This is a genomic window from Neisseria sp. HMSC31F04, from assembly GCF_001807735.1.
Taxonomy (GTDB): Bacteria; Pseudomonadota; Gammaproteobacteria; order Burkholderiales; family Neisseriaceae; genus Neisseria; species Neisseria elongata.
This window is the reverse complement of record NZ_KV790823.1, coordinates 85760-141216: the sequence shown is the minus strand read 5'-3', so window position 1 is coordinate 141216 and position 55457 is coordinate 85760. Positions and strand designations below refer to the sequence as shown.

The 55457-nt window shown below is 52.0% G+C and carries 60 protein-coding genes and 1 other RNA gene (1 of these 61 cut by a window edge); 32 read left to right on the top strand and 29 right to left on the bottom strand.

The window, feature by feature from the left end; genetic code table 11:
• The 3 genes from HMPREF3107_RS09265 to HMPREF3107_RS09255 form a co-directional block, all read left to right on the top strand.
• A protein-coding gene (locus HMPREF3107_RS09265; RefSeq protein ID WP_070455055.1) for a valine--tRNA ligase crosses the window boundary here: on the top strand, positions 1-1697 show its 3' portion. It extends 1132 nt beyond the left edge of the window; the window shows 1697 of its 2829 coding nt (coding positions 1133-2829); its start codon lies off the left edge, out of view; it ends in the stop codon at positions 1695-1697.
• 79 nt (positions 1698-1776) lie between these two features.
• Positions 1777-2001 (top strand): enterochelin ABC transporter, encoded by a 225-nt coding sequence (locus HMPREF3107_RS09260; RefSeq protein WP_246828625.1) that lies wholly within the window; start codon positions 1777-1779, stop codon positions 1999-2001.
• A gap of 127 nt (positions 2002-2128) precedes the next feature.
• Positions 2129-3082, top strand: coding sequence for a D-2-hydroxyacid dehydrogenase (locus HMPREF3107_RS09255; RefSeq protein ID WP_070455053.1), 954 nt, complete (start codon positions 2129-2131; stop codon positions 3080-3082).
• 119 nt (positions 3083-3201) lie between these two features.
• On the opposite strand, the gene secB is transcribed toward HMPREF3107_RS09255, so the two are convergent.
• From secB to arsC, 5 genes are all read right to left on the bottom strand, one after another.
• A complete protein-coding gene (gene secB, locus HMPREF3107_RS09250; protein ID WP_049248645.1) occupies positions 3202-3642 on the bottom strand; it encodes a protein-export chaperone SecB in 441 nt (146 codons plus the stop codon).
• A gap of 87 nt (positions 3643-3729) precedes the next feature.
• On the bottom strand, positions 3730-3990 hold the full coding sequence (gene grxC, locus HMPREF3107_RS09245; protein ID WP_070455052.1) for a glutaredoxin 3: 261 nt from the start codon (positions 3988-3990) through the stop codon (positions 3730-3732).
• Positions 3991-4120: 130 nt separating this feature from the next.
• Positions 4121-5290 carry a methionine adenosyltransferase gene (gene metK, locus HMPREF3107_RS09240; protein ID WP_070455087.1) on the bottom strand — a complete coding sequence of 390 codons (1170 nt, stop codon included), beginning with the start codon at positions 5288-5290 and terminating at the stop codon, positions 4121-4123.
• 291 nt (positions 5291-5581) lie between these two features.
• Positions 5582-6166, bottom strand: coding sequence for a YdcF family protein (locus HMPREF3107_RS09235; protein ID WP_141742870.1), 585 nt, complete (start codon positions 6164-6166; stop codon positions 5582-5584).
• Between the two features lie 112 nt (positions 6167-6278).
• Positions 6279-6641, bottom strand: a complete 363-nt coding sequence (gene arsC / locus HMPREF3107_RS09230) for an arsenate reductase (glutaredoxin) (protein ID WP_070455050.1) — start codon at positions 6639-6641, stop codon at positions 6279-6281.
• A 141-nt stretch (positions 6642-6782) separates the two neighbouring features.
• On the opposite strand from arsC, the gene HMPREF3107_RS09225 reads away from it, so the two are divergent.
• Positions 6783-7256, top strand: a complete 474-nt coding sequence (locus HMPREF3107_RS09225; protein WP_003769515.1) for a TlpA disulfide reductase family protein — start codon at positions 6783-6785, stop codon at positions 7254-7256.
• A 51-nt stretch (positions 7257-7307) separates the two neighbouring features.
• Here the strand turns inward: HMPREF3107_RS09225 and HMPREF3107_RS09220 are convergent, their stop codons facing one another.
• Entirely contained in the window at positions 7308-7799 is a 492-nt protein-coding gene (locus HMPREF3107_RS09220; protein ID WP_070455049.1) for a GNAT family N-acetyltransferase, read from the bottom strand.
• Positions 7800-7926: 127 nt separating this feature from the next.
• On the opposite strand from HMPREF3107_RS09220, the gene HMPREF3107_RS09215 reads away from it, so the two are divergent.
• Positions 7927-9123 (top strand): phosphoglycerate kinase, encoded by a 1197-nt coding sequence (locus HMPREF3107_RS09215; protein WP_070455048.1) that lies wholly within the window; start codon positions 7927-7929, stop codon positions 9121-9123.
• A gap of 297 nt (positions 9124-9420) precedes the next feature.
• Positions 9421-13452 (top strand): pilus assembly protein, encoded by a 4032-nt coding sequence (locus HMPREF3107_RS09205; RefSeq protein ID WP_168160543.1) that lies wholly within the window; start codon positions 9421-9423, stop codon positions 13450-13452.
• A gap of 294 nt (positions 13453-13746) precedes the next feature.
• Here the strand turns inward: HMPREF3107_RS09205 and HMPREF3107_RS09200 are convergent, their stop codons facing one another.
• On the bottom strand, positions 13747-15072 hold the full coding sequence (locus tag HMPREF3107_RS09200) for a M23 family metallopeptidase (RefSeq protein ID WP_070455045.1): 1326 nt from the start codon (positions 15070-15072) through the stop codon (positions 13747-13749).
• 167 nt (positions 15073-15239) lie between these two features.
• Here HMPREF3107_RS09200 and HMPREF3107_RS09195 point away from each other — a divergent pair, with 167 nt between their 5' ends.
• The 4 genes from HMPREF3107_RS09195 (at position 15240) to rpmE (ending at position 18462) form a co-directional block, all read left to right on the top strand.
• Complete coding sequence (locus HMPREF3107_RS09195) at positions 15240-16214, top strand: hypothetical protein (RefSeq protein ID WP_246828624.1); 975 nt, start codon at positions 15240-15242, stop codon at positions 16212-16214.
• Positions 16215-16507: 293 nt separating this feature from the next.
• The gene (locus HMPREF3107_RS09190) at positions 16508-17890 is read left to right on the top strand and encodes a Na+/H+ antiporter family protein (RefSeq protein ID WP_070455044.1); all 1383 of its coding nucleotides are present in this window, start codon (positions 16508-16510) and stop codon (positions 17888-17890) included.
• A complete protein-coding gene (locus HMPREF3107_RS09185) occupies positions 17891-18109 on the top strand; it encodes a SlyX family protein (RefSeq protein ID WP_003769492.1) in 219 nt (72 codons plus the stop codon).
• A gap of 134 nt (positions 18110-18243) precedes the next feature.
• Positions 18244-18462 carry a 50S ribosomal protein L31 gene (rpmE, locus tag HMPREF3107_RS09180; RefSeq protein ID WP_049248635.1) on the top strand — a complete coding sequence of 73 codons (219 nt, stop codon included), beginning with the start codon at positions 18244-18246 and terminating at the stop codon, positions 18460-18462.
• 152 nt (positions 18463-18614) lie between these two features.
• On the opposite strand, the gene HMPREF3107_RS11600 is transcribed toward rpmE, so the two are convergent.
• The 7 genes from HMPREF3107_RS11600 to HMPREF3107_RS09150 form a co-directional block, all read right to left on the bottom strand.
• Positions 18615-18797: a DNA gyrase inhibitor YacG gene (locus HMPREF3107_RS11600; RefSeq protein WP_246828623.1), complete on the bottom strand. Its 183-nt coding sequence runs from the start codon at positions 18795-18797 to the stop codon at positions 18615-18617.
• An 11-nt stretch (positions 18798-18808) separates the two neighbouring features.
• Positions 18809-19570, bottom strand: a complete 762-nt coding sequence (zapD, locus tag HMPREF3107_RS09175; protein WP_070455043.1) for a cell division protein ZapD — start codon at positions 19568-19570, stop codon at positions 18809-18811.
• 14 nt (positions 19571-19584) lie between these two features.
• The gene (gene coaE / locus HMPREF3107_RS09170; protein WP_070455042.1) at positions 19585-20187 is read right to left on the bottom strand and encodes a dephospho-CoA kinase; all 603 of its coding nucleotides are present in this window, start codon (positions 20185-20187) and stop codon (positions 19585-19587) included.
• The gene (locus HMPREF3107_RS09165) at positions 20187-21068 is read right to left on the bottom strand and encodes a prepilin peptidase (RefSeq protein WP_070455041.1); all 882 of its coding nucleotides are present in this window, start codon (positions 21066-21068) and stop codon (positions 20187-20189) included. Before HMPREF3107_RS09165 ends, coaE begins: the two co-directional genes overlap by 1 nt.
• Positions 21069-21075: 7 nt before the next feature.
• On the bottom strand, positions 21076-22299 hold the full coding sequence (locus HMPREF3107_RS09160; protein WP_070455040.1) for a type II secretion system F family protein: 1224 nt from the start codon (positions 22297-22299) through the stop codon (positions 21076-21078).
• Between the two features lie 24 nt (positions 22300-22323).
• On the bottom strand, positions 22324-24003 hold the full coding sequence (gene pilB / locus HMPREF3107_RS09155) for a type IV-A pilus assembly ATPase PilB (protein ID WP_070455039.1): 1680 nt from the start codon (positions 24001-24003) through the stop codon (positions 22324-22326).
• A 132-nt stretch (positions 24004-24135) separates the two neighbouring features.
• Positions 24136-25725, bottom strand: coding sequence for an inorganic phosphate transporter (locus HMPREF3107_RS09150; RefSeq protein ID WP_070455038.1), 1590 nt, complete (start codon positions 25723-25725; stop codon positions 24136-24138).
• A gap of 432 nt (positions 25726-26157) precedes the next feature.
• On the opposite strand from HMPREF3107_RS09150, the gene HMPREF3107_RS09145 reads away from it, so the two are divergent.
• From HMPREF3107_RS09145 to rpsI, 7 genes are all read left to right on the top strand, one after another.
• A complete protein-coding gene (locus tag HMPREF3107_RS09145; protein ID WP_070455037.1) occupies positions 26158-27459 on the top strand; it encodes an ATP-binding protein in 1302 nt (433 codons plus the stop codon).
• Between the two features lie 213 nt (positions 27460-27672).
• Positions 27673-28662, top strand: a complete 990-nt coding sequence (locus tag HMPREF3107_RS09140) for an NAD(P)H-dependent glycerol-3-phosphate dehydrogenase (protein WP_070455036.1) — start codon at positions 27673-27675, stop codon at positions 28660-28662.
• 49 nt (positions 28663-28711) lie between these two features.
• A complete protein-coding gene (locus HMPREF3107_RS09135) occupies positions 28712-29059 on the top strand; it encodes a hypothetical protein (RefSeq protein WP_003769464.1) in 348 nt (115 codons plus the stop codon).
• Entirely contained in the window at positions 29056-29358 is a 303-nt protein-coding gene (locus HMPREF3107_RS09130; protein ID WP_049248624.1) for a cell division protein ZapA, read from the top strand. Before HMPREF3107_RS09135 ends, HMPREF3107_RS09130 begins: the two co-directional genes overlap by 4 nt.
• Positions 29359-29366: 8 nt before the next feature.
• A non-coding RNA gene (ssrS, locus tag HMPREF3107_RS09125) (6S RNA) lies at positions 29367-29546 on the top strand.
• Positions 29547-29731: 185 nt separating this feature from the next.
• Positions 29732-30163, top strand: a complete 432-nt coding sequence (gene rplM / locus HMPREF3107_RS09120) for a 50S ribosomal protein L13 (protein ID WP_003769458.1) — start codon at positions 29732-29734, stop codon at positions 30161-30163.
• Between the two features lie 9 nt (positions 30164-30172).
• Complete coding sequence (gene rpsI / locus HMPREF3107_RS09115) at positions 30173-30565, top strand: 30S ribosomal protein S9 (RefSeq protein WP_003769457.1); 393 nt, start codon at positions 30173-30175, stop codon at positions 30563-30565.
• Positions 30566-30853: 288 nt separating this feature from the next.
• Here rpsI and tal read toward each other — a convergent pair whose 3' ends face one another.
• On the bottom strand, positions 30854-31909 hold the full coding sequence (gene tal / locus HMPREF3107_RS09110; RefSeq protein WP_070455035.1) for a transaldolase: 1056 nt from the start codon (positions 31907-31909) through the stop codon (positions 30854-30856).
• Positions 31910-31983: 74 nt separating this feature from the next.
• On the opposite strand from tal, the gene HMPREF3107_RS09105 reads away from it, so the two are divergent.
• Positions 31984-32964, top strand: a complete 981-nt coding sequence (locus HMPREF3107_RS09105; protein WP_070455034.1) for a KpsF/GutQ family sugar-phosphate isomerase — start codon at positions 31984-31986, stop codon at positions 32962-32964.
• Between the two features lie 56 nt (positions 32965-33020).
• Here the strand turns inward: HMPREF3107_RS09105 and HMPREF3107_RS11955 are convergent, their stop codons facing one another.
• From HMPREF3107_RS11955 to efeU, 3 genes are read right to left on the bottom strand one after another with little or no spacing between them, the layout of a single operon-like run.
• On the bottom strand, positions 33021-33203 hold the full coding sequence (locus tag HMPREF3107_RS11955) for a hypothetical protein (RefSeq protein WP_141742866.1): 183 nt from the start codon (positions 33201-33203) through the stop codon (positions 33021-33023).
• 46 nt (positions 33204-33249) lie between these two features.
• On the bottom strand, positions 33250-34431 hold the full coding sequence (gene efeO / locus HMPREF3107_RS09100; protein ID WP_070455033.1) for an iron uptake system protein EfeO: 1182 nt from the start codon (positions 34429-34431) through the stop codon (positions 33250-33252).
• 21 nt (positions 34432-34452) lie between these two features.
• Positions 34453-35271, bottom strand: a complete 819-nt coding sequence (efeU, locus tag HMPREF3107_RS09095; protein WP_070455032.1) for an iron uptake transporter permease EfeU — start codon at positions 35269-35271, stop codon at positions 34453-34455.
• Between the two features lie 428 nt (positions 35272-35699).
• Between efeU and HMPREF3107_RS09090 the strand changes: the two genes are divergently transcribed.
• Positions 35700-36185: an Lrp/AsnC family transcriptional regulator gene (locus HMPREF3107_RS09090; protein ID WP_070455031.1), complete on the top strand. Its 486-nt coding sequence runs from the start codon at positions 35700-35702 to the stop codon at positions 36183-36185.
• A 105-nt stretch (positions 36186-36290) separates the two neighbouring features.
• On the top strand, positions 36291-36839 hold the full coding sequence (locus tag HMPREF3107_RS09085) for a gamma carbonic anhydrase family protein (RefSeq protein ID WP_070455030.1): 549 nt from the start codon (positions 36291-36293) through the stop codon (positions 36837-36839).
• A 267-nt stretch (positions 36840-37106) separates the two neighbouring features.
• On the opposite strand, the gene rsfS is transcribed toward HMPREF3107_RS09085, so the two are convergent.
• The 5 genes from rsfS to minC form a co-directional block, all read right to left on the bottom strand.
• Positions 37107-37496, bottom strand: a complete 390-nt coding sequence (gene rsfS, locus HMPREF3107_RS09080; RefSeq protein ID WP_070455085.1) for a ribosome silencing factor — start codon at positions 37494-37496, stop codon at positions 37107-37109.
• A gap of 99 nt (positions 37497-37595) precedes the next feature.
• Positions 37596-38534 (bottom strand): LysR substrate-binding domain-containing protein, encoded by a 939-nt coding sequence (locus tag HMPREF3107_RS09075; RefSeq protein WP_070455029.1) that lies wholly within the window; start codon positions 38532-38534, stop codon positions 37596-37598.
• Between the two features lie 3 nt (positions 38535-38537).
• Positions 38538-38801, bottom strand: coding sequence for a cell division topological specificity factor MinE (gene minE / locus HMPREF3107_RS09070; protein ID WP_070455028.1), 264 nt, complete (start codon positions 38799-38801; stop codon positions 38538-38540).
• Position 38802: 1 nt separating this feature from the next.
• Entirely contained in the window at positions 38803-39615 is an 813-nt protein-coding gene (gene minD / locus HMPREF3107_RS09065; protein WP_070455027.1) for a septum site-determining protein MinD, read from the bottom strand.
• 56 nt (positions 39616-39671) lie between these two features.
• On the bottom strand, positions 39672-40394 hold the full coding sequence (gene minC / locus HMPREF3107_RS09060; protein ID WP_070455026.1) for a septum site-determining protein MinC: 723 nt from the start codon (positions 40392-40394) through the stop codon (positions 39672-39674).
• Between the two features lie 161 nt (positions 40395-40555).
• On the opposite strand from minC, the gene ftsE reads away from it, so the two are divergent.
• The 6 genes from ftsE to HMPREF3107_RS09030 all read left to right on the top strand — a co-directional run bounded on the left by ftsE (position 40556) and on the right by HMPREF3107_RS09030 (position 45615).
• Positions 40556-41209, top strand: coding sequence for a cell division ATP-binding protein FtsE (gene ftsE / locus HMPREF3107_RS09055; RefSeq protein WP_003769425.1), 654 nt, complete (start codon positions 40556-40558; stop codon positions 41207-41209).
• A complete protein-coding gene (ftsX, locus tag HMPREF3107_RS09050) occupies positions 41206-42117 on the top strand; it encodes a permease-like cell division protein FtsX (protein ID WP_070455025.1) in 912 nt (303 codons plus the stop codon). The genes ftsE and ftsX overlap by 4 nt, the downstream gene beginning before the upstream one ends.
• Before the next feature lie 209 nt (positions 42118-42326).
• Complete coding sequence (locus HMPREF3107_RS09045; protein ID WP_070455024.1) at positions 42327-43256, top strand: alpha/beta hydrolase; 930 nt, start codon at positions 42327-42329, stop codon at positions 43254-43256.
• 277 nt (positions 43257-43533) lie between these two features.
• Positions 43534-44073: a DUF924 family protein gene (locus HMPREF3107_RS09040; protein WP_070455023.1), complete on the top strand. Its 540-nt coding sequence runs from the start codon at positions 43534-43536 to the stop codon at positions 44071-44073.
• Between the two features lie 102 nt (positions 44074-44175).
• A complete protein-coding gene (locus HMPREF3107_RS09035) occupies positions 44176-45180 on the top strand; it encodes a quinone-dependent dihydroorotate dehydrogenase (RefSeq protein WP_070455022.1) in 1005 nt (334 codons plus the stop codon).
• A 150-nt stretch (positions 45181-45330) separates the two neighbouring features.
• On the top strand, positions 45331-45615 hold the full coding sequence (locus HMPREF3107_RS09030; protein ID WP_049249047.1) for a PepSY domain-containing protein: 285 nt from the start codon (positions 45331-45333) through the stop codon (positions 45613-45615).
• 82 nt (positions 45616-45697) lie between these two features.
• Here HMPREF3107_RS09030 and HMPREF3107_RS09025 read toward each other — a convergent pair whose 3' ends face one another.
• From HMPREF3107_RS09025 to HMPREF3107_RS09005, 5 genes are all read right to left on the bottom strand, one after another.
• The gene (locus tag HMPREF3107_RS09025) at positions 45698-47410 is read right to left on the bottom strand and encodes a sigma-54-dependent transcriptional regulator (protein ID WP_070455021.1); all 1713 of its coding nucleotides are present in this window, start codon (positions 47408-47410) and stop codon (positions 45698-45700) included.
• Entirely contained in the window at positions 47400-48995 is a 1596-nt protein-coding gene (locus tag HMPREF3107_RS09020; protein WP_070455020.1) for a two-component system sensor histidine kinase NtrB, read from the bottom strand. The genes HMPREF3107_RS09025 and HMPREF3107_RS09020 overlap by 11 nt, the downstream gene beginning before the upstream one ends.
• A gap of 103 nt (positions 48996-49098) precedes the next feature.
• Positions 49099-51405, bottom strand: coding sequence for a DNA topoisomerase IV subunit A (gene parC / locus HMPREF3107_RS09015; protein WP_070455019.1), 2307 nt, complete (start codon positions 51403-51405; stop codon positions 49099-49101).
• A 146-nt stretch (positions 51406-51551) separates the two neighbouring features.
• Entirely contained in the window at positions 51552-52244 is a 693-nt protein-coding gene (locus HMPREF3107_RS09010; RefSeq protein ID WP_070455018.1) for an LrgB family protein, read from the bottom strand.
• 1 nt (position 52245) lies between these two features.
• Positions 52246-52587, bottom strand: coding sequence for a CidA/LrgA family protein (locus tag HMPREF3107_RS09005; RefSeq protein WP_040665497.1), 342 nt, complete (start codon positions 52585-52587; stop codon positions 52246-52248).
• 60 nt (positions 52588-52647) lie between these two features.
• Between HMPREF3107_RS09005 and HMPREF3107_RS12200 the strand changes: the two genes are divergently transcribed.
• Complete coding sequence (locus HMPREF3107_RS12200; protein WP_168160542.1) at positions 52648-52791, top strand: hypothetical protein; 144 nt, start codon at positions 52648-52650, stop codon at positions 52789-52791.
• Here the strand turns inward: HMPREF3107_RS12200 and HMPREF3107_RS09000 are convergent.
• Positions 52776-53048, bottom strand: a complete 273-nt coding sequence (locus HMPREF3107_RS09000; RefSeq protein WP_049249042.1) for a hypothetical protein — start codon at positions 53046-53048, stop codon at positions 52776-52778. The genes HMPREF3107_RS12200 and HMPREF3107_RS09000 overlap by 16 nt on opposite strands.
• 111 nt (positions 53049-53159) lie before the next feature.
• Here HMPREF3107_RS09000 and HMPREF3107_RS08995 point away from each other — a divergent pair, with 111 nt between their 5' ends.
• The 5 genes from HMPREF3107_RS08995 to HMPREF3107_RS08975 all read left to right on the top strand — a co-directional run bounded on the left by HMPREF3107_RS08995 (position 53160) and on the right by HMPREF3107_RS08975 (position 55410).
• The gene (locus HMPREF3107_RS08995; protein ID WP_070455017.1) at positions 53160-53582 is read left to right on the top strand and encodes a CopD family protein; all 423 of its coding nucleotides are present in this window, start codon (positions 53160-53162) and stop codon (positions 53580-53582) included.
• 14 nt (positions 53583-53596) lie between these two features.
• A complete protein-coding gene (locus HMPREF3107_RS08990) occupies positions 53597-54082 on the top strand; it encodes a CYTH domain-containing protein (protein ID WP_070455016.1) in 486 nt (161 codons plus the stop codon).
• 79 nt (positions 54083-54161) lie between these two features.
• Positions 54162-54521: a hypothetical protein gene (locus HMPREF3107_RS08985; RefSeq protein WP_003769391.1), complete on the top strand. Its 360-nt coding sequence runs from the start codon at positions 54162-54164 to the stop codon at positions 54519-54521.
• Between the two features lie 2 nt (positions 54522-54523).
• Positions 54524-54922, top strand: coding sequence for an acyl-CoA thioesterase (locus HMPREF3107_RS08980; protein ID WP_070455015.1), 399 nt, complete (start codon positions 54524-54526; stop codon positions 54920-54922).
• On the top strand, positions 54919-55410 hold the full coding sequence (locus HMPREF3107_RS08975) for a TlpA family protein disulfide reductase (protein WP_070455014.1): 492 nt from the start codon (positions 54919-54921) through the stop codon (positions 55408-55410). Before HMPREF3107_RS08980 ends, HMPREF3107_RS08975 begins: the two co-directional genes overlap by 4 nt.
• Positions 55411-55457 lie beyond the last annotated feature (47 nt).

The window sequence follows — 55457 nt, the reverse complement described above, 5'->3', positions numbered from 1 at the left end:
TGTCCGCTACGCCAAACGGCGGCGAGCCTGACAGCGAATACAAAGGCTTGAGCCTCGCCGAAAAAGCCAAAAAAGCCGTCGACAGCGGCGCGGTACGCTTTATCCCTGAAAACTGGGTCAACACTTACAACCAATGGATGAACAACATCCAAGACTGGTGTATCTCGCGCCAACTGTGGTGGGGGCATCAAATCCCCGCGTGGTACGACGAAGCAGGCAATGTGTACGTTGCCCGCAATCAGGCGGAAGCCGAAAAACAAGCCGGCAAAACAGGCTTAACCCGCGAAGAAGACGTATTGGACACATGGTTCTCCTCCGCGCTCGTGCCGTTTTCCACGCTCGGCTGGCCGTCTGAAACCGACGAACTCAAAGCCTTCCTGCCGTCCAACGTCTTGGTCACCGGCTACGAAATCATCTTCTTCTGGGTGGCGCGCATGATTATGATGACCACCCACTTCACCGGCAAAGTACCGTTTAAAGACGTGTACATCCACGGCATCGTGCGCGACCACGAAGGCAAAAAAATGTCCAAATCCGAAGGCAACGTCATCGACCCCGTCGATTTGATTGACGGCATCGACTTGGACAAATTACTGGTGAAACGTACGACCGGTCTGCGCAAACCCGAAACCGCGCCGAAAGTGGAAGAAGCAACCAAAAAACTCTTCCCTGAAGGCATTCCCAGCATGGGCGCGGACGCCTTGCGCTTCACCATGGCGAGCTACGCCAGCTTGGGGCGCAGCGTCAACTTCGACTTCAAACGCGCCGAAGGCTACCGCAACTTCTGCAACAAAATCTGGAACGCCACCAATTTTGTGCTGATGAACACCGAAAACCAAGACTGCGACCAAGACGAAACCCAGCCGCTGGCCTACACCTTCGCCGACCAATGGATTATCGGCCGCCTGCAACAAACCGAAGCCGCCGCTGCCGAAGCATTTGAAACCTACCGCTTCGACTTGGCCGCGCAAACGCTGTACGAATTCGTGTGGAACGACTATTGCGACTGGTATATCGAATTGGCCAAAGTGCAAATCCAAACCGGCTGCCCCACCACCCAGCGCACTACGCGCCGCACCTTGGTCCGCGTGCTGGAAGCCGCATTGCGCCTGCTGCACCCGATTATCCCGTTCATCACCGAAGAGCTGTGGCAGGCCGTCGCCCCGCTGGCCAACGCAAAAACCGCCGACAGCATTATGCTGGCCGCCTATCCCAAAGCCGACCCGGAAAAAATCGTGCAGGCTGCTTTTGACCAAATGGCGCAACTGCAAGACCTGGTGGGTGCCGTACGCAACCTGCGTGGCGAAATGGGCATCGCCCCCAACGTGAAAGCACCGCTGTTCGTGGAAGGCAGCGTGCCCGAAGCATTACTGAAATACCTGCCCGCCCTCACGCGCCTGACCGAAGCCAAAACAGTGGACAGGCTGCCCGAAAGCGAAGACGCGCCCGTCGCCGTCTGCAACGGCGCGCGCCTGATGCTGAAAGTCGAAATCGACAAAGCCGCCGAAACCGCCCGTTTGAGCAAAGAAGCCGAGAAGCTGCAAAAAGCCTTGGACAAACTCAATGCCAAACTCTCCAAACCCGGCTACACCGAAAAAGCCCCCGCGCATCTGGTGGAAAAAGACAAAGCCGATTTGGCGGAATTGGAAGACAAAATGGCGAAGGTGCAAAATCAGTTGGCGAAGTTGAAAGACTGATTGTTGATTGAATAGACAAGGCCGTCTGAAAACCTGAAACCAGGGTTTTCAGACGGCCTCATCAAAAGGAAATCAGATTATGGCCTTCATCGTGCCTATATTGCTCATCGTCGCCATTGTCGTACTTCATATTCATACCTGCTTTACCGAAGCCGTCCACCTCAACAAATGGCGGCCGTGGCTGGTTTTTGTACTGTTATTCCTGGCCGGTACTTGGTTTATCTACTTCGTCAGCCGTACCGCGCTGATGAAGCTGGGTGTCCAGTTGGTGCTGATTGCCGGCCTCGTGATTTACATCTCTTGAACATCCTCCTGCGGCAGAATACCCGCAAAGGCCGTCTGAAAATGCAGCTTCAATGCCGTTGCACCTTTTCAGACGGCCTTTTGCCGCCGCGCTATAATCTTCCGCCCCATATAACAGGAAACAGCATATGACCCCTTGGAAAATCGCCGTACTCGACCGCGCTACGCTGGTGTCCGAACCCTTTGCCTTCAATTTCCCCGCCGAAGTGGCCGAATATCCGTCCACGCGGCCGGAAGAAACCGCCGCCCGAATCGCGGGGGCGGACGTTGTCGTTACCAACAAAGTCGTCATCACGGCGGAGCACATCGCCGCTAATCCGCAGCTCAGGCTGATTGCGGTGGCGGCGACGGGCGTGAACAACGTGGACACCGACGCCGCCAAAGCCGCAGGCGTTACCGTGTGCAACATCCGCGCCTACGGCAACGAATCGGTGGCGGAACACGCCTTTATGCTGATGATCGCGCTGATGCGCAACCTGCCCGCCTACCAGCGCGACATCGCCGCCGGCATATGGGAGCAATCGCCGTTTTTCTGCCATTTCGGCGCGCCGATGCGCGATTTGCACGGCAAAACGCTGGCCATATTCGGGCGCGGCAATATCGGACAAACGCTGGCGGGCTATGCGCGCGCCTTCGGCATGAACGTGGTGTTCGGCGAACACAAACACGCCGAAAACGTCCGCGAAGGCTACGTTTCCTTCGACGAGGCCATCCAAACGGCAGACGTCGTTTCGCTGCACTGCCCGCTCACGCCGCAAACGGCAAACATGATAGGCGAAACGGAATTGCAGCGTATGAAGTCCGGCGCGGTGTTGATTAACTGCGGGCGCGGCGGCCTGGTGGACGAGCAGGCTTTGGTTGCCGCGCTGAAATACGGCCAAATCGGCGGCGCGGGTTTCGATGTTTTGACCGAGGAGCCGCCGCGCAACGGCAACCCGCTGCTCAAAGCCCGCCTGCCCAATTTAATCGTTACGCCGCATATGGCCTGGGGCAGCGAAGAAGCACGGCATCGGCTGTTTGCCATTTTGCTGGAAAACATCAACCGTTTTGCGGCGGGACAGCCGCAGAATGTCGTGGTTTAACCGTGTTGTTTTTCACCGTTTCCCCGTAAGGGCTGCTCGGTAAAAAATCGCTTTGAATGAAAAAGGCCGTCTGAAAACCCGTTTTAAAGGTTTTCAGACGGCCTTTCAGAATGCGGGAATCAGGCGTTGCCTTCCTCTTGCTGCTGTTGATACATAGACTCGAAGTTAATCGGGGCCAGCAATACGGGCGGGAAGCCGGCGCGGGTAATTTCGCTGGATACGGCTTCGCGGGCATACGGGAACAGGATGTTCGGGCAGGCGACGGCCAGCAGCAGTTTTTCGTCTTCTTCGGGGATGTTTTCCAAACGGAAGATGCCGCTTTGGGTTACTTCGTTCAGGAACATCACGCGCTCGTCGTTCAGCTTGGCGGTTACGGTTACGGTTACCGATACATCGTGGAAGTTGTCTTCCAGTTTTTCGCTTTGGGTGGCAACGCGCATTTCAACGTTCGGCTCGCCCTGCTCCAGGAAGATTTGCGGTGCGTGAGGCACTTCCAATGACAAGTCTTTGACATATAGTTTTTCAATGCTGAAAACGGGTTGCGCTTGTTGTTCGCTCATAATTGCTCTCGCTTAGTTTAAAAGGCCGTCTGAAAACGGCGGGTGGGTCGGACTGCGGCAGGCATCGCGCCCGGCCGCAGAAGTAAATCATTTCTTTTGCAGCAGCTCCGTCAGCCTGCCCGCGTTGTGCAGGGCGCGCAAGTCGGTAAAGCCGCCGACATGGGTGTCGCCGATGAAAATCTGCGGCACGGTACGGGTGTTGGTGGCGCGGCGCATGGCTTCAAATGCTTCAGGGTCGCTGTCGGCGCGGATTTCGCGGATTTCGGTAACGCCCAGCTGTTTCAACAGGGCTTTGGCCATGTTGCAATACGGGCAGTAAGGGCCGGAATAAAGGGTAACTTCGGGCATATGCGGCTTTCGTATCAAGCAGGCCGCCATTATGGGGGCGGGCCGTGGGATTGCAAGGGGCGCGGCGGCAAAAGGCCGTCTGAAAACGCCTCCGCCTGTTTTCAGACGGCCTTTTGCCGCATCAGGATGTTTACAGCCCCGCTGCCGCTTTCAATGCGGCTGCTTTGTCGGTGCGCTCCCAAGTAAATTCAGGCTCTTCGCGGCCGAAATGGCCGTAGGCGGCGGATTTGCCATAAATCGGGCGCAAGAGGTCGAGCATTTGAACGATGCCTTTGGGGCGCAGGTCGAAATGTTCGCGAACTAAGGCAATCAGTTTGTCTTCGCTGATTTTGCCTGTACCGAAGGTATCGATGGAAATCGAAGTCGGTTCGGCAACACCGATGGCGTAGGAAACCTGAATCTGGCATTGGTTCGCCAAACCTGCGGCGACGATGTTTTTCGCAACATAACGGCAGGCGTAAGCGGCGGAACGGTCCACTTTGGACGGGTCTTTGCCGGAGAACGCACCGCCGCCGTGCGGAGCCGCACCGCCGTAGGTATCAACGATGATTTTGCGTCCGGTCAGACCGCAGTCGCCTTGCGGGCCGCCGATGACGAAGCGGCCGGTCGGGTTGATCAGGTATTTGGTTTCAGTAGTCAGCATTTCAGACGGCAGAACAGGCTTGATAATCTGCTCAATCACGGCTTTGCTCAGTTCTTCATGGCTGATGGCAGGGTCGTGCTGGGTGGACAGGACGACGGTGTCGATGCGTTTTACTTTGCCGGTTTCGCTGTCGTAAACCACGGTCAGCTGCGCTTTTGCGTCGGGACGCAGCCAAGGCAGGCGGCCGTCTTTGCGCAATTCGCTTTGACGCTGCATCAGGCGGTGGCTGTAATAGATGGCAAACGGCATCAGGGTCGGGGTTTCGTCACAGGCGTAGCCGAACATCAGGCCTTGGTCGCCCGCGCCTTGGTTCAGGTCGATGCCTTCGCCTTCGTTCACGCCTTGGGCGATGTCGGGGGATTGCTGGTCGTAGTACACGCCGACCGCGCAGCCGTTGGCATCAAAGCCCAGCTCGGACGAGTTGTAGCCGATGCGCTTGATGGTTTCGCGTGCGACTTTGATGTAGTCCACATGGGCGGTGGTGGTGATTTCGCCCGCCAACACGCACAAACCGGTGTTTACCAGAGTTTCCGCCGCGACGCGCGCTTTGGGGTCTTGCGCCAATACGGCATCCAGGATGGCATCGGAAATTTGGTCTGCCACCTTATCGGGATGGCCTTCGGAAACGGATTCGGATGTGAAAAGGTATTCGCTCATGGCTGTCTTTCTTCGGCAGGCCGTTTTCAGACGGCCTGTTTGTCTGGTAAGGCCGTCTGAAAAATCTTTTTTCCGTTTCAGACGGCCGGGAAACGGGCAAAAAAATACCCGCATTCAAGCGGGATTCGGATTGCGCCGTTCTGTTCAAACGAAGCCACATCGGCCTTTTTTCGCGGCCGTCCACCTTACTTTACCTGTCAAAACCGTAAAAGCAGGTTGGCATGGAAATCCCAACTCTTAATGCGGGGCGGATGGTAACAAATTCGGCCGCCTGCGGCAAGGCGGTTTACTTTAACCGCCCAGTCCGGCAAACGCCATCAGGCCGTGCCCGACGCGCCAGATGTAGTAGCCGGACAGTAAAAAGGTTTCGCGCAGCCAGAATTTGATTTTGTCGGCGCGGTCGGTGTAGCGCGTGGTCGGCGTGGCCGACAGTTCGGCCTCCATTCCTAAGTCTTCGGCCATCACTCCGGCGCGCGCCAGATGCAGCGGGTCGCTGACAATCACGTTGTGTTGCAACCCTTGTTCGTTGAGCAGCGGGCGGATGTTGTACAGGTTTTCGTAAGTGGTGCGCGAGGTTTTTTCTACCAGGATGTCGTGTACCGGCACACCTTGTCGCACGGCGTAACGCATACCCACTTCCGCCTCGCTCATAAAGCCCGGCTTTATCGCGCCGCCGGTAAACGCCAGTTTGCGTACTTTGCCGCTTTGGTAGAGCACGATGGCGTGGTTGATACGTTCGCGGAACACAGGCGAGGGGCGCGAATCCCACGCCGCCGCACCCAGCACCACCGCCGCGTCGCCGTTGTAGTCCTGCGGCAGCGCGGCAGCCCCCGAACGATATACCTGCACGCCGCAAAATACGGGCAGCAGCAGCATGAGGACGATGCTGATTTTGATACCGCGCCACAGGTAAGCCCACAGTGAGCGGTGTGCCGAAAACGGGCGATGCAAATCCTGTTCCTTTCCTGAATCCGTTTTTTCAGACGGCCTATTCTCCCGCCAGCAAAGCCGCAATATTTTCCGTCGGGCGGCCGATGGCGGCTTTGCTGCCCAAGACGGCAATCGGTCTTTCCAACAGGGCGGGATGGGCCGCAATCGCGGCCAGCAGGGCTTCATTGTCCAACGACGGATCGTCCAGTTTCAATTCGCGGTATAAATCGTCTTTCACCCGCATCATGCCGCGCACGTCAGCCAGACCCAGCTTGCCGAAGATTTCACGCAGCACGGAGATGTCCGGCGGTGTGTCGAGATAGCGGACAATCCGGGTTTCCACGTTTTGCTGCGCCAGATAATCGGCGGCGGCGCGGGATTTGGAACAGCGGGGATTGTGATAAAGGGTAACGGCGGTCATCGTCATTTTCCGTGAAGGTTGGGGATAAGGCGTATTGTAAGCCCGTGCGGGGTTGTCGGCAAAATTTGCCCGCACTCAAACCCATCTGCCGGGAAAGGCTTATAATGGCGGCGTTCAAACCCAAACCACGGAGTATCCGCCATGAATGCCAAACTGACCGCCCTGCTGCTTGCACTGACCGTACTGCCCGCCGCCGCTTCCGACCTGGTTTCCTTCCCCGACGGCAAACCGCAGGACTTGAACAATCTGAAAGCCCCCGTCCGCATCATCAATTTCTGGGGTTCGTACTGCAAACCCTGCGTGAAGGAAATGCCAGAAATGTCGGCCTGGTATAAAAAACAGAAAAAAGGCAGCATCGATTTGATCGGCATTGCCATCGACCGTAAAGAAAACCTGCCGCCCTTCCTGAAAACCACGCCCGTTTCCTATCCGATCTGGCACTACGCGGGCAAAGACAACCGCAGTTTCATGAAAAATCTGGGCAACAGCGTCGGAGCATTACCGTTTACCACCGTAGAAGCGGTGAAGTGCGGCAAGAAAGAGGCCATACTCGGCGGCGTTGACAGTAAAAAACTGGATGCGGCCGTACAAAAAGTACGCGCCGAATGCAAATAAAGGCCGTCTGAAAACCATTTCAACGGACGGGGAAGGCTTTAAACCTGACTTTCAGACGGCCTCCCCTTCCCTACCGCCCAAGCCCAACCGCATCACCGACACAATTTCCCCGTTGTGCCGACGCGTTTCGATTTCGCGCCAACCGTATTTGGCGTACACAGCCTGCACGTCGGGCGTGTAGAGGTAAAGTTCGGGCAAGGCCATTTCCCGCGCCTGTTGCAGCGCGTACTCGATCAAACGCGCCCCCACGCCGCGCCCGCGCGCTTCGGGCAGCACGAATACGTCGCCCAGCCAGTATTCGTATTGCGGCAATTCGGCAATGTCGTGCCGCTTCAAAGCCGCCGAACCAAGCAGGCGGTTTTCGCCGTCCACCTCCAGCCAGGCCAGCGGCAACCCGCCGCCGTCCAAGCAGCGGGCATAATAGGCGCGGATTTTCTCCATTTCGCTCCACGGCGCAAAGTCGCGCCATTCGGCGTGCAAAGCAAGAGCCAGTTGTCCGATGTGCCGAGGGCAAGCCGCCAGCGGGATGATGCGGGTTTGCATGGGTTTTTCCTGTTTCAGGCCGTCTGAAAAACGGGATTATAGCTTTTCAGACGGCCTTTACGGCTTCTAAACGTCGGCGGATAATCAACGCCTTCATACCATTTCCAACTTTCACAAAGGATACATCATGGCATTTCTGAAACTGACCGAACAAAACGTGCAGGGCAAAACCGTCCTCATCCGCGCCGATATGAACGTGCCGTTCAAAGACGGCAAAATCAGCGACGACACCCGTATCCGCGCCTCGCTCGCGTCCATCAAATACTGCTTGGACAACGGCGCGTCCGTTATCGTGATGACCCACTTGGGCCGTCCGACCGAAGGCGAGTTCCACCCCGAAGACGATGTCGCGCCCGTTGCCGTGCACTTGGGCGGCTTGTTGGGCAAAGACGTGAAAGTATTGAACGACTGGCGTGAAAACAAACCCGCCCTGAACGCGGGCGATGTCGTCATGCTGCAAAACGTGCGCATCAACAAAGGCGAGAAGAAAAACGATTTGGAACTGGGCAAAGCCTATGCCGCCTTGTGCGACATGTTCGTCAACGACGCGTTCGGCACCGCCCACCGCGCCCAAGCCTCGACCGAAGCCGTCGCCCAAGCCGCGCCCGTTGCCTGCGCCGGCGTATTGATGGCGGGCGAACTCGACGCTTTGGGCAAAGCTCTGAAACAGCCCGCGCGCCCGATGGTGGCGATTGTCGCCGGCAGCAAAGTGTCCACCAAGCTGACCATCCTCGAATCGCTGGCGGACAAAGTCGACCAACTCATCGTCGGCGGCGGCATTGCCAACACCTTCCTCTTGGCGGAAGGCAAAGCCATCGGCAAATCGCTGGCGGAACATGATTTGGTGGAAGAATCCAAAAAAATTATGGCAAAAATGGCGGCCAAAGGCGGCTCCGTACCGCTGCCGACCGATGTCGTCGTTGCCAAAGCCTTTGCCACCGATGCTGAAGCGGTCGTGAAAGACATTGCCGACGTTGCCGAAGACGATATGATTTTGGACATCGGCCCGAAATCCGCCGCCGCACTTGCCGAACTGCTCAAAGCCGCTGGCACGGTGGTGTGGAACGGTCCGGTCGGTGTGTTTGAGTTTGACCAGTTCGCAGGCGGCACGAAAGCCCTTGCCGAAGCCATCGCCCAAAGCAAAGCCTTCTCGATTGCGGGCGGCGGCGACACGCTGGCGGCGATTGCCAAATTCGGCGTGACCGACCAAATCGGCTACATCTCCACCGGCGGCGGCGCGTTCCTTGAATTCTTGGAAGGCAAAGAGTTGCCCGCCGTAGCCGCTTTGGAAAAACGCATCCAAAATATCAACAGCGCAAAGTAAATATATCCAATTTGATGGCAATATCTTTTGAGGCTGTTCCAAATATTGCTTACGAAATTTGGTAAACACTAATTGCCTCAACGAGATAAAGTCAGCTCTATTGGTAAATAGTTACTGCATAATAAAGAATACTCAATTATTTGTTATTCAATAAGCGTATTTTTGTTTCCCTGGCATTATGACTGGGTTATAATCTTCAAACGGTAAACTTCTGATTTTATTATTGTAATAAATTTACTTTTATTAACCAGATTTAAACTAAGGAAAATGTCTCTTACTAGCAATGGAAGTGTCAAAATGAAAACACCTGAGAGAAAACAAATCTTTAAGCCTACTGTATTGGCATTAGCTATGATGGGTATTAACTTGCCCGTTCAATCTGCAACAGTACCAATTAGTAACTTGCCACTTACAGGGGTAGATGTTCAATATTCACCCAACATTACTATTACTCCATCAGTAGAACATCCAACTGCAGGTGCGGCTTACTCTAGTAATGATTTTATGTGGGCAGATTATCCGACACTTAGAGTGGGAACAGGTGAAGCACGGTGGGAAAACCAATGGAAAACCTATTATCTGGGTTATTTTGATAATACTAAGTGCTATAAATTTTCTGACCCTAATAATTTTAATGGGCATTTTTATGTCTCCTCGAAAGCCACTACTGACGCACAAGGACGAGTTGGTCTGTGCAGTGGCAATGATGAAGAATACAGTGGTAACTTCCTAAATTGGGCCACCATGTCCGCTATAGATATTTTCCGCCATGCATTAACTGGAGGAAATCGAGCATACGGGACAGGTAATAGCTCATCTAACTATCAAGCAGGCGATACTTCGAGCAACACCTTCTTACGACGTGCTTTTGTCCACCCAACAGGCCAAAATGGTTCAAATCATTTTCGGTTGAGATTAAGAGCTATTGATTTAGGGGGAAATGCAAAACCAGCTGATTTTGCATTCCTAAAACGGATCATTCCTGGCAGCATGGTAGATTCATTTTTGATACCCACTACTGCACCGGGATGGGGTTATCCACTGGGCTTCCAAGATCTAAATAGTGGGCAGCCCGTTTCACCTACCGCCCAAGCTCGGTGGGCAAACAAAATTTTCTTCTATAATAAGGGATTTTCTGTCCAAGCTGTGATATATGGCTCCAACGGTGCTTTGTGGTTTCAAAATCGGGGAGGCATAAGTGACACTAAAACTCGGAATCCGCAAATTAAAGCTAAAGTACGGAAGGCAATGGATACTATTCGAGGAACTCCTAATATGAACTATGGAGCTATGCCGGTAGTAATCAAAGCTTGTGATGGACAATTTGGCATTTCTGATATGCCTAAAAATTGCCGAAAATACAATAACTCCTATAAACCGGAAGGTTTAATGCAGCAATATGGTCGTGGCCACGGGCCGAATAGCAGTCCTGCGCGCTTCTCTGTATTTGGCTATCAATTGGTAGAGGGTAACGGTGTCAGCGGTGGCGTACTACGTACCCGCATGAAATACCTGGATCGCACACAACAAGAAGGTCCTGTGGTTTATGGTCAAGAATGGGATCCAACCTCTGGTGTATTAGCTGTAAACCCAGACACTTATGATGCAAACCAAACAGGGGTTGCCAGTAGCGGTGCCATTAACTACATCAACCGATTTGGTGATATTGGCCGCTATAAAGGTTACGATACTGCAGCTGAGTTATTTTATACCGCTCAACGATATTTACGTAATAAAGGCATGCCATCGTATTATGAACAAACTCAGCGTGCGGCAGGCATCAATCCAACTACGGCTGACGGATTCCCGATGATTTATAAATGGGATGATCCACTCACGCGAGGCTTATCATCGCCTACTGAGGCTCAGTGCCGATCTAATACCATGATCTTAATTGGGGATACTTTTACTCATGATGAAAAAGATTTGCCAAATTTTGTTTCAACCAGTGGTGTTAAAGATGATAATGAAATTCAGACGGCTGATATTCTTAAGAAAATTCTAGATCAAGAAAAATTTAAAGGTTTAGGTGCAGATTCATGGAATTTAAGTCGTGGGTCAGGTGCAGGGGGGAGGGATTATTCTCCTGCAGGAATTGTTGCGTTAGCATACTGGGGAAGAACGAATGATATCCGTAAGGATATTAAAGGAACTCAAAATATCAATACATTTATGATTGATGTTTTAGAAAATGGTCAGGGACGTTTTGAAGCTAATAACCCCAGCTCATTAGGTAATACTTATTACTGGGCTGCAAAATATGGTGGTTTTGATTATGTACCGGGTTCAGTGGAATGGCCAAATCAATCCAGAGGCAGCTGGACAAAAGATGCACTAGGCTCAAGTAGCAGTCCTGCCCTTTTCCCTGACGGAATACCGAATAATTTTGCTTTGGGCAATAGCCCCGAAAATATGGTTGATGCCCTGAATAAAGCTTTTGTATCTGCAAACAGTTATAAAGATCCATCACAGGCGGCCATAGCAATTGATGACTATGAAGATTCCGTTGTTGATGTTGCAACAGGAAGCACTATGGCGATACAGGCCATCTTTAAGGTTAAAGACCTTGCAGGTGATCTAATTGGTAAACGGCTTGGATTATCAGGAGGGAAACTTACTTTTATTCCTGAGTGGCGTGCTGCAGACCTACTGAATAATTCGTATCATAACGATATTGGAACATGGATAAATCGTAAAGTATTTACAAAAGCACAAAATGGCTTAACTGTTCAGTTTACTCCGAACAATTTAAGTGCTTTTGAGAGTACCTTAAAGGAACAAGACTCCTCACTTAACGCGGCAAGTTTGACCAAATATTTATTAGGTGATAGCACTCAAGAAGGTAGTGCATGGAGGAAGCGTAGCAGTTTAATGGGCACGATTATCAATTCAACGCCTAGTACTATTATCAAACCTAAACAAATTCCAAATGGTTGCACATATAGTGATTCTGCTGTAATGAACCGTTCTGCTTATTATGCCGTAGCTGCAAATGATGGGATGTTGCATATACTTGATCATAATGGTGTCGAGAAAATGGGGTATATTCCCAAATCTGCACTGCCCAAACTGCATAATTTTGCAAAACTTGGAGCCGTACATGAATACATAAATGATGGCTCCCCTATCACTGCAGAAGTGTGTTTTGGATCCGAAGCTAAGTCGCTTCTAATCGGTACTACCGGTCGAGGAGGATCTTCTATATATGCGTTGGATGTTACAAATTTAAGTAATCCTAGCGCATCAAATGTATTGTGGGATTTTTCCAATAAGGATGATAGCGATTTAGGATTAACAGTTGGCCAACCTGCAATTACAAAAAATGGATCTGGTACTCCGTTAGCCATTTTGAGTAGCGGATACAATAATGTCTCAGGAAAAGGGTATTTATATATTCTTAATGCTCAAAATACAAACTCGTGGGTTCAAAATAGTAATTACTGGAAGATACCTTTAGGTTCTAGTGGAGTAGGCGAGCCTTTTGTATATGATGATAATCGTGATGGAATCCCTGAAGCAGTCTTTGTTGGAGACAATGAAGGAAAAGTCTGGCGTATTAATTATGATCAGGCATCTAACACTTGGAGTAATCCTTATGGTACAAGTCCGTTATATTCACCATCCAACTCAAACTCTCCAATAACAGGAGCTCCCTTTGCTCAAAAAGTTGGAGGACGTCTGTATGTGGTTGTTGGAACTGGTCAGTATTTCTCTCTATCGGATATTGCATCAAATGTTCAAAATTATGCTTTAGGTTTATTTGCTGATATGGGTCCTATAACAGAAGCTGAGTTGTTACAACAATCTGTAAATAGTACTGGTACTGAGGTAAATGCTATTATTAGTACAACAGAAAAAGCATTAGAACAAAAACTTTATACGATTACGACCAATCCTTTGACTAATACCCATAAGGGCTGGAAACTTAAACTATTGCCTGGCCAATCTATAGTTTCTGCTTCAAATATTCACCGCAATCGTGTTGCAACTTTTACTGCTGTGCGTTCTATTGCCAGCTTAGAAAGTAATGCATGTGGCTTTAATGGTGCAACTGCACGGATTGCTGTTGACTTAAAAACAGGTGGTCAGTTTAACGAAAAAGTATTTGATACAAATAATGATGGCAACTTTGATAAGAATGACAAACTTGGAGGTATGATTGAAGCTTCAAATATTTTAGCTCCTAAATCCAAAACAGTTGATATGATGATTAATGGTAAACGTGTTACGGTTACTTTTTATTCAGGAGATAATGGTTCATTTCATATAACAATGAATCCCTTAAGATTGAATTCAGTTCGTCGTATCTCGTGGCGTGAAATCTTCTAAATTCGTTTTTAAATCACTATTCAAAATATTTAGCTTCAAGCATAAGAGGAATGTAAAACATTCCTCTTATGCTTTTTGCCATAACGGCAAGCTCTATATATCTTAAAGTGAGGGGCTGCCCTAGATAATTAGGACAGCCTCTTAGAATTTATCATCATAGAGCAATTTATATGATCTCAAGTTGCTACGATGCTTCATACAAATATTGAGAAGGCCGTCTGAAAACACTGTTTCAAGGAGATTAAACCCTTGATTCGTGATTTTCAGACGGCCTTCGTAACTACAAAAATCCAATCAATAAAGCTGCGCCACCGTAACCGGCAAATCATGAATGACTGCCATTGTGTCTTCGGCTTTCTGCCGTTGCCGCAGGAAAGAAGTCAGATGGATTTTTTCCATTTTCGGGGTCGGCAATGCCACTGTGGTCGGGTTGACATGCTGGCCATTAATCCGTGCTTCATAATGCAGGTGCGGACCGGTGGAGCGGCCGGTGGAACCGACAAAGCCGATGACTTCACCCGCCTTCACATGGCCTTTTGAGGGAGAGAAAGCACTTAAATGGCCATATAGCGTTTCCACTCCGTTGCTGTGCATCAGCATTACAGTATATCCGTAGCCGCCTTTCCAACCTTTGAAGGTAAGCGTACCGTCGGCCGGCGCATAAACGGGTGTGCCGGGCGGGGCGGCATAGTCTATGCCTGTGTGCATTTTAACGGTATGCAGCACGGGATGGACACGGATGCCGTAGGGTGAGGAAATGCGTGTATAGTTTTGCAGCGGCATAAAGGCAAAGCCGTTCAGACTGTCGGACTTCAACGGCTCGCCGTCATAATCGTAATAGCTGCCGCCTTCATCGCCTTTGTCGTAGTAGTAAGCCTGATAGGTTTTGCCGCCTTTTACAATTTCCACCGCCAGAATATCGCCTGCCGCCATTTCCTGTCCACGAAAATACATGCTGTTGTACAGCAGGCGTATTTGATCGCCCTCTTTCAAATCGTCCAAATTGAATTGTTCGCTGAAAATATCGCGCAGCGATTCACGCAATTCGATGCCTACGCCTGCTTGCGCCAACGAACCCTTGGCAGAGGTGCGGACAACGACGGATTTGAGTGTCGGCAGGGTTTTCATCTCGATTTCCGATGCGCTCGCCTGCCACTCTCCTTTGATTTTTCCGATGGCAATCAGATTTTTTTCGCCATTATCGTCATCGTTGAAAAACTGGATGGCAGCCGGCCGGTTGCTGCCGTCCATTAAAACACTGATAGTTTGCCCCGAACGAAGCCGTTGTAATTTCTTGTCGATACCGCCGTCTTCGCCATCGCCTTTCAGGGCATTGGCAATATCCGTATCGCTCAAGCCGTAGCGCGACAGCATGGTATACAGCGTATCACCTTCTTGAGCCGCTTCTTCCAACCAATATCCCGCCCTATTTTCGACATCGAACACTTGAATCGGCGGCAGCTCCTTCACAACGACTTCGGTTTTAAACAATTCGTCTTGCCTGGGCGGAGAAGTTACGGCATAAGCCGTCATTGCACCCGATACAGGCAGCAGTATACCCAGCAGCAACCAGCGGATGGTTTTACGCTGCAAAAAACGATGGGAAAAAATCTTTTTCATTGCTTCATTTTTCCGTTTCAGACGGCCTGATTCGCCATCAGGCACAAAGCCTTACAAACAGATTTTCATTTATCTTCAAACGTTTCAGTATACTATAAATCCTCATATAAATCCTCATTATGCGGAAAAAGCGCGTAAAATAACGCTAATCCGAACAATGCCGAACCATGATGAATCTGACCCTTGCCATCCCTTCATTGAACAGGCCGTCTGAAAGACCTATACCGTTCGATACGCCCGGCCTTAACGCACTGCTGCGTTTCGGACACTTTACTTCATTGCCCGCTGAAACATCTGTTTTTTATGCACGCCATCTTTGGCGGGGCAAGCCGGAAATTTCGATATTGGCCGAACTGGGGCTGTCCGCAGACACACCCGCCCTGCTGGCCGCACCCGTCTGTCAGCAAATGGGCATGAATCAGGCGCACCTCGCATCCGGTCGCGCCTTGTCGGTAACGGTGCAAGAGGCGGCGCAGTGGTGTGCGGGATTGAATGATTTTTTTTGTGAGGACGGTTGGCGGTTTTACCCGTTCAAACCCGACTTATGGCTGCTGACCTTACCCAAACAGCCTGACTGGCAAGTTCCGTCGGTTCTGGATATGCTCGGGCAGGCTGACGGGATGGAGCGGATGGAACGGCTTGCCGCACCGGATTGGCTGTCCAAGCAAACTGAAATCCAAATGTGGCTGCACGCCCATCCGCTCAATTCCGCACGTCCGATGCCGGTAAACGGCGTATGGCTGTGGCCGGGGCGTTCGGACGGGCAAGCCGAAGCAGGCTTTACCGCTACGGACAGCAGTTGGCTGCTCCGCCCCGACCTGCCGCACGATGCCGCGCCCTACGACTGGGCGGCATTCGAAGCCATGCTGGAGGAATGCGGCCAACAGATTTCAGACGGCCTGATTTTCCTGGACGATTTGACCGTGTCCGTGGCGGCGGATGATGAAGAATCGTATCGCCAACTGCTGGCCGATTGGGATGTCCGTTTTTTCACCCCCATCCGCCTCGCCCTGCAAAAAGGCCGTCTGAAAAACCTGACGCTGACCACAGACGGCGAACACGGCGGCGTTCTGAATATTAGAACCAAAGCCGAACGGGCATTTTGGAAACGGAAAAAAGTCTTTACCGGCACTTTGCGTTAATACACCGCGCCACACAAGGGAATGACCCAATTCTCGACACCCCTATACGGCAATCCGTCACAAAGAGGCCGTCTGAAAACGCGCTTCAATGAAGTTTCAATCGTTTCAGTGCAAGAAAAAACTGAAGTTGCTTTTCAATCTTTATTGCAGCCGGGTTTTCAGACGGCCTGATGCTTGGTGTTTTTGTATACTTATGTTAATATTTGAAAATGTTAACAATTAGGCCGTCTGAAACCGCTTGGCGCATCGTCAAACCATTCGGCAATGAGGAGTAAAAGATGTTATTAAGCATAATGGGGACGCCCAATGCTGTCGTAATCGCCGTAATCGTCATGTTGGCATTGTCACTATCGCGCATACATGTAGTGTTGAGCTTGGCAATCGGCGCGTTTGTCGGCGGACTGGTGGCAGGAATGCCGTTGGAAAATGTAACGGACATGTCGGGAGAAGTGACTCAAACCGGCATTATTTCCGCTTTTAACGAAGGCTTGAAAGGCGGGGCGCAAATCGCGTTGTCGTATGCGATGCTGGGGGCTTTCGCAATGGCAATCACCCACTCCGGCCTACCGCAACAATTGGCCGGCTCGATTGTCCGCCGCCTGAATCAAGGACAAAACTCTCAAACCGGGGAAAAAGCGGTCAAATGGCTGTTGTTGTCCATCATCTTGGTCATGGGTGTCATGAGCCAAAACGTCGTCCCCATCCATATCGCCTTTATTCCGATGATTGTGCCGCCGTTGCTGCTGGTATTTAACCGCCTGAAAATCGATCGTAGGCTGATTGCCTGCGTCATTACCTTCGGCCTGGTGACCACCTATATGTTCCTACCTTACGGATTCGGCGCAATTTTCCTCAACGAAATCCTGTTGGGCAATATCCGCACGTCGGGCATGGAGGTGAAAGACATCAATGTCATGCAAGCAATGGCCATCCCCGCTTTGGGCATGGTGGCAGGTTTGCTGCTGGCTTTGATTCATTATCGCAAACCGCGTCTTTATCAAACCAATGATATCGATACGGTCGATCATCAAAAAGCGGCCGAACAGCCGCAGCCTTCCGCCTACCGCAGCATGGTCGCGGCAATAGCGATTGCCGTCTGCTTCGCCATACAATTGATGTATCAAGACGCGCTGGTTTTAGGGGCAATGGTTGGTTTCGCGGTATTCATGATGCTCGGCGTCATCAATCGGAATGCCGCCAACGATGTGTTTGGCGAGGGCATTAAAATGATGGCGATGGTCGGTTTTATTATGATTGCCGCCCAAGGATTTGCAGCGGTTATGAAAGCAACCGGCGATATCCAGCCTTTGGTGGAAAACAGCATGGCAATGTTCGGCGGCAACAAAGGCATGGCGGCATTCGTCATGCTATTGGTCGGCCTGCTGGTCACAATGGGCATCGGCTCTTCCTTTTCCACCCTGCCGATTATTACGGCGATTTATGTACCGCTGTGCATCAGTCTCGGCTTTTCACCATTGGCAACCGTAGCCATTGTCGGTACTGCCGGCGCATTGGGTGATGCAGGCTCCCCCGCATCAGATTCGACCTTGGGTCCAACCATGGGGCTGAACGCCGATGGCCAACACGACCATATCCGCGACTCGGTTATCCCCACCTTTATCCACTACAATATCCCGCTGATTATTGCCGGCTGGATTGCCGCAATGGTGCTGTAAATGGAAGAACTGACGCAACGCATTACCGAACTGGAAATTCAGACGGCCTTACAAGGCGAACTGATTGACAGCTTGAACGACACTGTTGCCCAAATGCGGCAAACATTGGATTTGCAACAAGCTCAACTCAAGTTGCTGTATCGGAAAATTCAAGATAAAAACCAAGACGGTAATCAAGAACCGTATAGCCTCCGTGATGAAGTCCCACCGCACTACTAACCGGAAACAACAAATGGGCAAAAGATAAAAAACTTGCCAAAACAAACCATTTAGGCCATAATCCGCCGCCTTCCCGAAAGGGATATTTTGAAGCACAGGCACATCCCCTGTGCCCGCCAACCAAAGGAATTAAAATGAAACAAAATACTCATCCAGATTATCATGAAGTTAATGTTACTTGCTCTTGCGGCAACAAATTTGTAACCAAATCTTCAATGGAAAAAGAAAACTTCAATATTGAGGTTTGCTCACAATGCCACCCGTTCTACACCGGAACCCAAAAAATCGTAGATACAACCGGTCGCGTAGACAAATTTAACCAAAAATTTGGCAACATGTTCAAACGTAGCTAATTTTTTTGAAAAAGAAAATAAAAAAGACTGCATTGGCAGTCTTTTTTATTTTTGGATTAAACTAAAAAATTGGGGGCAATAATAAAACCTGAAGCGGCATGAATAAAACAAGAAAGATATATTCAGAATTTTATTTACCAACACTAGGGAATTTACTCAACCTGTTGTAGTTCCAACAAAAAATCTTCCTGATCAATCCTCGTTACACGATAGTCCTCATCAGCCCAGGCACCCAAATCAATATTTTTACAACGTTTGCTGCAAAAAGGCCGATACGGGTTGGCTGAAGACCACTCTGAAACTATGCCGCAACGCGGACATTTTACTTTTCGCATATCGGCCTCCATCACTCCACCACTGGATCAAAACTGCTCATAATCATTTTAAACCGTATATCCTGATCAAGCTGAGAACCTCTGAGTCGCTCATCTGATACGGCTAGAAAGCGTATATGGGTAAAATACTTATTTGCAGAAACTTCTGGTATCGCCTTATCTGCTTCATCCACTTCTATGCTCAACATATGAATATTCTGCGCCAGACTAGGATGTTGATAATTACCATGCTTCGCGAAGCAATTTACTTCCCGCGAATTTTTTCGCAAAATGCTCAACAATACGGAAATGGCATCATAAGTAGGCATTAAAGTACGAATCCAATTCTGCAAATCGGCCTTACGTTCCTCAAAAGGCCGCTGCTGCCAATAATAATAGGACGGCACATCAAACGGGCTGGTCCCTCCAGGTACAAGCATGCGCTGTTTAATCGCCATCAACCATTCATTTTCACGTAAATGCTGACCGAACTTTTGCTGTATCCCCAAAAGTCCTTGCGCAACCTGCTTCAAATCTTCCTGCAACAATAATGCGGATTGCCGATCACGGTTCTGTGCCATCATTTGCTTTTGACGTTCCAATTCCTGCAGAATATCCAGTTTCAACTCGGCACGGGCCGCACACTCCATGATGTCAAATAATGTGGCTAACGCCAAATGATGTGCCCAAACAGAATCGCTGCATACAATCTCATCTTGGAAACGCTTAAACAAATATTCAATCCGCAAAAAGTTACGAACCCGTTCAGACAAAGGGTGTTCGAAAGTAATCATCTCAATATCCGTTTCTAAACATTAAAACAAGATTGATAATACTGATTCAGACGGCCTATCTTATGCGCCAATTCATCCTTGTTTCCATTATTCAAGATAATCTCATTAGCCATCCAATACCTTGAGCTATTCTCGCTCTGTGCCGCAATAATTTTTCTAACCTCTGACTCTGACAAATTGCTTCTAGCCATAACACGATTTATTCTGATTGATTCATCCGCATCTATCAGTAAAACATGCTGAACAAGTGTCTGAAATTCCTTTTTTTCTTGCAGCAAAGGAATTTCAATGACTCCATATGGTTGTTGTTGATATAACAATTGCCGATTCTGAATTTCTTCCATAATCAAAGGCAACATCATATTTTCTAAATCCTGCTTTGCACTACTGTCTGCAAAAACCAATTGCCGCATCACGGCACGATTTAACTGAGCCCCCATAAAAACTGACTCGCCAAAACATTTCCGTATCAAAGGCAACGCCTTGCCATTCTCCCCCGTCAATTCTCTGCTAACCGCATCCGCATCCAGCACAGGAACACCCAAAAACGAAAATTCGGCAGCGGCCTGTGATTTTCCGCTGCCGATCCCACCGGTTAAACCAATCCAAATCGTCACTATGCAAACCCTGACTGGTGCAACCACCAATTCACCCCAGCAATCACTTTATCATAGGCAATAAACACTACCCATCCAGCAATAGCTAAGCTGGGACCGAATGCGATAGGCCGACTCTTCGCAACTTTCATAACTACGGCAGCTAGGATGCCGATTATTGCCGCAACAAGGACTATTATAGGTAATACCAAACTACCCAACCAAGCCCCTAAAGCTGCTAACAATTTAAAATCTCCACCACCGATTCCATCTATGCCGCGAATCGTTTTATGTATTTTATTCAACAACCATAAACTTAAATATCCAAATACGGCTCCTAAAAGGGATTGTTTCAAATCCACCAATCCATTCCCTGTAGAATTAGCCAACAATCCCAACCAAATTAAAGGATTGGTAAGTTCATCAGGTAAATATTGAGTATCTGCATCAATGAATGTCAAGGCTATCAAAATTGCGGAAAATATAAAACCCGTTAAAGTGATCCAAGACCATCCATAACAGACTGCAACAATGCCGAATACACAAGCAGTCAAGATTTCAATCAATGGATACCGCAAACTGATATGGATGTGGCATTTATGACATTGACCCTTCAATAAAATATAACTCAGCACGGGTATATTCTGCCAAGGCTTTACCGAACTTCCACATTTTGGACATCGTGATGCCGGTTTAGTTAAACTAAATGGCTCTTTTTCGTCATCAGTTAAAGCAATATTTAGATGTGTCTTTGCGAAAACAGTCCATTCGCGTTCCATCATAACAGGAATACGATAGATCACTACATTTAAAAAACTGCCCACTAATAAACCAAAGACAACAGCTAACTGAACAACCCAAGGAGCATAAGCTTCGTTTACCCATGAATAAAAATTATTCATATTAAAATTAGCCTACTACATTACCTAAATTGAACAGCGGAAGATACATCGCAACCAAAATGACACCAATAATACTTCCCAGAACCACCATAATTACTGGCTCCATTAATGAAGATAATTGTGCAACAGAATTATCAACCTCTTCTTCATAAAACTCAGCAGCTTTATTCAGCATATCATCCAGTGACCCAGCTTCCTCACCAATCGAAGCCATTTGTATAATCATATTAGGAAATAAACCGGTGCTCTGCATACCAGATGTTAAAGATAAACCTTGATTCACTTGTGATTTAATCGAAACTGTGGCTTCCTCATAAAGAATATTACCTGATGCCCCTGCCACTGAATCTAATGCTTCTACCAAAGGAACACCTGCAGCAAACAAACTAGCTGTAGTACGCGCCCATCGGGCAATAGTAGCCTTGCGTACAATATCGCCAAAAATAGGGGCTTTCAGCATCAATGCATCTAATTTCTTCTGAACTTTAGGTGAAGTTTTTACCAAATGAACAAAACCCACGGTCATAGCAATTAATCCAATAATTACCAACCACCCATAACTAACAAAAAAATTCGAAGCAGTCATCATTATTTGAGTTAGCGGAGGCAACTCCGCCCCCATATCTGCATACACCTTACCAAATGCTGGTAATACGTACATCATCATCACCATAACCAATACAATAGCAACCACAATAATTGCTATTGGATAAGTTAGGGCTGATTTAACTTTCTTCTTAATTGACTGAGTTTTTTCTTTATATACTGCTAATTTATCCAACAAATGCTCTAGTACACCACCAGCCTCACCAGCAGAAATTAGATTACAGTAAAACTTATCAAAATATTTCGGATGCTTAGCAAACGCAGCTCCCATGGAGCTACCTTGCTCTACATCACTACGTACTGCCATTAATAATTGAGTCATTGAAGGATTCACATGCCCTCTGGCAACAATCTCAAAAGCCTGCATTAAAGGTAATCCAGCCTTCATCATTGTAGCAAGTTGACGTGTAAAAACAGTAATATCTTCCTGGGTAATACGTTTCTTACGTGTTGCCTTCACTTTAGCAACACGAGAAGGTTTAATACCTCGACGTAATAATTTTTTCTTTGCCTCATCCTCATTAGCTGCAACTACTTCACCACGTACAATCTGTTCACTTTGCGTATGCTTTCCTTCAAAAGTAAAACGATGCCCTTTTTCATTTTTTGCTTTATTTATCTTCATTTTCCCAATCCATATGTATCTAAATTAATCATTGGTATGAGCTAATACTTCCTCTAACGAAGTAATGCCGCTCATTACCTTCAATAAACCTGCTCGGCGTAAATCTACCATTCCCTCTTGATATGCCATTTTTTGAATATCTACTTCTGTCCCGCCTTCCATAATTACTCTTTGCATTTCGTCTGTAATTGGCATTACTTCATATACACCAGCACGCCCCTTATAACCTTTACCCCTACATGTATCACAACCTACCGCTCGATACATTGTCCAATCTTGAGCTAAATCTTCATCTGAAAAACCTGCCTTTTTTAAGGCATGCTCAGGAGGCCTTTCCATTGGTTCCTTACAATTTGAACACAATCTACGCAATAACCTTTGCGCCATAATGAGACTAACGGAACTGGCTATATTAAATGGTGCAACACCCATATTCAACATACGAGACAATGTTGCAGGAGCATTATTGGTATGCAATGTAGAAAACACCATATGCCCAGTCTGCGATGCTTTAATGGCAATATCTGCAGTTTCCAAATCACGAATCTCACCAACCATAATAATATCCGGATCTTGGCGCAGAAACGATTTTAGTGCAGCTGCAAAAGTTAACCCTTGTTTGTCATTTACATTTACCTGATTAATTCCAGGTAAATTAATCTCTGCAGGATCTTCTGCCGTAGAAATATTTACCCCTTCAGTATTTAGAATATTCAAACAAGTATACAGCGAAACAGTTTTACCAGAACCTGTAGGCCCAGTTACTAAGACCATCCCATACGGTCGATGAATTGTTTCCAATAATAATTCTTTTTGGAAATCTTCAAATCCAAGCTGATCAATATTCAATGATGCTGCATCCGAATTAAGAATACGCATCACAACTTTTTCACCAAACAACGTTGGCAATGTACTCACACGAAAATCTGTGGGTCTACCATGTTTAGAAAAAGCAATTTGGATGCGTCCATCTTGAGGAATTCGTTTTTCAGAAATATCTAACCTTGCCATCACCTTAATACGTGATGCCAATTGTCCACGTATTGCAACAGGAGGTTGCACAACTTCTCGCAATTGCCCATCCACACGGAAACGCACACGTGCCATCTGCTCATAAAACTCAAAATGGATATCAGAAGCACCCGCATTTAATGCATCAGATAGAGTTTTATGAATAAACCGCGCAATAGGCCCATCCTCGGCCTCTTCATTATCGATATATAATGATTGCGATGCCCCCACATCCAACTGATCCTGAGACATCTCACGCAAGATAGTGGTAGACCTCTGTCCAAGCCATTCAACCAACGTCATTAACTGGTCATGGCGAACAATTACCAAATCTATTTGAAATCCTGAAGCAAATACAACTTTCTGGAATTCTTGAATTCTTGTTGGATCTGATACTGCAAGGAATATCTTATTCCCACGTTTAAATATAGGAACACACGCATTAGCCTGCATTTGCTCCTCGTTTAAAACATCCTGAACGATATTGCTACGCGGATAGTAATTCAAATCAAGAACAGGGTAATTGAACATCCCAGCCAACAATTCTGCCAATGCTTTGGGATTAGTTATCCCGTCAGCGAACAACATAGCAATAATATCTTTATTATCTTTCAATGCTTGTTGATAGCGTCCAGCTTGTTCACTGCTGAGGGTTTTATTCTGAACCAAAACCCTTAATAATCCCATACTCATAAAAATTTAACCTATGAAAATTTCCCTACTCCAAAACAATTATTTAAAGACTGCCCAGGAATAGCTTTTACGCTTATTATAAATATTTCATCAGCATCTGACAAAATTTATCTCAAAATATACATTCCTGAATTAACTAAAAATAGCCCTTAATATTAGAAAACAACCTATAGATAAAACTGAAGCAGCCGGCAATGTAATTACCCATGCCAACGCAATTGGCTTCATTGCTTTCCAATTTGCATTGCGATTTACCAAACCAATCCCTAAAACCGCACCAACCAAGATATGTGTACTGGACACAGGCAATCCCAATAGAGAGGCGGCCATAACCACGGAAGCTGCCGCCAATTCCGCCGTAAAACCTGACGAAGGATGCATTTCCGCCAAATTTGTCCCTACAGTTGCAATGACTTCTTTACCAATAAACCACAAACCGACAATCAAAGCGATACCAAACGTCAGCAAAACAACCGGAGGCACAGGTGCGGAAACACCTATTTCATCTGTCCGCAATACATCCATAATGGCTGCAAACGGCCCGATAGCATTCGCAATGTCATTTGCGCCGTGACTAAATGCGAACCCTGCCGCTGTAAACACCTGCATCCATGAAAACATTAAAAAAGTTGATTTGGACAAATCCTTGCGCTTTAAAGTTTTCGCATAAATAAAGGTTGCCAACCAAATACCGGCACCAATCATAAGTATGGTCAGGTAACTCGCCAACTCACTCATTCCAAGATTCAGATTTTTCAATCCTTTAAAAATCAGCATAGAGGCAATCATCATCCCACCAAGAGACGAAATCAGAGGCACCCATGAATGCAATGCTTTATATGTATCGATATTATTTTTGCGTTGATCAATATTATGCAGCCCCTTATAGTAGGCGGACTCTAATTCATTCGGGTCAAAATCGATTTCACCGTAAATTTGTGCATCCCTAGCCATAGCTGAAGCAGCCTCCAGCCGCTCCTCTTCCGGCAATGCTTCAAACCTTAGACGGTGCTCCTCTTTATATGCTTTTTTCTCCGCTTTAATTTCTTTCAATTGACGCTCAATATCGTCGTTATAATCCAAAACGTGCTTTTTTACCTGATAAAACAACAAGTAAGATACCAAACCGCCCAAAACCGGCGATAAAACCCAAGAAAAGGCAATCTCACCTATTTTTCCCCACTTCACCAATGCTAACGTTCCTGCACCGTTGTTTGTCAGCAAAAACCCCAACATCATCGAACTACCGACGATACCGCCGATAATTGCGTGCGTAGTGGATACCGGCAACCCTTTTTTCGTGGCAAACAATAGCCATAAAGCGGCCGCCAACAGTGCGGACAACATGACATAAACAAACTGCATGGGCTCCATCGGCAAGGCTTCCATCTGCACAATACCGTTACGTATGGTTGCCGTTACCTCCCCCCCTGCAATCACGGCACCGCTGACTTCAAAAACGGCAGCCACAATCAAAGCTTGGGGAATGGTCAAAGTACCTGCGCCAACCGACGTACCAAACGAATTGGCCACATCGTTTCCGCCGATATTGAATGCCATGAACACACCGAAAAACGTAGCCAGCAAAAACATCGTCGTATGATTGTGGTTGGTATATCCGAGACCCCAATAAATAAAATAGCCGACCATACCGATAAGCATGACGGCAAAAGCAAAATTGGTTTTGTACATGGGACCCGAAGCAACGTTCGTTTGAGCCATGATTACAGTTCCTTTAAATCATTCAAATTAATTTAATCGGAGGCAGCACAGGCATTTTTACTGCCAAGCAACAACCGTCCAAATACAAATTTCAGACGGCCATTATAGATTTAATACCCTATTCTCGGAAGAGTTTGCCGAATATCCCGCCATTTTTTCGATACCGCCGCAATATTCCCCCTGAGAATTTACGAAAAACCCAAGCCTGCCGTCACTCCTCTCCTTGATTTAAATGTTTTTTTCCTATGATTTTCTTTTTACCGATTTCGCCACATTACAACCATCCGTATACTGAAACTCTCAAATCATAACAATCAACCATTGACCCTACGCAAGAAAATTGCACCTAGAACGCACACAAAACTATTTTTCTACTAATTTTCACCCGTTACAATCCACACTCCAAACCTCACCTCACACACAACATTTGGCATGAACCGTACTTTCCGACTCATCAAAAACTCGCTACAAGCCAGAATCAGCCTGGCCGTCATTGCCGTTTCCCTGCTGCTGGCCGTGATAGCCGGCGGATTTTCCTTCTATACGACCTATCACGAAACGGAAGAATTACAAGACGATCTTTTACGTCAAACAGCCGCACTTTCCTCTTCAGACGAAGATGAAACCGATATAGACAGCGATGCCCGCATCTTCACCCAACGTCCCGGAAAACAAGGCCGTCTGAATATCCCTGCAGATTTGTCCGACGGCTTCCACGATTTGCGGGACGACGGAGACGACTACCGAATCTATCTGCACCACGGTTCACACGGCCCAATCGCCGTCATACAAGAAAACGAATACCGCACCGACCTGGCTGAAAATGCAGCCTTTCACAGCGTTATCCCGCTCCTTTTATCCATTCCCCTAACCATCTTGCTGACCGTTTGGGTGGTTTCACGCACCATGTTGCCGGTAAAACGGCTGTCGCAAAGCCTGTCCGTACGACAGGAAAACGACCTTTCCCCACTGAACGACACAGATGCCCCCAGCGAAATGACCGGCTTTATTGCCGCCATCAACCGCCTATTGAAACGCACGGACGACAACATCCGCCAACAACAACGCTTCATCGCCGATGCGGCACACGAAATGCGCAGCCCGATGACCGCGCTTTCCCTGCAAGTCGAACGCTTAAACCAACTCCTCCTTGCAGATGACGCCAAACTACAAGCCCGGCAAATCCAAACCAGCATCGCCCGCCAACGCCACCTGCTCGAACAGCTTTTATCATTGGCTCGCGCCCAATCGCCGGACGCAAAACGTCCGCTCGCCGCCGTCAACCTGCAACAACTGTTCCGACGCATATTGGAAGAACTCCACCCCCTTGCCGCCGCCAAAGGACAAGACATCGGTATCGCCGTCGAACGGAACTGCGAAATTCATGCAAATGAAACAGAAATTTACACCCTGATTAAAACACTGGCCGACAACGCAATCCGCTACACGCCGGCGTCAGGCCAAATCGATCTTGGCTTTGACGACAACGACACACACCTGACCCTTTGGGTTGAAGACAACGGACCCGGCATTCCGCCGGAAGAACGCCGGCGCGTACTCGACCCCTTCTATCGCATACTGGGCAGCGAACAGCAAGGCACAGGGCTCGGCCTGTCCATTGCCGACACCATCGCCAAACGTTACGGCGGGAAACTGATACTGTCCGACAACCGGCACACAGGGCATGGCTTACTTGCCCAAGTGGAATTGGACAAACAAACATTGCAAAAATAAACCAACCGCACCCTAGACGCACGCCATACGGCAAACAGCCTCCCGACATAAGGCCGTCTGAAAGCACACAACGGCACAAACCGCTGAATTTGAGAAAAAACAGCCAAAATGCAATAATGCAGCCCTGTTTCAATCAGGCCGTCTGAAACCCGCAGACAACAAACGGCGGGACAAACCTCCGAACAGCCGGCCGCTCAGCATGGAAAACACAACATGAAAATTACCGTCATCGGCGCCGGCTCATGGGGAACGGCCCTTGCCATCCACTTCTCCCTCCATGGCCATCCGGTTTCCATTTGGGCGCGCAACCGCGAACAAATGGCCTCTATGCAAAACGAACGGGAAAACCAACGTTACCTCCCGGGGTTTCCCTTGCCCGACAACCTGACCGCGCACACGGAACTGACCGAGGCCCTCGAAGGCAGCGAACTGGTTTTAATGGTTACCTCCGTAGCCGGCCTACGCGACAGTGTCGAATTGATCAAACAAGCCGGTTACGGCCACCTGCCTATCCTCACCGCCTGCAAAGGCTTCGAACTCGACACCGGCCTGCTGACATTCCAAGTCGTCCGAGAAGTCCTGCCCGACAACGACAAAATCGGCGTCCTGTCAGGCCCCAGCTTCGCACAAGAACTCGCCAAACAACTCCCTTGCGCCGTTGTCCTAGCCTCCGAAAACGAGCAATGGATTAACGGGCTGGTGCGCAAACTAAACACGCCCGTCATGCGCCTGTACGCCAATACCGACATCATCGGCGTAGCCGTCGGTGGCGCAGTCAAAAACGTCATGGCCATCGCCACCGGCCTTTCAGACGGCCTCGAATACGGCCTGAACGCCCGCGCCGCACTGGTTACGCGCGGCTTGGCCGAAATGACCCGCCTGGCCGTCGCACTGGGCGCGCAACAAAAAACCATGATGGGACTGGCCGGCATGGGCGACCTCATCCTCACCTGCACCGGCGCACTGTCGCGCAACCGAAAAGTCGGCCTGGGCCTGGCTTCCGGCAAGCCCCTGCACCAAGTCCTGACCGAAATCGGCCATGTTGCCGAAGGCGTACCCACCATAGACGAAGTATTCAACACCGCCTGCCGCCACCAAATCAACATGCCGATTACCCAAACCCTGTACGAACTCGTACGCAACGAACTGAGCGCAAAAGATGTCGCCGAACGCCTGATGATGCGCGAAGCCAAATCGGAATAACCCACCAGGCCGTCTGAAAGCGTTTCAGACGGCCTACACGGAGCACCGCATGACCCAACCCTTGGAAAAACTGGAAGCCCGCGTCTACCAACTGGTACAAAAATTCGAAACCCTGTTGGGCGAAAGCCGCAGACACCAACTGGAAAACGTCCGGCTCAAAGCCGAACAAAAACGCAAAGACGAACAGCACCAGGCGGCCGTAGACGAATTAAGCGAAGCCCTGCTGGTACAAGTAGACAAACTGAAACACGACCTTCAAAGCAAAATCGACATCCTGACGGAAGAAAACCGACACTACCGCACCCTATTGGAAGAAAGTGCCGCCGAAATCCGCCGACTGCTTGCCCGGCTGCCGACCAAAACGCCGTCTGAAACATCCCCGGAGACTGAAAAATGACACAACAAACCGAACAAGTTTCCGTATCCATCATGGGACGAACCTTCGGCATCGGAACCCCGACTTCCGAAAAAGCAACACTACTCCAAGCCGTAGACATGCTGAACCAAAAAATCGAAGCCATACAAAACGGCGGTCGTATTGTCGAAACCGACAAAATCATCATCATGGCCGCCTTAAATGTCGTCCACGACCTACTCAAAATCTCAATGAAAGATGGTTTGGCAATCGGAGAATTTGAGCGTAGAATAGCCGACATGGTTGGGGTGTGCGAAAAAGCACTATCCAAAGTTCCCTGACCCTCCCTTTTTCCCTGCGGTGTCCGTGAAGGCATACATTCCTTTGAACCAATACGTTCGCTTAAGGTTGTCGGGAGTGCAGTGGGCGCGAGCGTTCCTTTAGGAACGCACCCGAAACTGCCCGAGGCAGCCACCTTGTTTGACAAGGTTCAAGCGGATTGAGCCGAAACGCCACCGGCGGGGAAACCCTCAAAAAGCGGTACCGGACCATTTCGGTACCGCTTCACATTTACCCCTGCCAAACAAGCGCGGTGTTTTTACGGCGCAAACCACACAAGCCGCCGCAGCCGCACAACAAACCTTATCCTTGATTGACATCCATACGAGAACGCTCTAAAATCGGCAGCTTTCTATATACCTTTGGAATTACCCTATGAAAACCTTTTCAGCCAAACCGCACGAGGTGAAGCGCGAATGGTTTGTAATCGATGCCACAGATAAAGTTCTGGGTCGCGTTGCAGCCGAAGTCGCCAGCCGCCTGCGCGGCAAACACAAGCCCGAATATACACCGCACGTTGATACCGGCGATTACATCATCGTGATCAATGCGGACAAACTGCGCGTTACCGGTGCAAAATTCGAAGACAAAAAATACTATCGCCACTCAGGCTTTCCCGGCGGCATCTACGAGCGCACCTTCCGCGAAATGCAAGACCGCTTCCCCGGCCGCGCACTGGAAAAAGCCGTTAAAGGTATGCTGCCCAAAGGCCCTTTGGGTTATGCGATGATTAAAAAACTGAAAGTGTATGCAGGTGCAGAACACCAGCATGCCGCCCAGCAGCCCAAAGCTCTGGAATTGAAATAAGGACGCGACATGAACGGTAAATATTACTACGGCACAGGCCGCCGCAAAAGTTCGGTTGCCCGAGTATTCCTGCAAAAAGGCAGCGGTCAAATCATTGTAAACGGCCGTCCGGTCGACGAGTTCTTCGCCCGTGAAACCAGCCGCATGGTTGTCCGCCAACCCTTGGTTTTGACCGAAAATGCAGAATCTTTCGACATTAAAGTCAATGTAACCGGCGGCGGCGAAACCGGCCAATCCGGTGCTATCCGCCACGGCATTACCCGTGCGCTGATTGACTACGATGCAGCCCTGAAACCCGCATTGTCTCAAGCCGGCTTCGTTACCCGCGATGCTCGTGAAGTTGAGCGTAAAAAACCGGGCTTGCGCAAAGCACGTCGTGCAAAACAATTCTCGAAACGTTAATCCGTTTCTGCAAAAAACCCTGCCAACGCAGGGTTTTTTTTATTTTCATATTTTCAGATGCACTTAAATCCCGAAATGCATGATTGGAATAAGGTAAATCAATAAATTTGTAACATAAAGACAGTTTACTTCTTACCTTTATCCCCATCAGACATTCACACCAAGACACTTAGCCGGTTTAACGCAAAAACCAGTCGATTTATCCTATTGATACAGGCAAACCGTTTCGCTCCCTTTCATAGGCTTAATATTTTCAGACGGCCTCAGGCCGTCTGAAAATATAAGAAATCATGCCAGCGGTGCCAAAAGCTTGGCAAATGCCTCTTCAAACTGTTGCAAGCCGTCTTGCTGCAACCGCACCGCCAATGTTTCGACATCTATACCCAGCGCCGCAACTTCCTCCAATACCGCAAGTGCGGCATCGCTTTGCTCGGACAAAGTCGAATGCGCCGTACCCTGCTCGATAAAGGCTTTCAACGTTGCTTCCGGCACGGTATTGACCGTTTCCCTGCCAATCAGGCTGTCCACATACAATGTGGCCGGATAAGCCGGATCTTTCACGCCTGTAGAAGCCCACAGCAATTGGGCACGGTTTGCCCCCTGCTCCAACAATCCGGAAAAATCGCCGCCGTTAAAAAACCGCTGCCAATCCAAATAAGCGGCTTTAGCCAAAGCAATCGCCGTTTTACCGCGCAGATGCTCGGGCAACACGGCATCCAAGGCACTGTCGATACGCGAAATAAAAAAGCTGGCCACCACATGGATATCCGCCACTGCGCCGCCTGCAGCCAAACGTGCACGGATGCCGCGCACATAAGCTTCATAGGCTTTCAAGGTCTGTTGGCGCGAAAACAGCAGGGTCAGATTGACACTGATGCCGTCTGCCACCAAACCTTCCAATGCTTTCAAACCCTCATCGGTTGCCGGCACTTTGATCATTGCGTTTTTTCTGCCGATTGCCCGATGAAGCCGCCTGGCTTCGGCCACCGTGCCTTCGGCATCGTGCGCCAACTCAGGTGAAACCTCCAAGCTGACGAAGCCGCTTCGTCCGCCGTCGGCCTCATACGTCGGCAGGCATACATCGCAGGCAGCCTGCACATCGTCTATCGCCAAAGTTTCATAACGCTGTTTCGGCGACAAATCCTGCTGCTTCAAATCCGCCACATCGGCGGCATACAGAGGGTCTCCGGCAAAAGCTTTCTGAAAAATAGCCGGATTCGACGTTACCCCGCATACGCCTTTTGCCAGCCATTCGGCCAATCCGCCGCCCTGCACCAGCGAGCGGGATAAATTATCCAGCCAGATTTGTTGGCCCAAGGCTTTAACGTCCGATAAAATAGTCATTTCCGCTTCCTTATATCGAAATAAATAAGGAGCGCATCCTACGCGAAACACCATATTTGAACAAGGCAGACACCATGCAGACAAACGACGCAGAACAATACATCGAATGGGCAAGGGAAGTATTGCAAATCGAAGCCGACGGCTTGAAGGAAATTTCAAACGACCTCAACGGCACATTCGCCGCCGCCGTAGACACCATTCTTTCCTGCACGGGGCGGCTGGTGGTCATGGGTATCGGAAAATCCGGCCATGTCGGCGACAAAATCGCCGCCACACTGGCCTCCACCGGCACGCCGGCATTTTTCGTCCATCCTGCCGAAGCCGCCCATGGCGATTTGGGCATGATTGTGGACGGCGATGTCGTACTGGCCATTTCCAATTCGGGCGAAAGCGACGAAATTTCCGCCATCCTGCCAGCATTAAAACGCAAAAACATCTGCCTAATCTGCATTACCGCCCATCCCGAATCCACCATGGCGCGGCATGCCGACATCCACCTGACCGCCGCCGTTTCGCAGGAAGCCTGCCCGCTCGGCCTCGCCCCCACTTCCAGCACCACCGCCGTCATGGCCTTGGGCGACGCACTCGCCGTTGCCCTGCTTCGCGCACGCTCCTTTACCCGCGAAGACTTCGCCCTCAGCCATCCCGCCGGACGGCTGGGCAAGCGTTTGCTGTTGCGCGTGGTCGACCTGATGCACAGCGGCGACAACTCCCCCGCCGTAACCGAAGATACACCGCTGAAAGACGCTGTGGTCATCATGAGCGAAAAAGGGCTGGGGATGCTGGCCATTACCGACCAAGGAGGCCGTCTGAAAGGCATCCTGACCGACGGCGACCTGCGCCGCCTGTTCCAAAAATGCGAAACCTTTGCCGGACTGACGGTAAACGACGTGATGCACCCCAACCCGAAAAGCATCGCCCCCGACCGTCTCGCCACCGAAGCCCTGAAAGAAATGCAGCTAAACCATGTGAACGGCCTTTTGGTGGTGGAAGGCGACGACATACTCGTCGGCGCACTCAATATGCACGACCTGCTGGCGGCGCGCATCCTATAACGGTTTACAGCGGATAACCTCGCGCAACAACATCCGGGGAACAATCCCTTCGGATATTAAAGCGGCGGAAACACATCGCCTTGCATACCGTCCGCGCCTGCATTCCTGCGGCTTTCCAACCTTGTATCAAACTTGCTCATCCGCACTAAAAAGAGGCCGTCTGAAAAACGATTTTCAGACGGCCTCAGCCTTATATTCCACTCAAACAAACCCAGTTCGGACAAGAATCCGACTCCCATCAGGCAACCGGATTCCCGCAAAATCGGAATAAGTTTTCAGACGGCCTTAATTCAAGCCCAAAGTGCCACGCAGTTTGCCCAACTCTTCAGCCAACGTGTTAATCGGAGCCTGCAATTTCTTACGGTCGTCTTCCGACAACTTGTCATAGCTTTCAAAGCCGTCGCCTTTTTTGTATTTCGCCAGAATTTCGTTGATTTGTTTGAAGTTGGCATCCACGGTATCCAACAAGGCTTTGTCTTTCTCAGCAATCACATTGCGGAACAAATCGACGATTTTCTGCGCCCCTTCGATATTGGCTTGGAAATCGCTCAAATCGGTGTGGCTGTAACGGTCTTCCTCGCCGGTAATCTTCGAGCCGGCCACTTCTTCAATCAACACGGCCGCACCGCCGACCACTTTGCTCGGCGGGAAATTCAGCGTATCGATTTCAGCCTTCAGTGCTTTCACGTCTTTTTCCAGCTTGTCGGCGATGTCTTTCACGCCGTCCGTGCTTTTCTCAACCCACAAAGCATATTCGATGCGGTGGAAGCCGGTGAAATTGGGGTCTTTGGCCTGTTCTTTGAAGTCGTCCTCGCGCGCATCGATGGCGGGGTCGAGTTCGTTAAACAATTCGGCAATCGGCTCGATGCGTTCGTAGTGGGTACGCACGTCGGCAAACATCGCTTTGGCCTCTTCGATTTTGCCCGCTTTCACGGCAGCAACGAATTTTTCGGTTTTTTCGGTCAGCGCGGTGGCTTCGCCTTGAACGTAAACCTTATAGTCGGCCAACGGTTGCGCCAGTTTGCCCATATCCGCCTGAGCCGCTTCGGCCTTGAAGCCGCTGTCGGTAACAATCAGCTTGCCGCGCGGGTTGGTCAGCAGGCCGCAAGTCATTTCATAAGTGCCGGGCAGCAGGGTAACGGTCATTTTGTCAGACAGGCCGGGAGCGATGTTTTCACGCTCGTCCACCACCATCACGCCTTCCAAAATTTCCCATTCCAGCTTGCGGCCGCTGTTGTTTTTGATGTTGAACGTGGTTTTGCCGCTGGGGACGGTCAATTCCATCGGTTCGCAGGCCGAATCGTTTACGGCAATATTGACGCTGCCGTCGGCATTCGGTGCGGCAGGTTTGCCGGCCGAAGCGGTGTCGCCCGAAGCGGGGGCGGCGGGTTTGTCGGCCTCAGGCGGCTGACAGGCGGCCAAGCTCATGGCCAGCAAGACGGATAAAGCGATGTGGTTCATTTTCATAACGGGTTTCCTTTAGGGGATTTAACGGGAAGGTGAAACGGCTTTGCTGCCGCGTAAAAACCAAAATAAAGCGGGCAGCAGATAGGCGAAATACCAAGCGATGTCGCTGACCGTGGGATGGTCGGTATAGCCGAAGAAACCGCCCATCAGCACGCCCAGCGGGCTGTCTTCGTGCAAAACCTTAGACCAGTCGAACAATATGGTTTGGCCGATATTCCACACGCCTGCCTCATGCAGGGCGCGGAACGAACCCGACAGCAAACCGGCGGCGACGAAAATCAGGAACACGCCCGTCCAACGGAAGAATTTGCCCAAATTCAAACGGATGCCGCCCTGATACAGCAAAACGCCGATGACCACCGCCGTCGCCAATCCGGCCACCGCGCCCAAAGGCATTTTGTGGTCGCTGCTTTGGCCGAACACGGCAATCAGGAAAAACACGCTTTCCAAACCTTCGCGCGCCACGGCGAGAAACGCCATCAAAACCAACGCCCAGCCCGAACCGCCCTGATTGAGCGCGGCCTGGACGGAATCTTGCAAATGCTGCTTCATCGAACGGGCAGCCTTCTGCATCCACAACACCATATAAGTCAGCATGCCCACTGCCACCAAACCGATTGCACCGACGACGAATTCCTGCTCCTTTTGCGGGATTTCACCGGTAAGGCGATGGATGGCAAGGCCGATACCCACGCACAGCAGCGCGGCGGAAATCACGCCCAGCCAGACTTTGTTCATCAGATGATGATGCCCGGACTGTTTCAGAAAACCGGCCACGATGCCGACAATCAGCGCGGCCTCTATGCCCTCGCGCAACATAATTAAAAAAGCTATCAGCATGGTTTTAAGGTATTTTCAGTTAAATTGTGCAAATTATCCGCTGATACGGATATAAATGCAAACGGTTTTCAAATATATCTATATGTTTTACACCTTCAGACGGCCTCATTTTGCAGGATCGGACATTCATTTCATCCGGACCCAAACACCCGGCCGCCCTCATCTGCCGGACAGCCCGAAGGCATGGCAGCCTCCCCATTGCCGTTTCAGACGGCCACATTCGCCCGTCCGCCATATTTCTTTACACTTGCCGAAAAACCATCCCATTGTTTCCATTCATGCCCGAAAGGCCGTCTGAAAAAACATTTAATGTTAAAGAAGTAATTTTTTTACGCTATTGTGCGTTAAGCGGATTTACCTTATATTGCCGCACACTAAGGTTGCGAAACATTGCAAACCGTTTATCAGAAGAAAAAAAGGAAAATAGCATGGCACAAATTACATTGGACAAAACCGACCTCAAAATCCTGCAGGTATTGCAAAGCAACGGCCGCCTGACCAACGTCGAACTTTCCGAACGCGTCGCACTCTCGCCGTCTCCCTGCCTGCGCCGACTCAAACAACTCGAAGACGCGGGCATCATCCGCCAATATGCCGCCCTGCTCTCGCCGCAGGAAATCAAACTCGGCCTTCAAGCATTTATCCGCGTATCCATCGACAAATCGGGCGAATTGCGCGACCGCTTCGCCCAAACCGTGCAAACCTGGCCTGAAGTGTTAAGCTGTTTCGCACTCACCGGCGAAACCGACTACCTGCTGCATACCTTCTTCCCCGATATGAACGCCTTCTCCCATTTCGTGCTCGACACCCTGCTCTCCCACCCCGGCGTGCAGGATGCGAAATCCAGCTTCGTCCTCAAAGAACTGAAAAACACCACCGCCCTGCCGTTGGGACACCTCCAAACAACGGTATAAAGCGGCAAAACAAACAGGCCGTCTGAAAAGCGCAACCGAAACGGCAAACCCATTTCCGCGTTTTCAGACGGCCTCCTTTTACACAAAACCCGTCAGGAGCAAACCATGAACCTCCGCCCCTTCCGCCACATCCTGCCGCAACTGGGCAAACGCGTTTACCTGGATGCCGCCGCCGTCGTCATCGGCGATGTCGTATTGGCGGACGACGTATCCGTCTGGCCGTGCGCCGTCGTGCGCGGCGACGTCAACCACATCCGCATCGGCGCGCGCTCCAACATACAGGACGGCAGCGTGCTGCACGTCAGCGGCCGCACGGCGGCCAAACCCGAAGGTTCGCCATTGATTGTCGGCGAAGACGTTACCGTCGGCCACCGCGCCGTACTGCACGGCTGCACCATAGGCAACCGCGTGTTAATCGGCATGGGCGCGGTCGTCTTGGACGACGCGGTTATCGGCGACGACGTGATTATCGGCGCGGGCAGCCTGGTGCCGCCGCGCAAACGCCTGGAAGGAGGCTTCCTCTACACCGGTTCCCCCGTAAAAGCCGCGCGCGAACTGACGGCACAGGAACGCGCCTTCCTCGTTCAATCAGCAGCCAACTACACCGCCACGGCACAGGCCTATCGGGAAACGGACGGCGGCACGGCAGACTGAAGCTGTATATTGCGGCAAAACCGTGCCGCACCGAAGCCTCGCCTCATCGGATGACGGAAAGCGTGAAGCCCAACCAACCGCCGTACATGCCGATGAAACATAACGATGCCGCCATTCCCGCGCAGAAAAAAACCAAGCGGCAAAACGGCGGCAATACAGTAATTTCCGTTTGAATCGACAAAAAGGCCGTCTGAAAACATTCTTTCAGACGGCCTCAAATCATTTAAACCGCCATTGCAAAGGCGGCTGCGGCATTTTCTGCCCAAATCAATTGTCGGCTGCGTGCCAAGGCTTGGCCGCACCGGCGTGGAACGTAGGTTTTCCCCCGCCCCACAGCGTATCGATATCGTAAAAATCGCGCACGGCTGGCAGCATCACATGCACCACCAAATCGCCAGCATCCACCAAAGTCCATTCGCCGCTGTCGCCTTCGGTGCTGAGAATTTCAAAACCCGCCTCTTTCAAATCGACTGCCACGTTGTTGGCCAAAGCTTTGACCTGCCTGCTGCTGTCGCCGCTGGCAATAATCATGCGGGCAAACAGGGAGGTTTTGTCTTGGGTTTCCAAAACGGCAATGTCTTTGGCTTTCACGTCTTCCAAGGCCGAAACGGCGATTTCGACCATTTTCTGCAAATCCTGCAATTCTTGTTCTGTCATCATTTTTTCCATTTTGAACCGGCATGGTGCCGGCAGTTTATGAAGGAGGCTGTCTGAAAACCCGTTTTTCAGACGGCCTTTATTTGAAAACGGCAATATTCAAGCCGGAACGGCCCCGTTTTTTTCAGCAAAGTTCACCCCCGCCAACTGCGAACCGATAATGGCGTTACGTATCGCCGCCAATGCCTTGGGGCGGACGAAATTGCGGCGGTAGGCAAGCACCACGCGCCGGGTCGGCACTTTTTCGGCAAACGGGATGATACTGAACAGCAGGTGATCGTTTTCGGTCAGCGCGGTGGCCGGCAATACGCTGATGGCCAAGCCGCTGGCCACCATATGGCGGATGGTATTGATGGAGCTGCCCTGCAGCGTATTGGTCAGGCCGCTGATTTTCTGCTTGGCCGCCAATTCGTTGCAGCCGGCAAGCACGTTGTCGCGCATGCAGTTGCCCTCGGTCAGCAGCAAAACCTGCTCCTGCGCCAATTCGTGCTGGGTAACGGCATCGAGTTCTTCAAACGGATGCCCTTTGGGCACGATGACGAAAAAAGGTTCGTCATACAGCGGCTCGGTCAGAAGGCCTGTTTCCTGAAACGGCTCGGCAACGATGATGGCGTCCAAATCGCCGCGCTTGAGCGATTCGGTCAGCATGTGGGTGTAATTCTCTTCCAACATCAAAGGCATATTCGGCGCGATTTCACGCAGCGACAGAATCAGCTTGGGCAGAAGATACGGCGCAACGGTGAAAATCAGGCCGAGTTTGAACGCGCCGTCCAATTCATTCTGCTCTTCGCTGGCCAGCTGGCGGATAACGTCGGCTTCATCCAAAACACGCCGTGCCTGCGCCACAATACGCCCGCCCGCTTCGGTGGTGATAACCTCATTGCTGCTGCGGTCGAACAAAGAGAGTGCCAGCTCTTCTTCCAACTTCTTTATCGCAATCGAAAGCGTGGGCTGGCTGACATGGCAGCGTTGGGCGGCCCGGCCGAAATGCCGTTCTTGCGCAACGGCAACAATGTAACGCAATTCGGTCAGTGTCATGGCTTATGCCTTTTTCGGCTGGTCCGGCAGGGTGATGTTCAACTCCAACACGTCCAAGCCGTCCTGTTTTTCTTGAGAAATTCGGATATCGTCAAGCGAAACGTTCACATATTTCGACAACACTTCCAACAGTTCTTTCTGCAAGGTGGGCAGATAGTCGGGAGCCTGGGATTTGACCCGCTCCTGCGCGATGATAATCTGCAGGCGGTCGCGGGCAACTTCGGCCGATTTCTGTTTTTTGCCGAACAGTATATCGATCAACGACATATCAACCTCCGAACAAACGTTTGAAGAAGCCTTTTTTCTCGGCATCCAGGAAACGCATTTCGCGGTTTTCGCCCAACAGGCGGGCAATCACGTCTTTGTAGGCTTCTGCGGCCACCGCATCCTGCTGATGGATGACGGGCGTGCCGGCATTGGAGGCCTGCAATACGTTTTGCGATTCGGGAATCACGCCGATCAGCGGGATGCGCAGGATATCGCAGATGTCGTCCACCGACAGCATCTCGCCTTTTTCAACCCGCTCCGGCGAATAGCGCGTAATCAGCAGGTGTTCTTTCACTTTTCCGCCCTGCTCCGATTTGCGGGATTTGCTTTGCAGGATGCCGAGGATGCGGTCGGAATCACGTACGCTGGAAACCTCGGGATTCGTGGTTACGATGGCTTCATCGGCAAAATACAGTGCCATCAGCGCGCCTTGTTCGATACCGGCGGGCGAATCGCAGATGACGAATTCAAAACCCATCTCGCAGGTCAGCGTGTTCAATACTTTTTCCACGCCTTCTTTGGTCAGCGCGTCTTTGTCGCGTGTTTGCGAGGCGGGCAGGATGAACAGTTTGTCGCAATGTTTGTCTTTAATCAGAGCCTGGTTGAGAGTGGCTTCCCCTTGGATGACGTTAATCAGGTCGTATACCACGCGGCGTTCGCAGCCCATAATCAAATCCAGGTTGCGCAAGCCGACGTCGAAGTCGATAACGGCGGTTTTATGGCCGCGAAGTGCCAAACCGGAAGCAATACTCGCACTGGTGGTGGTTTTGCCCACACCGCCTTTGCCTGAAGTTACAACGATGATTTTTGCCACAATGTTTCCTTTACTTTAATGCAAAATATTCAGGGTTCGAATGATACGGCATCCGGCTAAGCCGCGATGGCCGCAATGACCAAACGGTCGTCCTGCAGGTGTATCTGTACCGGTTTCCGATATAAATGTTCGGGCAACTGCTGCTCGAAGTTGCGGTAGATGCCCGCGATCGATACCAGTTCGGCCTGCATGGAATGAATGAAAATGCGTGCGTCGCGCCGTCCTTTGGCCCCCGCCAGCGCGCGGCCGCGCATCGATGCGTAGATATGGATGTTGCCGTCGGCAATCAGCTCCGCCCCTTCGCTGACCGTTCCGGTAACGATTAAGTCGGCGTTTTCCGCATACACCTGCTGCCCGGTCCGCACCGGCTCGGCAACCAGCACGGTCGGATGTCCGGCCTGCTTGGCCGTTTCGGATGCGATTTCACCCGTGATTTCGGCCACCGTCCCCGCATCCGCCGTTTCCAGCGGAACAGGCCGCTCTTTGCCCGGTGGCGTAAAAGGCAGGCCGTTAGCGGCCGCCGTTGCCGCCCAGACTTCGTCGCTGTGCCGCAAGGCGGCGACAGGCAGGCGGTGACGGCGGAAAACGGCCAGCACGGCGGGCAAATCGGCCTCGGACGGACGAAAATCCTGCATATCCAATATCAGCGGCAGGTTGAGCTCGCGATATTGCGCCGCGCACTTGGCCAATGCGGCATCCAATGCGGCGGCATCAGCATCGTGCAGATAAACGGCCAATGCGTCGGTGCGGGCGGATTTGATTTCAAAAGCAGGTTTCATGCTGCGGATACCATAAATTTTTTAAATAGACGCAGTTTACTGTATTTGCACGCCCCCATCAATTTTATTTATCCTTCAAGGCCGTCTGAACGGCTTTCAGACGGCCTGCGATTATTTTCGGCTATAATGCCGCCGTTTTTTATCGATAACCCCGTTTTTCCATGATACGTTTCGAACAAGTTTCCAAAACCTACAGAGGTGGTTTCCAGGCGCTGAAAAACGTCAGTTTCCAAATTGAAAAAGGCGAGATGATTTTTGTCGCCGGCCATTCGGGCGCAGGCAAATCGACGGTCCTCAAACTGATTGCCGGCATTACCAAACCGTCTTCCGGCAAAGTGTGGATGAACGGCCGCGACATCGGCAGCCTGAACGATAACCAAATCGGCTTCCTGCGCCAGCATATCGGCATCGTCTTCCAAGACCACAAAATCCTGTTTGACCGCAGCGTGCTGCAAAACGTCCTGCTGCCGTTGCAAATCATCGGTTACGGCCGTGCCGAAGCAGAAAAACGCGCACGGGTGGCAATTGCGAAAGTCGGACTGGCCGGACGTGAAAACGCCGATCCCGTCACCCTTTCCGGCGGCGAACAGCAACGCCTGTGCATCGCGCGCGCCGTCGTCCACCAGCCCAGCCTGCTGATTGCCGACGAACCCTCGGCCAACCTCGACCGCGCCTACGCACTCGACATCATGGAACTGTTCAAAACCTTTCACGAAGCGGGCACCACCGTCATCGTCGCCGCCCACGACGAAACCCTGATGGCCGATTACGGCCACCGCATTTTGCGCCTGCAGGAAGGCAGGTTTGCCTCATGAACTACTTTACCCTACACTTCGAAGCGGCCAAAAACGCCGTCCGCCAGCTGTTCAAACAACCTTTGGCCACCCTGCTGATACTCGTCATGCTGGCCATCGCCATGAGCCTGCCGCTGGCACTCTATCTCGGCGTGCAAAGCAGCCAGGCCGTACTCGGCAAACTGAACGAATCGCCGCAAATCACCCTATATATGGAACAAAACGCCGACGAAGCCGACAGCGCCGTCGTCAAAGAACTGCTTGCCGCCGACAAACGGATTGAAAAAAGCGAATTTATCGGCAAGACGCAGGGCTTGAGCGAACTGCAAACCAGCATGGGCGAGCAAGACATCGTCTCCATGCTCGACAGCAACCCGCTGCCCGACGCATTCGTCGTCAGCCCCAAGCCGGGCGGCACGCCGTCTGAAATGCAGACACTGAGGCAGGATTTGGCCAAGCTGCCGATGGTGGAATCCGCCCAACTCGACACCGAATGGATGCAAACCCTCTACCAAATCGACGATTTCGTCCAAAAAGTGTTGGCCTTCCTGTCCGTTACCCTCAGCGTGGCCTTCGTTTTGGTGGCACACAACACCATCCGCCTGCAAATCCTCAGCCGCAAAGAAGAAATCGAAATCACCAAACTCCTAGGCGCGCCGTCCTCCTTCATCCGCCGCCCCTTCCTCTATCAGGCCGTCTGGCAGAGCCTCCTGGCCGCAGGCCTGAGCCTTGCCCTGTGCGCCTGGCTGATACATGCCACCCAACCCTTAGTGGCACAGATTTTCCGCCCCTACGGCCTCAACATCGAATGGCGTTTCTTCCACACATGGGAATGGCTGTCCGTCTGCGGCATCGTCGCCGCACTCGGCATCGCCGGCGCATGGCTGGCCACACGGCAACACCTGCTCAGCTTTAAAGCCAAACGCTGACACACAGGCCGTCTGAAAACGAGCGCAGCGAGTTTCTGCGAAGCTAAAATGAGGCTTCCATCAGGAAGCAGAATTTCTGCTAAGCTAAAACGAGATTTCCGTCAGGAAACAAGATTTCTGCAAAACAGAAACAAAAACTGCAAAATCCAAACACACTCGCCAAACCCTTTCAGACGGTCTCCCGACCCACCCACCACAGCGAGCAACCCATGCACAAACACCTCCTCCCCCTTGTCCTGATGACCGCCGCGAGCATCGTTTCCGCCGCACCGACGCCCAACAACGAAATCACCCGCCGCGCCGACACAACCGTCCTCTCGCAGCAGCACAACGCCTACACCTTCCACACACTCGACATCAAAGACAGCCAAAACCGACCGCACCGCATCTTCGTCGGCATTCCCAAAGCCGCCCCGCCCGCCCGCGGCTTTCCCGCCCTTTACGCACTTGACGGCAACGCCCTGCTCGAATACCTCGCCCCCGACCGCCTCAAACTCCCGCCCGAGCAACTGCCCGTCCTCGTCCTCATCGGTTACCCGACCGAACTGCGCTTCGATACCGCCGCCCGCGCCTACGACTACACCCCGCCCGACCCGCAAGGCAAAACCATGCCCGACCAGCTAACACCCGAACGCAGCAACGGCGGCGCACCGCAATTCCTCCATTTCATCCTGCACCAAGTCCGGCCGCAAATCGACCGCCTCGCCCCCACCGACCCGCACAAACAAACCCTATGGGGGCACTCCTACGGCGGCCTGTTCGTCCTCCACACCCTGTTCAACGAGCCGCAGGCCTTCACCCGCTACGTTGCCGCCGACCCCTCGCTGTGGTGGCAAAACGGCCTGATGCTGCAATACGCCGAACCGTTTTTCAGACGGCCTCCCCCAAGCAACCTGAGCCTTACCATCGAAAAAAGCGGTACAAACGACAACAAACGACCCGCCAACCCGCAACAGGCCGCCATGCTATCCCACCGCGAAGCCGTTACCCGCGCCGTACCGCCCGACAGCGCAAAACAGCTGACCGAACGCCTGCGGCAACACGGCCTGCAGGTGCAATACCGCCACCACGCCGACCTCACGCACGGCGGACTGCTGACCGAATCGTTCGAACAAACCCTGCCCGAAGCAGCCAAATAAACACAGGCTGTCTGAAAACCCTGCTTCCGTCAGGAAGCAGGGTTTCTGCGAAGTTAAAACGAGCGCAGCGAGTTTCTGCGAAGCTAAAACGGAGCTTCCGCTAGGAAGAAGGGTTTCTGCAAAATCCAAACAACTTTTCCGACAAGCATCGGCGTTGCTGCGGAATCCCAATAAAACCTTTGCCGCTGCCGCAAACCTTACCAAGCAACCGCAACCAGTCTTTTCAGACGGCCTCGGATGCCCTGCCGCCCCTGCCTCCAATCAGAAAGGAAAATCAATGAATGCCCAAGACGTATTGGATTTTTGGTTTGCCGAACCAAACCGCCCGTTTTGGTTTGCCAAAAACGACGATTTCGACCAACAAATCCGCAGCCGTTTTTTCCCGCTGTGGCAACAGGCGGCGGCAGGAGAGCTGGCCGACTGGCGCGACACTTTGCGCGGCAGGCTGGCCGAAATCATCGTACTCGACCAATTTTCGCGCAACCTGTTCCGCGACAGCCCGGCCGCCTTCGCGCAAGATTTGGCCGCCGTCTGCCTCGCGCAGGAAGCCCTCCGCCTGCCCGGATTCGCCGCCATGCAAGAAGAAGAGCGGCATTTCATACTGATGCCGCTGATGCACAGCGAAAGCCGCGCCATCCACACCCAAGCCGCCGCGCTGTTCGAACGCTACACTTCCGAATCAGCGTCGGATTTCGAATTGCGGCATAAAGCCGTCATCGACCGCTTCGGCCGTTATCCGCACCGCAATGCCGTTTTGGGCCGGGAAAGCACGGCTGAGGAACAAGATTTCCTCAGCCGGCCGGGTTCGTCGTTTTAAACACAACCGCCTGCCTGCCGGAAGCGGTATTTCCCGCCGTATGGCCGATACGTTTTAGGTTAAAATGACCCTTCCTTCCCTATTTTTCAGACGGCCTCCATCATGTATTCACTACTCCGACCCCTGATTTTCCGCCTGGAACCCGAACAGGCTCACCACACCACTTTGGCCATGCTGAAACTGGCCGCCCGTTTCGGTCTGACCGCCCCCGTGCCGCCGCGCAGCCGTCCCACCGAACTGATGGGCCTGCAACTGCCCAATCCGGTCGGACTGGCCGCCGGACTGGACAAAAACGGCGAATACATCGACGCGCTGGCCGCACTCGGTTTCGGCTTCATCGAAATCGGCACCGTTACCCCCAGGCCGCAGGACGGCAACCCGCAGCCGCGCCTGTTCCGCCTGCCCGAGCAACAGGCCATCATCAACCGCATGGGTTTCAACAACCACGGCATCGACGCAGCCATTCGCAACATCGAAAAAAGCGCGTACCGGGGCATACTGGGCATCAACATCGGCAAAAACGCCGTTACCCCGATTGAAAACGCCGCCGACGACTATTTAATCTGTCTGGAAAAAGCCTACGCCCATGCCGACTACATCACCGTCAATATTTCCTCGCCCAACACCAAAAACCTGCGCGCCCTGCAAGGCGGCGACGAACTGACCGCCCTGCTGACCGCACTGAAAGACAAACAGGCGCAACTGGCCGTATCCCACGGCCGCTATGTGCCGCTGGCAGTCAAAATCGCGCCCGACCTGGACGAAACGCAAATCGCCGACATCGCCCATGTGGTGCAAAACGTTGAAATGGACGGCATCATCGCCACCAACACCACCATCGACAAAACGGCCTTGGGCAACCATCCGCTCGCCCAAGAACAAGGCGGCCTCAGCGGCCTGCCGGTGCGCGAAAAAAGCAATCTCGTCCTGCGCCGTTTGGTCGAAATATTGGGCAGCACCGTCCCCATCATCGGCGTAGGCGGCATCGTCTGCGGCGAAGATGCGGCGGAGAAACTGCGGCTCGGCGCAACGGCGGTCCAACTCTACAGCGGCCTAATCTACCAAGGGCCGGAGCTGGTACGCGAATGCATGGACTCCTGCCGCTGAATCAATACATCAGGCCGTCTGAAAAACCTTTTTCAGACGGCCTTTTTGACAGCTTTACACTTCGATTACACTCCTCTAATTTTCCCCTAATCCGAATACGGTTTAATAACACCCATCGAAACAACATTCACCAACCGAAAGGAAAACATCATGAAAAAATTCCTCATTACCGCCATCATCGCCCTGTCTGCTGCTTCTGCTTCGGCCAACGACTACATCGAACATCAAATTTACAGCGATAAAAACTTCGAACAGAACCGTGCCAAAGCAGTCAGAATGTTGGAACAACGCGGTTACCAAGTACACGAAGTCGATCCCGACGACCACTGGGGCAAGCCTGTACTGGAAATCGAAGCCTATAAAAACGGCCGCGAATACGACATCATCCTGTCCTATCCCGATCTGAAAATCATCCGTGAGACAATAGACTACTAATCCGTCTGCACCACATTCAAACAGGCCGTCTGAAAACCTTTTTCAGACGGCCTGTTTTCTTTTGGCAAACAACGGCGGGCGTTTATTCAATACTCAACCGTTCCATGCGGTAACGCATCGAACGGAAACTGATGCCCAGCAGCTTGGCGGCCTGCGTGCGGTTGTAGCGCGTAATTTGCAAGGCCTGCTCGATAATCGAACGCTCCAATAGGTCGAGATATTCCTGAATCTGCGTCTGACCGGGAATAAACTGCGGCAAATCGTCGAAATTCATCGGCGGCAGTTCCGCAGCATCGTCCGCAGCCGTTTCGACGACGGCTTCAGCCTGCGGCTCGGCTGCCGAACGGGTCGGCAAATCGCTGAGGCGCGGGCCGTTTCCTGCGGTCAGCTGCAAATCATCAACTTGGATGATGTTGCCGATTGTCAGGGCGATGGCGCGTTCCAAGATGTTTTCCAATTCGCGGAAGTTGCCCGGATAGCTGTACGACAACAAGGCTTCCTGTGCTTTAGGGCTGAGTTTGTAGCCGCCCGGCACGCCGTCGCGGTATTTGTTCAACAGGCGCAGAATCAGGCCGCCCAAATCTTCGCGCATCTCGCGCAGCGGGGGCATATGCAGGGTAACGACGTTGAGGCGGTAGTATAAGTCTTGGCGGAATGCGCCGCTTTCTACCAACGCTTCCAGGTTTTTGTGGGTGGCGCAGATGATGCGCACGTCCACAGGTGTTTCTTTGGCATCACCGATGCGGCGGACGGCCTTTTCCTGAATGGCACGCAGGAGTTTAACCTGCATGGCCAACGGCAAATCGGCGACTTCATCGAGGAAGAGCGTACCGCCGTCGGCATGTTGGAAAAAGCCGAGACGGTCTTGGTCGGCGCCGGTAAAGCTGCCTTTTTTGTAACCGAAAAATTCGCTTTCCATCAGGTTTTCGGGAATCGCGCCGCAGTTCACCGCGATAAACGGGCCGACAGTACGCGGCGACAGTTCGTGTATGCTGCGGGCGGCCTGCTCTTTACCCGAACCGGATTCGCCGGAAATGTAAACCGGCACGTTACTTCCGGCCAAGCGGCGGATTAAGTGGCGCACTTCCACCATCTGCGGCGACATACCTAAAAGGCGCGGCATATCGATATCGCCACCGACTTCCGGCTCGGGTGCCATGCCTGCTGCAGCCTGGGTATTTTGCGTCGGGGCACTGCGGAAACGCTCGCGCAGGGAACTCAATGCACTCGGAGGCGTCATCGGACGGTCTATACCGCCGGAAATGCCTTTCCTGACGGTTTTTGCCGCGCTTTCAGACGGCCTTGAGGGGACGGCGGCTATGGGCTGCGGCCTCGGCGGTACGAATGAAGGAACAGGTTGGGCAGCCGGAGCGGGAGTAGGTGCGGCTGGTTCGGCCTGAGGCTTTTCTTCAGGTTCATTTACTTTGACTGCCGATTTGACCAACGAACGCAGTTGCGACAAGGTAATCGGTTTTTGCAGGTAGTCGAACGCACCCTCTTTCAATGCCTCCACTGCCTGGTCGGCATTACCGAAAGCGGTAATCACGGCCACGGGCGTGTCAAGCATCAGCTTATTGATATGCTGTACCACTTCCAAACCCGAACCGTCGGGCATGCGCATATCCGTCAATACCAGCGAATAGTCGTTGTTTTCCAATTTTTCTTTGGCATCGTCCACGCCGACGGCGGTTTCCACCCGCAGCCCCATCTTCATCAGGGTCATTTCCATCAGGTCGCGAATGTCCGCCTCATCGTCTACGACCAATACTGGATATTGCAGATCGTTACTCTTCATGATTGTTGTCTTTCGGTAAAATCAATTCGAATCCATTCAATTCGGGATGGTAGTGCAACTGTCCCAAGTTGGCATGAGCCAGTTCGCGTGCAACATACAGTCCCAGCCCGGTGCCGCCTTTTTCGGTAGTGAAAAACGGCTCGAACAGCTGGTTGCGGATTTCGGGAGCCGCTCCCGGGCCATCATCCGACACCACGATCGAAACATTCAGTTTGCCGCTCGGCTTAATTGATACTTGGATGGCATCACTGCCTTTCGTACTGTGCCGCCAAGCGTTGTTGCACAAATTCCACATAATTTGCTGTACATGCATGGGATCGGCCGTAACAGTCAGATTTTTCCCCTGCATTTCCATTTTGATGCAGCCGACCGAGCTTGGGTTGTTCAGTGTAAATTCCTGCTTGAATGCCAGCCAGAATTTCATCAGATTGATGCTTTCACGGCCGAGGTTGTCTTTTTTATTCAAGGTGGAAATATCTTCCAGCATCTTGTCGATACGACGAATATTACCGTCGATGATACCGTGCAGTTTCTTGCTGACCGGGTCTTCTATGTTTTCCTGCAGCAGGTCGTTGGCATGACGGATGGCAGACATCGGATTGCGGATTTCATGCGCCAGATTGGCGGTCAGCTGGCCGAGGGAAGCCAGTTTGGTTGCCATGGCTTCGGCTGCGATTTCACGCAACGAGCGCAAAAACAACATCAGCAATTTGCCGTCTTCCTGCACCATGGGCACGGCACGGACGTGCATGGAAAACCGATGCAGATGGATGTCGGCCTCAAATGATTTTTCAGGGTTTAACAACCAACGCGCAACCAAATCTTCGAAAATCGGTTCTTTATGCTCTGCCGCCAAGCCGGAAAAATAATTCTTCGCCTGACGGTTAAACAGCCATACTTTCAATTCCGGATCAATCACAATCACCGCTTCCTGCACCCGGTTCAACACCAGCTGGTTCAGCCCGCGCACGCGGTTGTAGTTCCGTTTGTGCTTCCGTGCCGAAGCATTGGCATCACGCAGGAAAGTGGCACTGTATGAAGTAAGATAAGCCACGGCAAACGATGCACCAATCAACATAATGGCGGTACCGATATTTCGGCCGTCCCATGTGTCGGCATCCAAACTCAATTGGTCGCTCAAAAACATCACGCACAGGATGCACACTGTGGTAAAACCGGCATACAGGGCCGGAAACTTGCCGTAACTGAGCATGCACGATGTGGCGACAAACGGCAGCACCAAAATACCGACACCCGTCCCTATACCGCCTGTCAAGTACACCAAGGCCATAATCATCACAATATCGACTACCGCACTGGCATTGGGCAATTTATCGTTTTCCTGCCGCACCCAATGCGGCCGGGCAATCGAAATCAGGGTAATTCCGGCATAAACGGCGGCCCAAATGTAGAAAATGGTTGGCGGCACCATTTTTTTCAGCCCGGCGTTTTCCGAGAAAACCGACATCATATACAGCACAAACATCGACAGCAGGATGGTCAGCCGGCAGACATTAAGCAGCCACGGAATGCGGTCTACCTGCTCGTTCCATTCTTCGGTTTTCGGTAAAAAAGACTTATCCATGTTCGTATTAGTTTCGCAATTGTTTTGCCGGTTATTCCGGTGATTTTATTCGATAGGATTATCGCACGGCGGCTTTCGCAGCGTTTTCAGACGGCCTCGGCGGTTAATCGCCCGCCTTAATGGTTTTCAGACGACCTGATACGTCCAAAACCTTCCCTTTTTTGCCGCGCTTGCCGTCGATGTCGCAAATGCGCAATTTTTCCTGATGCGCCGCGCCGCGCTTGCCGACGGTTTCGACGATGAATTCCGCAGACGTGGTCACGAGAACGTGTTCCAAAGACGCACCGTCGGTCAGCGACATCAACTGCAAACCGCGCCCTTTGGGCATAACTTTGAGTTCGCCGATGGAGAACGCCAAGAGGCGGTGGTCGCTGCTGGCCAGTACGATTTTGCAGTCGGGATTGATGGGCGAAGAGGCATAAACCGCAATCGGCGGCAGGACGGTTTCGCCGCTGTCCACGGTCATCACCACTTTGCCTGCTTTCACGCGTCCGACCATATCGCCCAGTTTGGCGATGAAGCCGTAGCCGCCGCTGCCTGAGAGTAGGTAATGTTGTTCGGGCTGTCCGGTGAGCATGGCAACAGGTTTCGCGCCGTTTTGCAGCTCGATTAGCGATGAAACCGGCACGCCGTCGCCGCGTCCGCCGGGGATTTCGGCGGCATCGAGCGTGTAGGTTCTGCCCAATGAATCGAGGATGACAACGGGTAAAACGGTGCGGCCTTCAAGGGTTTGCTTGAGGCGGTCGCCTTCTTTGAACGCGGTTTGGCTTAAATCGAGGTTGTGTCCGGCGCGGCTGCGTATCCAGCCTTTTTCCGACAAAATCAGCGTGATGGGTTCGTCGGCGGTGGTTTGCGTCAGCACGGCGCGTCCGGCCTCCTCCACCAGTGTGCGGCGCGCGTCGCCGAACTGCTTCATGTCCGCCTGCATCTCCTTGATAATCAGCTTGCGTTTTTCGTTTTCGTCGTCCAAAAGAATATTCAGACGACCCTGTTCCTCACGCAATTCATTCAATTCTTTTTCGAGTTTGAAACCTTCCAAACGCGCCAACTGGCGCAGGCGGATTTCCAAAATGTCTTCGGCTTGGATTTCGGTCAGCCCGAATGCCGCCATCAGGTCGGTCTTCGGGTCGTCTGATTCGCGGATGACTTTAATCACTTCGTCGATGTGCAGAAAGACTTTCAGACGACCTTCAAGGATGTGCAGCCGTTTTTCCACTTGGTTCAAACGGAATTTCAGACGGCGTGTTACGGTAACGACGCGGAAATCTAACCATTCCTGCAAAATCGTTTTCAGGTTTTTCTGCGCGGGGCGGTTGTCCAGACCCATCATCACCAAGTTCATGGACACATTGCCTTCCAGTGAAGTCTGTGCCATCAGCGTGTTGATGAAGGTATCCGTATCGATGCGGCTGGATTTCGGCTCGAACACCAGTCGCACGGGATGTTCGCCGTCGGACTCGTCGCGCACGCGGTCGATTAAATCCAGCATCAGCTTTTTGGTGTTGAGCTGGTCTTGGTTGAGCTGCTTTTTGCCCACTTTCGGTTTCGGGTTGGTTTGCTCTTCGATTTCGGCAAGGATTTTGGCGGAATTGGCGTTCGGCGGCAGCTCGGTCACAATCACGCGCCATTGTCCGCGTGCCAGCTTCTCGATTTCGTAACGCGCACGCACGCGCACGCTGCCCTTGCCGGTTTCGTAAATCCGGCGCAATTCGTCCGCCGGCGTAATGATTTGACCGCCGCCGGCAAAGTCGGGGGCGGGAATGTATTGCATCAGATCGGCGGTTTCCAGCGTCGGTTTCTTCAACAGCGCAATCGCCGCCTGCGTGACCTCGTTCAAATTGTGCGACGGAATCTCGGTCGCCATGCCCACTGCAATACCCGACGCACCGTTGAGCAACACCATAGGCAGGCGGGCGGGCAGGTGCAGCGGTTCGTCAAACGCGCCGTCGTAGTTCGGCACAAAATCCACCGTCCCCTGATTAATTTCGGACAACAGCAATTCCGCAATCGGCGTGAGGCGCGCTTCGGTGTAACGCATCGCCGCCGCCCCGTCGCCGTCGCGCGAACCAAAGTTGCCGATGCCGTCGATTAAGGGATAGCGCAAGGTAAAATCCTGCGCCATGCGGACCATCGCCTCATAGGCGGAACTGTCGCCGTGCGGGTGGTATTTACCTAAAATCTCGCCGACCACGCGCGCCGATTTCACCGGCTTCGCCCCCGCCGTCAAACCCATATCGCGCATGGCAAACAAAATGCGCCGCTGCACGGGCTTCTGGCCGTCTGAAACTTCAGGCAGAGCGCGGCCTTTGACCACACTCATGGCGTATTCGAGATAGGCGCGTTCGGCGTACTGACCTAACAGCAGGTAGTCTTCGCCGACGGGGGATGGGACGGAAACGTGTTCGTTCATGTACAAAAAATCGGGCAAGCAAAAGTTAAGGGACGGTATTGTAAAGCAAATACCTCTTTTTGGCATCGGTATGCGGAATCAGGCATGAGGCCGTCTGAAAAAACCGCACATGGTTTTCAGACGGCCTCATGATGTCGGACGGATGCTTACACGCCCATCAGGGGAATCAGCAGCGGCACTAAAACTGCGGTCAATACGCCGTTGAAAATCAGCCCGAGGCTGGCATAGGCGGCAAACTTTTTCCCGCGCTCCAACGAGGCGGCAATGCCCATCGCGTGCGAGGCCGAACCCATCGACATCCCTTGCGACATCGGCTTGGTCAGCGTACCCGCGCTCATGATGCGGTAACCCGCCATCTGCCCGATCATGCCAGCGGCGATAACGGTGGCGGCGGTAATGGCGGGAATCCCGCCTATGCTTTGGGTGATTTCGATGGCAATCGGATTGGTGACCGATTTAGCGGCCAGGCTTAACACCACATCGCGCCCCGCGCCCATAAATTTGGCGATATACACCGCGCTGACGATGCCGGTAACGCTGCCTACGGCCTGCGACAGCACAATCGGCAGCCATTGGCGGCGGATTTTGTCCCAATTCAAATAAAGCGGCACGGCCAGTCCGACCACCACCGGCTTGAGCCAGAAATCGATAAACTGCGCCGCGTTGTGATAGGCGGCGTAATCTATGCCCGTAAGTTTCAAATAAAGGATGACGACGGCGGTGGTGCACACCACGGGATTGACAAACATGCTGCCGGTACGCGCCCGCAGCAGATTGACCGCCCAATAAAACGTAATCGTCAGCCACAGCAACACAATCGGATGGCGCAACATTTCCATTTCAACGCCTCCGCAGCAATTCGTGGGTCTTGCCTGTGGCGAACATCACCGCCAGCGTGCTGAACAGCGTGGATGCCGCAATCGCCCAAAAATCCTCGGCCAGCAAATCGAAATACCCCATCACCGCGACGCAGGGCGGCACGAGAAACAGCGAGAGGTTGGCCATCATCACGTCCACCAGCCCCTGAAGCCAGGCCGCCTTCACCCACTTCATGTGCAGCGAAACAAACAGCAAGGCCATGCCGATGATGCTGCCGGGCAGTTTCATGCCCGTAAAATGAATCACGGCCTCCCCCAAGGCGAGGAAGCCGAAAATAATGCTGAGCGCGCGTATCAGGTGCATGGATGTGTCCTCTAATGAATCGATATTTTTCTTATCGGCCGAACAAAAGGCGGCCTGAATGTGATTTACTATAGCCGCCTGCTTAACAAAAGGCAACACGGCGGCAACCTGTCCCGACACGGAGAGAGGCCGTCTGAAAACCCGAAATGCGGTTTTCAGACGGCCTCCAAACCGGATTTAAAGCAGGCTTATTTGCGCGCCTGAGCCTTTTTCTCCGCCGCTTCCAAACGCGCGGCCACATAATCCACCATCAAATCCTTCTTCTCCCAGAAAAAGGTTTGCATTTTTTGCAGCGAATAAATGCGGCGCACCATGCCCGGCAAACCCTCATGGATAATCGCGGCCACCAACTTATTGGTTTCCTCCGCATCCATCGCCGTTTTCAGGTCTATACCGCGCTCGGCCAAAAAGGCATTCAAATTCTTAACTACGCCGCCGTGGATTTCAAACTGTTTCAACATCACGCTTTCCCTTATGGATTTGGTTTAAGGACATCCATTTTAACAAAATCCGCCCCTGCCTACTATATAATGCCGCCCGACCCGTATCACGGGCAGAAAGGCCGTCTGAAAATGTATCCCTGGTTTAAACTGCTGCACCTCTTCTTCATCATCTCCTGGTTTGCCGGACTTTTCTACCTGCCGCGCATCTATGTGAACCTCGCGCAGGTGGAAGACACCGAATCCGCCGAATACCGCCGCCTGATCGGAATGTCGCGGCGGCTGATGCGCTTCATGACCCCGCTGGGCATCGGGGCCGCCCTGTTCGGCATCCTCATCCCCTTCGCCACCGGCTGGTGGGTTTACGGCTGGGTGCACCTCAAACTCACGCTCGGCCTCCTCCTCCTCGCCTACCATGCCTACTGCGCCCGCCTGCTGCACGACTTCGCCGCCCGCCGCAACCGCCGCAGCCACAAATGGTACCGCGTCTTCAACGAAATACCCGTCCTGATGATGATTGCCGCACTTTACCTCGTTATATTCAAACCATTCTGAAAGGCCGTCTGAAAATGACCATCGAAATAGAACGCCGCTTCCTCCCCGCAAACGACGGCTGGCGCGCCGAAGCCGGCGAACCCGAACTGCTCGCCCAAGGCTACCTCAGCGTCGAAAAAGAACGCACCATCCGCGTCCGCATCATCGGCAACCAAGCCTGGCTGACCCTGAAAGGCTACATTTCCGACATCACCCGCAGCGAATACGAATACGAAATCCCCCTCGAACACGCACGCGAAATCATGAACACCATGTGCCCGTTCACACTGGAAAAACACCGCTACACCGTCCGACACGGCGGCTTCACCTTCGAAATCGACGAATACTTCGGCGCAAACGCCCCGCTCGTCGTTGCCGAAATCGAACTGCCCGCCGAAGACACCCCCTTCGAACGCCCGTCCTGGCTGGGTCGCGAAATCACCGCCGACGGCCGCTACACCAACGCCTACCTGAGTAAACACCCTTATTCCGACTGGCCGCCGCAGGAGCGCGAAGCCTGAAACCGCAGCACACGGATGACGAAACCGCCGGCACACATTATCATAGCCGCCGTCCCAACCGACATTTAAGGAAAACACCATGTACGAAGTAAACCGAAGCCTCTTCCTGCTGATTCCCCGCGAACCCTTCTGGCACTGGCTGCACAGCATAGGCGCCGACCTTTCCGACTTCACCCTCGAAGACCTGCAAGACGATGCCAACGCCTACCTCACCGACCCCTGCGACAACACAGACGAAATCTGGGACAGCATCGAAGGCCGCGTCGAAGAAATCTTCGCCGCCGAACTGGCCGACTGGTGCGAAGACGACAGCCTGTGGCCCGACCTCCACCCCGACATCTTCGCCGAATGGTTCGACATCCGCACCGCCACAGTCGTTACCGACCTCACCGCAGAACCGCTCGCACGCGAAGCCTTCCAACCGCTGGATTTAGACTGAAAATGAGCGACACCGCCATCCGCATCCGCAACTACCACCTCGACGGATACGGCCACGTCAACAACGCGCGCTACCTCGAATTCCTCGAAGAAGCGCGCTGGCATTTTTTCGAACGGCACAACCTGCTCGCCGGCTTGGGCGGCATTTCCATCCTTGTCGCCCGTGCCGACATCCGCTACCTGCGCCCCGCCGCCGAAGGCGACACCCTCCTCATCCGCAGCAGCATCCGCACACTCGAACCAGGGCGCACCGTCATCCGCCAAACCGCAACCCTGGAGCATAACGGCAAAACCGCCGTTCAGGCCGACATCACCGTCGTCCCCGTTTCAGATGGCCGCGGCACCTGCTTCCCGCCCGACGTTTACAACCTCCTGCAACAACTGCAAAACCGCCAACCATGAAAAAACTCATCTCCGTCGTCGCAGCCGCCCTCATCGCCGGCCTGCTGGCCTTCGTCCTGATACCCGCCAAACCGGCCGCCCCCGCCTTTTCCCTGACCGCCCTCGACGGCCGCCCCGTAAACAACGGCACCCTGAACGGCAAAGTCAGCTTCATCAATTTCTGGTATCCCTCCTGCCCCGGCTGCGTCAAAGAAATGCCCCTGGTCATCAAAATGGCGCACGACTACCAATCGCGGCCGGACTTCCAAGTCATCGGCATCTCCCTGCCCTTCGACCCCCTCCCCGCTGTACAAACCTACGCCGCCGAAAAAGGCATGAACTTCACCGTCGCCTACGACGGCGGAAAAACCGCCGCCACGGCCTTCGGCACGCAGGTTTACCCGACTTCCGTCCTCATCAACAAAAAAGGCGAAGTCTTGAAAACCTTCGTCGGCGAACCCGATTTCGCCGAACTCTACCGCCAAATCGACGAAGAACTGGCGAAATAACTCCGACACCAAACAGAGGCCGTCTGAAAACACCTTTCAGACGGCCT

What these genes read in the sequence shown, in the direction of transcription:
- parC (WP_070455019.1), bottom strand. Translation starts at nt 51,405, where the DNA reads ATGAACGAACACGTTTCCGTCCCATCCCCCGTCGGCGAAGACTACCTG.
- secB (WP_049248645.1), bottom strand. Translation starts at nt 3,642, where the DNA reads ATGAGCGAACAACAAGCGCAACCCGTTTTCAGCATTGAAAAACTATAT.
- HMPREF3107_RS09225 (WP_003769515.1), top strand. Translation starts at nt 6,783, where the DNA reads ATGAATGCCAAACTGACCGCCCTGCTGCTTGCACTGACCGTACTGCCC.
- HMPREF3107_RS09160 (WP_070455040.1), bottom strand. Translation starts at nt 22,299, where the DNA reads ATGAAGATAAATAAAGCAAAAAATGAAAAAGGGCATCGTTTTACTTTT.
- HMPREF3107_RS08985 (WP_003769391.1), top strand. Translation starts at nt 54,162, where the DNA reads ATGTACGAAGTAAACCGAAGCCTCTTCCTGCTGATTCCCCGCGAACCC.
- HMPREF3107_RS08975 (WP_070455014.1), top strand. Translation starts at nt 54,919, where the DNA reads ATGAAAAAACTCATCTCCGTCGTCGCAGCCGCCCTCATCGCCGGCCTG.
- HMPREF3107_RS09085 (WP_070455030.1), top strand. Translation starts at nt 36,291, where the DNA reads ATGAACCTCCGCCCCTTCCGCCACATCCTGCCGCAACTGGGCAAACGC.
- HMPREF3107_RS09150 (WP_070455038.1), bottom strand. Translation starts at nt 25,725, where the DNA reads ATGGCTCAAACGAACGTTGCTTCGGGTCCCATGTACAAAACCAATTTT.
- HMPREF3107_RS09145 (WP_070455037.1), top strand. Translation starts at nt 26,158, where the DNA reads ATGAACCGTACTTTCCGACTCATCAAAAACTCGCTACAAGCCAGAATC.
- rsfS (WP_070455085.1), bottom strand. Translation starts at nt 37,496, where the DNA reads ATGACAGAACAAGAATTGCAGGATTTGCAGAAAATGGTCGAAATCGCC.
- HMPREF3107_RS09010 (WP_070455018.1), bottom strand. Translation starts at nt 52,244, where the DNA reads ATGGAAATGTTGCGCCATCCGATTGTGTTGCTGTGGCTGACGATTACG.
- HMPREF3107_RS09260 (WP_246828625.1), top strand. Translation starts at nt 1,777, where the DNA reads ATGGCCTTCATCGTGCCTATATTGCTCATCGTCGCCATTGTCGTACTT.
- HMPREF3107_RS09000 (WP_049249042.1), bottom strand. Translation starts at nt 53,048, where the DNA reads ATGTTGAAACAGTTTGAAATCCACGGCGGCGTAGTTAAGAATTTGAAT.
- efeU (WP_070455032.1), bottom strand. Translation starts at nt 35,271, where the DNA reads ATGCTGATAGCTTTTTTAATTATGTTGCGCGAGGGCATAGAGGCCGCG.
- HMPREF3107_RS09030 (WP_049249047.1), top strand. Translation starts at nt 45,331, where the DNA reads ATGAAAAAATTCCTCATTACCGCCATCATCGCCCTGTCTGCTGCTTCT.
- HMPREF3107_RS09075 (WP_070455029.1), bottom strand. Translation starts at nt 38,534, where the DNA reads ATGACACTGACCGAATTGCGTTACATTGTTGCCGTTGCGCAAGAACGG.
- arsC (WP_070455050.1), bottom strand. Translation starts at nt 6,641, where the DNA reads ATGACCGCCGTTACCCTTTATCACAATCCCCGCTGTTCCAAATCCCGC.
- HMPREF3107_RS09035 (WP_070455022.1), top strand. Translation starts at nt 44,176, where the DNA reads ATGTATTCACTACTCCGACCCCTGATTTTCCGCCTGGAACCCGAACAG.
- rpsI (WP_003769457.1), top strand. Translation starts at nt 30,173, where the DNA reads ATGAACGGTAAATATTACTACGGCACAGGCCGCCGCAAAAGTTCGGTT.
- pilB (WP_070455039.1), bottom strand. Translation starts at nt 24,003, where the DNA reads ATGAGTATGGGATTATTAAGGGTTTTGGTTCAGAATAAAACCCTCAGC.
- HMPREF3107_RS09105 (WP_070455034.1), top strand. Translation starts at nt 31,984, where the DNA reads ATGCAGACAAACGACGCAGAACAATACATCGAATGGGCAAGGGAAGTA.
- HMPREF3107_RS09020 (WP_070455020.1), bottom strand. Translation starts at nt 48,995, where the DNA reads ATGGATAAGTCTTTTTTACCGAAAACCGAAGAATGGAACGAGCAGGTA.
- HMPREF3107_RS08995 (WP_070455017.1), top strand. Translation starts at nt 53,160, where the DNA reads ATGTATCCCTGGTTTAAACTGCTGCACCTCTTCTTCATCATCTCCTGG.
- zapD (WP_070455043.1), bottom strand. Translation starts at nt 19,570, where the DNA reads ATGATTACTTTCGAACACCCTTTGTCTGAACGGGTTCGTAACTTTTTG.
- HMPREF3107_RS09195 (WP_246828624.1), top strand. Translation starts at nt 15,240, where the DNA reads ATGATGAATCTGACCCTTGCCATCCCTTCATTGAACAGGCCGTCTGAA.
- HMPREF3107_RS11955 (WP_141742866.1), bottom strand. Translation starts at nt 33,203, where the DNA reads ATGGGAGTCGGATTCTTGTCCGAACTGGGTTTGTTTGAGTGGAATATA.
- tal (WP_070455035.1), bottom strand. Translation starts at nt 31,909, where the DNA reads ATGACTATTTTATCGGACGTTAAAGCCTTGGGCCAACAAATCTGGCTG.
- HMPREF3107_RS09040 (WP_070455023.1), top strand. Translation starts at nt 43,534, where the DNA reads ATGAATGCCCAAGACGTATTGGATTTTTGGTTTGCCGAACCAAACCGC.
- HMPREF3107_RS09215 (WP_070455048.1), top strand. Translation starts at nt 7,927, where the DNA reads ATGGCATTTCTGAAACTGACCGAACAAAACGTGCAGGGCAAAACCGTC.
- ftsE (WP_003769425.1), top strand. Translation starts at nt 40,556, where the DNA reads ATGATACGTTTCGAACAAGTTTCCAAAACCTACAGAGGTGGTTTCCAG.
- efeO (WP_070455033.1), bottom strand. Translation starts at nt 34,431, where the DNA reads ATGAAAATGAACCACATCGCTTTATCCGTCTTGCTGGCCATGAGCTTG.
- HMPREF3107_RS09140 (WP_070455036.1), top strand. Translation starts at nt 27,673, where the DNA reads ATGAAAATTACCGTCATCGGCGCCGGCTCATGGGGAACGGCCCTTGCC.
- HMPREF3107_RS09165 (WP_070455041.1), bottom strand. Translation starts at nt 21,068, where the DNA reads ATGAATAATTTTTATTCATGGGTAAACGAAGCTTATGCTCCTTGGGTT.
- HMPREF3107_RS08990 (WP_070455016.1), top strand. Translation starts at nt 53,597, where the DNA reads ATGACCATCGAAATAGAACGCCGCTTCCTCCCCGCAAACGACGGCTGG.
- HMPREF3107_RS09190 (WP_070455044.1), top strand. Translation starts at nt 16,508, where the DNA reads ATGGGGACGCCCAATGCTGTCGTAATCGCCGTAATCGTCATGTTGGCA.
- HMPREF3107_RS09005 (WP_040665497.1), bottom strand. Translation starts at nt 52,587, where the DNA reads ATGCACCTGATACGCGCGCTCAGCATTATTTTCGGCTTCCTCGCCTTG.
- minC (WP_070455026.1), bottom strand. Translation starts at nt 40,394, where the DNA reads ATGAAACCTGCTTTTGAAATCAAATCCGCCCGCACCGACGCATTGGCC.
- rpmE (WP_049248635.1), top strand. Translation starts at nt 18,244, where the DNA reads ATGAAACAAAATACTCATCCAGATTATCATGAAGTTAATGTTACTTGC.
- HMPREF3107_RS09025 (WP_070455021.1), bottom strand. Translation starts at nt 47,410, where the DNA reads ATGAAGAGTAACGATCTGCAATATCCAGTATTGGTCGTAGACGATGAG.
- HMPREF3107_RS11600 (WP_246828623.1), bottom strand. Translation starts at nt 18,797, where the DNA reads ATGCGAAAAGTAAAATGTCCGCGTTGCGGCATAGTTTCAGAGTGGTCT.
- HMPREF3107_RS09200 (WP_070455045.1), bottom strand. Translation starts at nt 15,072, where the DNA reads ATGAAAAAGATTTTTTCCCATCGTTTTTTGCAGCGTAAAACCATCCGC.
- HMPREF3107_RS09235 (WP_141742870.1), bottom strand. Translation starts at nt 6,166, where the DNA reads ATGCTGCTGCTGCCCGTATTTTGCGGCGTGCAGGTATATCGTTCGGGG.
- minE (WP_070455028.1), bottom strand. Translation starts at nt 38,801, where the DNA reads ATGTCGTTGATCGATATACTGTTCGGCAAAAAACAGAAATCGGCCGAA.
- metK (WP_070455087.1), bottom strand. Translation starts at nt 5,290, where the DNA reads ATGAGCGAATACCTTTTCACATCCGAATCCGTTTCCGAAGGCCATCCC.
- HMPREF3107_RS09130 (WP_049248624.1), top strand. Translation starts at nt 29,056, where the DNA reads ATGACACAACAAACCGAACAAGTTTCCGTATCCATCATGGGACGAACC.
- grxC (WP_070455052.1), bottom strand. Translation starts at nt 3,990, where the DNA reads ATGCCCGAAGTTACCCTTTATTCCGGCCCTTACTGCCCGTATTGCAAC.
- HMPREF3107_RS09185 (WP_003769492.1), top strand. Translation starts at nt 17,891, where the DNA reads ATGGAAGAACTGACGCAACGCATTACCGAACTGGAAATTCAGACGGCC.
- rplM (WP_003769458.1), top strand. Translation starts at nt 29,732, where the DNA reads ATGAAAACCTTTTCAGCCAAACCGCACGAGGTGAAGCGCGAATGGTTT.
- HMPREF3107_RS09135 (WP_003769464.1), top strand. Translation starts at nt 28,712, where the DNA reads ATGACCCAACCCTTGGAAAAACTGGAAGCCCGCGTCTACCAACTGGTA.
- HMPREF3107_RS09255 (WP_070455053.1), top strand. Translation starts at nt 2,129, where the DNA reads ATGACCCCTTGGAAAATCGCCGTACTCGACCGCGCTACGCTGGTGTCC.
- HMPREF3107_RS09090 (WP_070455031.1), top strand. Translation starts at nt 35,700, where the DNA reads ATGGCACAAATTACATTGGACAAAACCGACCTCAAAATCCTGCAGGTA.
- HMPREF3107_RS09045 (WP_070455024.1), top strand. Translation starts at nt 42,327, where the DNA reads ATGCACAAACACCTCCTCCCCCTTGTCCTGATGACCGCCGCGAGCATC.
- HMPREF3107_RS09220 (WP_070455049.1), bottom strand. Translation starts at nt 7,799, where the DNA reads ATGCAAACCCGCATCATCCCGCTGGCGGCTTGCCCTCGGCACATCGGA.
- HMPREF3107_RS09205 (WP_168160543.1), top strand. Translation starts at nt 9,421, where the DNA reads ATGAAAACACCTGAGAGAAAACAAATCTTTAAGCCTACTGTATTGGCA.
- ftsX (WP_070455025.1), top strand. Translation starts at nt 41,206, where the DNA reads ATGAACTACTTTACCCTACACTTCGAAGCGGCCAAAAACGCCGTCCGC.
- HMPREF3107_RS08980 (WP_070455015.1), top strand. Translation starts at nt 54,524, where the DNA reads ATGAGCGACACCGCCATCCGCATCCGCAACTACCACCTCGACGGATAC.